This window comes from Burkholderia sp. BCC0097 (assembly GCF_902832985.1).
Taxonomy (GTDB): domain Bacteria; phylum Pseudomonadota; class Gammaproteobacteria; order Burkholderiales; family Burkholderiaceae; genus Burkholderia; species Burkholderia orbicola.
Genome location: NZ_CADFDM010000007.1, coordinates 56,714 through 113,128, shown reverse-complemented (window position 1 = coordinate 113,128; position 56,415 = coordinate 56,714). Strand labels below are relative to the sequence as shown.

Sequence of the window (56,415 nt, the reverse complement as noted above, 5' to 3'; positions counted from 1 at the left end):
TGGATGACGCGTCAGTGTCAGATGCCTGTCGATGAACGGCGGACCACTCCAGTCGAACGTGCGCACTTCGAATGCAACGCGATCGATGAATTCAGGGTCGCCACCAACCTCGATCCAACATACGCCCGCGAGCATTTCCCGAGGTAGACAGTGTCGCCCCGCTGCTGCCCGGATATGGGACTTGTTGTGCATGACCCACGCATCCTTGAACGCCTGGATGTATTTGATGCCACCACTCCATCGCTCGGGCACAAGTTTCCACGCAAACAGATTGATCAACCCCCAGTTCGGGGAGTTGTTTGATACGTCGCAAACCATGTCGCCCATTCAGGTCAAAGCCTCGCTCGAACAAATTCACCACGATTAAATCGTCGATCATTATTCGGCGAATCGATTTGGCATCCTATAGAACGAGTACGAATTTGCGGCAGCAGGTGATTTCTCCGGGCGGGCGCCCCGGCTGAATGCGTAGCGAGGGATGACAGCCACGTCGCCCGTTGAAGTGCAACGACGTGGCGTCAGAGACTGCTGCTCACCGCACAAGTACGCGCGCATGATGCGCAATGTGATCGGCGATGAAGGTCGAGATGAAGTAGTAGCCGTGGTCGTAGCCCGGATGGCGGCGCAGCGTCAGCGGCTGGCCGGCCTTCGCGCACGCGGCTTCGAATACGTCGGGGTTCAGCTGGTTCGCAAGGAACTGATCGGCCAGCCCCTGATCGACGAGGATGCCGTCCGCGAACTTCGGCGCGTCGGCGCGCGCGACGAGCTCGCTCGCATCGTGCGCCTTCCACGCGTCGCGATCGGCGCCGAGATAGCCCGAGAACGCCTTCTCGCCCCACGGGCAGCGCGTCGGCGCGGCGATCGGCGCGAACGCCGACACCGACCGGTACAGGCCCGGATGACGCAACGCGAGCGTCAGCGCCCCATGCCCGCCCATCGAGTGGCCGAAGATGCCGAGCCGCGCACCGTCGATCGGCAGCTCGGCCGTGACGAGCTCGCGCAACTCGCCCGTCACGTACGACTCCATCCGGTAATGCGTCGACCACGGCGCTTCGGTCGCATCGACGTAGAAACCCGCGCCGACGCCGAAGTCCCACGCATCCGTCTCGCCCGGCACGCCCGCGCCGCGCGGGCTCGTGTCGGGCATCACGAGCGCGATGCCGTGCTGCGCCGCGTATTGCTGCGCGCCGGCCTTGATCGCGAACGTCTCGTCGGTGCACGTCAGCCCGGCGAGATAGAACAGCGCCGGCACGCGATCCTGCGCGGCTTGCGGCGGCAGGTACACCGAGAACTTCATCGGCAGGCCGATGGCCGCCGAATCGTGACGGTAGAAACGCTGCTCGCCGCCGTGGCACGCATGCGAGGAAACGAGTTCGAGCATGGCGGTGCGCTCCCGGTCAGTACAGCACGACCGAGCGGATCGACTCGCCGGCCTTCATCAGGTCGAAGCCTTCGTTGATCCGCTCGAGCGGCAGCGTGTGCGTGATCAGGTCGTCGATGTTGATCTTGCCTTCCATGTACCAGTCGACGATCTTCGGCACGTCGGTGCGCCCGCGCGCGCCGCCGAACGCCGAGCCCTTCCACTCGCGGCCCGTCACCAGCTGGAACGGACGCGTGCTGATTTCCTCGCCCGCTGCCGCCACGCCGATGATGAACGACTGGCCCCAGCCCTTGTGCGTGCATTCGAGCGCCTGACGCATCAGCTTCACGTTGCCGACGCATTCGAACGAGTAGTCGGCGCCGCCGTCGGTCAGCTGCACGATGTGGTCGACGACGTTCTCGACTTCGTTCGGGTTGATGAAGTGCGTCATCCCGAACTTCTTCGCGAGCTCGACGCGCTTCGGGTTGATGTCGACGCCGATGATCTTGTCCGCGCCGACCATCTTCGCGCCCTGGATCACGTTCAGGCCGATCCCGCCGAGGCCGAACACGACCACGTTCGCACCGGCCTCGACCTTCGCCGAGTACACGACCGCGCCGACGCCCGTCGTCACGCCGCAGCCGATGTAGCAGATCTTGTCGAACGGCGCGTCCTCGCGCACCTTCGCGACCGCGATCTCCGGCACGACGATGTAGTTCGAGAACGTCGACGTGCCCATGTAGTGGAACAGCGGCTTGCCGTCGAGCGAGAAGCGCGACGTCGCGTCCGGCATCAGGCCCTTGCCTTGCGTCGCGCGGATCTTCTGGCACAGGTTGGTCTTGCGCGACAGGCAGAACTTGCACTCGCGGCATTCGGGCGTGTAGAGCGGAATCACGTGGTCGCCCTTCCTCACGGTGCCGACGCCGGGGCCGACGTCGACCACCACGCCCGCGCCTTCATGGCCGAGGATCGCCGGGAAGATCCCTTCCGGATCGGCGCCCGACAGCGTGTAGTAGTCGGTGTGGCAGATGCCCGTCGCCTTCACTTCGATCAGCACTTCGCCGGCGCGCGGCCCTTCGAGATCGACTTCCTCGATCGTCAGCGGCGCACCCGCCTTCCATGCAATCGCGGCTTTCGTTTTCATCGTGTCACTCCTGTGTGTCGGTGAGATCGGCCCGGGCCGGCGTGCGGCGCCGGCCGGGGTTTCGTGCAAAGCGGTCGAAGCCGTGCCGCGTGGCACGGCGCAAGAATATCGTGCTCGCCATGATGGCCGCTCCCGCCGCGCATCGCGTGCGGGAAACGGTCGCCGGCTTGCCAGGATGCGTCATCGCTGGCGCAAAAGAACAAGTGTTCGAGTTTAAACGCCCGTCGTGAACCATGCATCCGTGCGGGTGTACAGATCGATGAAGCGCGCGTGGCGTGCGGCCAGCAGGCGGTCGTCGTGCGGGGCGGCGACCGGCGACGCGCCCGGCGCCAGCGCGCGCAGCGCATCTTCACGCCAATGCCCGATCGCGACGCCCGCGAGCAGCGCTGCGCCGCGCGTCGCGGCGTTGGGGCAATCGATCGCGTGCAGCGACGCGCCGAGCGCGTCGGCGAGCAACTTGCGCCAACGCGGATCGACGGAGCCGCCGCCCGCGAGACGCAGCGTCGTTACCGCGTCGCGGCGATCGGCGTCGCGGATCGCATCGAGCCCCGCGCGCAACGCGAACGCGACGCCTTCGAATGCGGCGCGCATCATCGCACCGCGCGTGTCGCTAAGCCCGAGGCCGAGCCAGCCGCCGCGCGCATCGGGGTTCATCCACGGCGAACGCTCGCCGCTCAGGTACGGCAGGAAGCACAGCCGTTCAGATGCCGGCTGCGCGAACGCATCGTCATACGCATCGGCCCATCGCGCGTAGCCGAGCCAGCCGCGCACGGCTTCGAGCGCGAGCCCGACGTTCTGCATCGCGGCCATCGTGTAGTAGCCGCCGCCTGCCGCCGCACGATAGCGATGCAAGCCGCGCCGCGCGGGCGGCAACGTATCCGCGAGCACGACGATCTGCCCGCCGCTGCCGGTCGTCAGCAGCGCGTCACCTGCGACGGCCAGCCCGCTGCCGAGCGCCGCGCACGCGGTATCGGCCGCGCCCGTTGCGAGCGGCACGCCGGCCGGCAGGCCGAGCGCGGCCGCGGCCTGCGCGCCAAGCACGCCGCAGCGTGCGGTGGACGCGCGAACCGGCGCGAAACGGTCGGCAGGCAGGCCGAGCGTGTCGATCAATGCGTTGTCCCACGCACCGTCGGGCGTCGCAAGCGCCGTTGCGCACGCGTCGCTCGGGTCAGCCGCGACGTCGCCGCCCAATGTGATGCGCAGCCAGTCCTTCGGCTGCACGGCCCAGCGCGCGACGCGCAGCGCGTCGGGTTCGTGCGTGGCCAGCCAGCGCAACAGCGGGCCCGCCATGCCGGGCGCGACGGGATTCGGCGGGACGGGCAATCCGGCGACAGGCAATCCGGATGCTGGCCAGCCCGCCGCATCCGCCTCGCGCACCGCGCGCGTGTCCGGCCACAGCAGCGCGGGCCGCACCGGCTGGCCCGCCGCGTCGATCAGCACGACGCCATGCATCTGGCCCGAAAAGCCGATCGCCGCGACCTGCGCGCGCTCGTCGGCCGGCAGTCGCGCGGCCGCGCGCACCAGCGCCTGCCACCACGCGTCGGGCGCGATTTCCGCCCAGCCCGGCTGCGGCGACGACAACGCATAAGGTTCGCTCGCGACCGCGCGCTCGACGCCGCCGGCATCGAGCGTGACGAGTTTGACGGAGCCGGTGCCGAGGTCGATTCCGAGCAGGCGCATGACGTGAAGGAGATTCGTATGAACGGATGTCGATGATAACGGGATCGCGATGTGCGCCCCGGTTTTTGCCGCCGCCTCGACGCATCGAAAGTGAGGTCGGATCGGCACGCTCCACCGGGCCGCACCTTGCACGCAAAAGCGGCCGTTCGCGGGTTAACCCGGCGCGATTTCCACACACCGCTTTTTGCCACTATGCGGCGCACCCGATACACACCATAAAGCGCGCCATATTTGACAGGGGGGCCAGCGCTATTTTGAAGCGCTATAAAACCGGTGAACCTCACTCCTGCGGCAGTTTCCCGATGATCGCCCCCCTGTTCCATACCGAAATGGCATATCGAACCAGCAAAGAACGGAATAGAACCCAGTGCTCTTGTTGCATGGATTCATTCCGAATAACTTCGTATCACCCCGAAAACAAGATCATGGAGTGAGACAGATGCAATCGAACACGGTCCATCCGTGCGATGAAGTGCTGCCGACCGGCAAGCTGGTAACGCTTGGCCTGCAACACGTCCTCGTCATGTACGCCGGCGCCGTCGCCGTGCCGCTTATCGTCGGCGCGGCGCTCAAGCTGCCGAAAGACCAGATCGCGTTCCTGATCAGCGCCGATCTGTTTTCGTGCGGCATCGCCACGCTGATCCAGACCCTCGGCCTGTGGATCTTCGGCATCCGCCTGCCCGTCATCATGGGCTGCACGTTCGCGGCCGTCGGCCCGATGATCGCGATCGGCACGAACCCCGGCCTCGGCATTCTCGACATCTTCGGTTCGACCATCGCGGCCGGCATCATCGGCATCGTGCTCGCGCCGATGATCGGCAAGCTGTTGCGGTTCTTCCCGCCCGTGGTCGTCGGCACGGTGATCGCCGTGATCGGGCTGTCGCTGATGGAAGTGGGCATCAACTGGGCGGCCGGCGGCGTCGGCAACCCCGAGTACGGCAGCCCCGTCTATCTCGGCCTGTCGCTGCTCGTGCTCACGCTGATCCTGCTGATCAACAAGTTCGGCCGCGGTTTCGTCGCGAACATCTCGGTGCTGCTCGGCATCGTCGCCGGGTTCGTGATCGCCTTCGCGCTCGGCCGCGTGAACACCGACGGCGTCGCGCATGCGCCGTGGGTCGGCTTCGTGATGCCGTTCCACTTCGGCCTGCCGCACTTCGACCCGCTGTCGATCGTGACGATGGTCACGGTGATGTTCGTCACGTTCATCGAATCGACCGGCATGTTCCTCGCGGTGGGCGACATGGTCGATCGCCCGGTCAACCAGGAGCGCCTCGTGCGCGGCCTGCGCGTCGACGGCCTCGGCACGCTGATCGGCGGCATCTTCAACTCGTTCCCGCATACGTCGTTCTCGCAGAACGTCGGCCTGATCGGCGTGACGGGCGTGAAGAGCCGCTTCGTGTGCGCGACGGGCGGCGTGATCCTCGTGCTGCTCGGCCTGTTCCCGAAGATGGCGCAGGTCGTTGCCTCGGTGCCGCCGTTCGTGCTCGGCGGCGCAGGCATCGTGATGTTCGGGATGGTCGCCGCGAACGGCATCAAGGTGCTGTCGAAGGTCGACTTCGTGAAGAACTCGCACAACCTGTTCATCGTTGCGGTGAGCGTCGGCATGGGCCTCGTGCCGGTCGTGTCGCCGCACTTCTTCTCGAAGCTGCCGCCCGCGCTCGCGCCGATCCTGCACAGCGGCATCCTGCTGGCATCGGCCACGGCCGTGATCCTGAACATCGTGTTCAACGGTGTGAAAGGCGAAAAGGATGCGCGCTGCGAGATTCGGCGCGCGGGGCACGACTTCGACGGGCGGGCCGCCGATTCGCACTGACGGACACCAGGCATGCGTCGGCTCGTGACGGGCCGGCGCTTGCTGCATGGTGCGTAAAAGGCCGCTTCACACCATCGAAGTGTGCAGCACTGCGCGGCAGATCGCAGCCAGGACCTCATTTCCCTTGGCAGGGGCATTCATGCGGGCAATCGGGAAGGAAGTCGATTTCTACTCGTTGGCCATTATCCGGCACACCGTTCAGATGATGCGACTTATAAAGCCTGGCATCGACGTCGATAGGGGCTCGACCAAGCCCCAATGTGACTAGCAGCCCCTTGACACTTTCCGCGCGTTGCTGCGCCAGCACGCTCGGCTGTCTTTCGTCAGCTTCGGCAAGTCCACCGACAGACGTACGATCAAGATTGGGATATTTGAGTTGAAGGTCTATCGCCCAATTGGCCAGCTTGATGAGCTCATCGCCGCGCACTTTGGCAGAATCTCTTTCAAACAAAACATCAAGTGTATGAACCGGGGAGCAGGCGAATGTCCCGGTCGAGAAAAACGCCAGCGCAATGCAGGCCAGTCCTTTTACCATATCGATTTTCCGTTGGACCCGATCAGATTCAACAAGGAACACCCCGCCACGTCACCTCTAATCCTCATAGACAATATACCCGGCAATGCTATCCGCATTATTGATTGCGAGGTCGGGGCGCGCCCGAGCCAATGCCAAGCACTCGCGCATGAAATATTGATGATCCTGAGCGCCAAAAGTGTCGGCAAAATGAGTGCACTCGTGAATCAGTGTCGATAACATCGAGTCCTTCGCGCTGGATATGGGACGCATCCCACAAAAATTCTCATGGATACAAATAGTATGTGTAGCAGTGTCGGGGCCGCAAACATGAGCGACGGCACCATCAGGGTCCTTGTTATTCGGCGTACAACCAAGATATCGATCAAGCTCCTCTGATTGACGAACAAAGTTTCCAGGCTTGAGATCGCGCATCACCCGACTTACTCGTGAGAGGCCGACTGTCAGACGTTGCCGAATCGTTTCATCGCTTGAGCCAAACCACGTTGCGACGCGTTGACGTTCGACCGCCCCCCACTTGCGCAAATCTACGAGCCGCACGTCGATCATTTGTACGGCTCTGTCGCGTAACGTTAGAACCATACGGCGAAATTCTGCATCAGTCATGTTTGGACAGATGGGCGGCCCGTTCGATATCAATGCTTCGATTACCGAACCTTCTTTCATGTCTGTCATCGCCTCTGCAATTGCTACACGATCGCCGTCACTCATTCTTCTTCCCCGCTGACTTCGAGTTTTACCAATTCAGACTTCGGCGTGACCACTCGCATGGTATGGCCCTGCGCATCGGTAGTCCCTGACACCAGCACGTCACCACGGTAATTTGTGATCCAATACCGAACGCCCACAAGAGGTTGCCTGGACTTCTTGTTGCGAATGACGAACTGCTGATCGTGGATTGCTGCGCGTCCTCTTGCAGGGGCGACACCTAAGTCATTCTTCCCAGTCAACCGCGCCGCCTCCTCCGTGGCAAAGGTCATTTTCATGCCGCGCTCGGCGTAGAAAACAGGTGGCGGATTGCAATCGCAGACGTTGATATCACCACTCAACGCCCAAGGCTTGCCGTTTGGTCCAGTGCCGGGCCAGCGTGGGCCTACCGGGGCGACAAACCCTTCCTGCTTGCATGCCGTGCAGTACGTCTTCATGTAGAGCGTTGCGATATGTACGCGCGGCGGCGGATTGGAACAGGTGACGCCCTCCAGTCCCTCCGTAATCGTGGCGGTGCCGCCCTGATCACCTTTGGCAAGGAAATAACGAATCATGAGGTCTCGCCTCGACGCGCAACAGTTGGACGCTTAACCACGGTGAAGGCGTCAGCAGATATCAGGCCATCACGCTCGGGGCTATCGGTAATGACGTCGCCGTTATCTAGTTCGCTGCCGACGAAAGCCAGCGGCTGGAAGTCTCCGTTATCCACCAGCCCAAGGCCGCTTGTGATTCGCGCGGTCGAACCGTCTGCATAGTGAATCTGATTACCCACGATACCAGCCTTGCCAAGCCGGACACCGGTGTCCCACGTGCCCGTAGCTTCGCGCAACGCACCGCCTCGCGCGGTCGTGGCTCCTCGTACAGCCAGCCGGTAGCGCGGTAGCGCAGGCGGCGGCACATAGTCCTCGTTAAACAATCCCTCGGCCGTTTCGCCGGCTTGTATGTGAATTCCCCACAACCGCTGAAGCGTTTCGACGATACGATCACCGTTGCTCAACCGGCTACCCACCAGCGCAAACGGCTTGTCGCTGCAAATAGCATATTCGCCTGCGCCATCCATAATGACGGCCTCACTGCCATCCTCGTAAGTGACGACATCGCCAACACGGGCAACGACAAGCCCGGCGACTGTCAGGCCGCTGGTAGCATTGGTTACCCGCCCACCGCGCTCAGTGAGCGCCCCGATGGTGGCAAAAAGATGGGTCGGTGCAGTCTGCTCGCTCTTCATCCGGATTTCCTTTCTCGACAATGGGTGAGGAATGCTCCATGCGAAATTTGCGCGGACAAGAAAGAAGAATCAATCAGACAAATTCGAATTTCGCATAGCTAATTGTTATAAGCACCGTTCAACAGCAAATGGGCCTACAGCCGCTCACTTCCATCGAGCCGTGATCCTGAACATCGTGTTCAACGGTGTGAAAGGCGAAAAGGATGCGCGCTGCGAGATTCGGCGCGCGGGGCACGACTTCGACGGGCGGGCCGCCGACGTGCACCACTGATCGCGCCGCGCCGGACGACGGCGCGCAGCGGTAACGAAAAACGCCACGGCATGCCGTGGCGTTTTGCTTGATTCCCCGCACGATTCGCAGCGCAAAAAGAAAACGCCACGAACTTTCGTCCGTGGCGTCCGTTTGCGCATACAGCCGGTTCAAAAGGGGCAAGCGCGGTAGACCGCGCCTGCCCTTCTTTGCTTACCCGTTCGTCGCCGTTGCCGACGCAGGCGCCGGAGCCGCCGCCTTGTCGTAGTCGACCGGTGTATCCGGCGCGCGCGGCGCTTCGCCTGCACGCTGGATCCACCCGCCGCCGAGTGCGCGGTACAGATCGACCAGGTTCGTCCAGCGCGCCAGACGCGCGCTGATTAGCGACTGCTGCGCCGAGTACAGATCCGTCTGCGCGGTCAGCACCGACAGATAGCTGTCCACACCGTTCTTGTAACGCAGATCCGACAGGTCGAAGCGACGCTGCTGCGCGTGCTCGTTGCGCTCCAGCGCCGCGATCTGCTGGTCGTACGTGCCGCGTGCGGCCAGGCCGTCCGACACTTCGCGGAATGCCGACTGGATCGCCTTCTCGTAGTTCGCGATCTCGATACGCTTCTGCACGTTCGCGAGATCGAGATTCGCGATGTTCTGCCCGCCCTCGAAAATCGGCAGCGCGATGTTCGGCGCGAACGACCATGCCGCCGTGCCGGCCTTGAACAGGCCGCCCAGCGTCGGGCTCGCGGTACCGAACGCGGCCGTCAGCGAGATCTTCGGGAAGAACGCCGCGCGCGCCGCGCCGATGTTCGCGTTCGCGGCCAGCAGCGTTTGCTCGGCCTGCATCACGTCCGGGCGACGCGTCAGCAGATCAGACGGCAGACCAGCGGGCACGTCCGTCAGCAGGTTCTGCGCGTCGAGCGGCATGCCCGCCGGCAGGTCGTCCGGCAGCGGCTCACCGATCAGCAGCACCAGCGCGTTCAGCGCCTGCGCGCGGGCACGCGCCTGCGCCTGCTGGTTCGCGAGCGCCGTCTCGACCACCGTCTGCGCCTGACGCAGCTCGAGCTCCGAGCCCGTGCCGTTGTCGAACTGCAGCTTGGTCAGGTCGTAAGACGCCTGCGCGGTCTTCAGCGTGTCCTCCGTGACCTTCAACAGGTCATCGGTCGACAGCAGCGTCAGGTATTGATCGGCCACCTGCGACACCAGCGAGATCTCCGACGCCTGCCGCGCATACGCGGTCGACAGGTATTGCGCGAGCGCCTGGTCCTTCAGGCTCTGCACGCGGCCGAACAGGTCGAGCTCCCACGACGCCGACAATCCGACGTTGTAGGTGCGCGAGATCAGCGGCTGGCCCGTCTGCGATACACCAGCCGGGAAACGCTGGATGCTGCCCGTGCCCGTACCGTCGAGCGTCGGGAACAGCCCCGCGCGCGTGATCTGGTACTGCGCGCGCGCCGCCTCGATGTTCAGCACCGACACGCGCAGGTCGCGGTTGTTTTTCAGCGCGATCTCGATCAGCCGCTGCAGGCGCGGATCGACGAAGAACTCGCGCCAGCCGATGGCAGTCGCCGCCTGGCCGTTCGCGCTGCGCGCGCCGGCCGCGCCCGGCTGCGTCGCGTAGACGCCGCCGGCCGGGTACGCCTGCGCGACGGGTGCGTCGGGCCGCTTGTAGTGCGGCGCCATCGTGCAGCCCGTGGCAAAGAGCGCGACTGCGATTGCAGTCAAAGCGTGTTTTTGCATCATCACTGTCCCTTGTTGCCTTCGTCGCCGTTGCCCGGCTTCTCTTCGTGGTGCGAGTGCTCCTGAGCCAGGCGCAGCGCCTCGTCGACGTCTTCCCTCTCGCCGCTGAAGATCGCACGGATCTTCACGAAGAACATCGGGATCATGAAGATCGCGAGGAACGTCGCCGTGATCATCCCGCCGATCACGCCCGTACCGATCGCGTGCTGGCTAGCCGAACCCGCGCCGTTGCTGATCGCGAGCGGCATCACGCCGAGAATGAACGCGAGCGACGTCATCAGGATCGGACGCAGCCGCAGGCGCGCCGCTTCCAGCGCGGCCTCGATCGGCCCCATCTTCTCCGTCTGCTGCAGTTCGCGTGCGAACTCGACGATCAGGATCGCGTTCTTCGCGGACAAGCCCACGGTGGTCAGCAGGCCGACCTGGAAGAACACGTCGTTCTCGAGGCCGCGCATCGTGGCCGCGAGCAGCGCACCGATCACGCCGAGCGGCACGACCATGATCACCGAGAACGGGATCGACCAGCTTTCATACAGTGCCGCCAGACACAGGAACACGACGAGGATCGAGATCGCATACAGGATCGGCGCCTGCGAGCCGGACTGGATTTCCTGGAACGACAGGCCCGTCCACGAATAGCCGATACCGACCGGCAGCTTCTTCGCGAGCGTTTCCATCGCGGCCATCGCCTGACCGGTCGACTTGCCCGGTGCGGCCTGACCCTGGATTTCCATCGCCGACACGCCGTTGTAGCGCTCGAGCTTCGGCGAACCGTACGTCCAGTGACCGGTCGAGAACGCGCTGAACGGCACCATCCCGCCCGACCCGTTGCGCACGTACCAGATGTTCATGTCTTCCGGCGTCATCCGGAACGGCGCGTCGGCCTGCACGTACACCTTCTTGATCCGGCCGTCGGTGTCGAGGAAGTTGTTCACGTACTTCGACGCCCACGCGATCGAGAACGTCTGGTCGATCGCATCCGCCGTCACGCCCAACGCATTCGCCTTCTCGCGGTCGATATTGACCTTGTACTGCGGCGTATCGTTCAGGCCGTTCGGACGGACACCCTGCAGCGTCGGATCCTTCGAGGCCATCCCGAGCAGCTGGTTACGCGCGGCCATCAGCGCATCGTGGCCGAGACCGGCGTTGTCCGTCAGCTCGAAGTCGAAGCCGGCGGCCGTGCCGAGTTCAGGAATCGACGGCGGGTTGAACGGGATCACGAGCGCGTCCTTGTAGCTCCCGTAACGCCCGAACATCCGGCCGATCAGCGCCTGCACCTTCTGGTTCGCATGCTGACGCTGCGAGTAGTCCTTCAGGCGGACGAACACGAGACCCGAGTTCTGGCCGCGACCCGCGAAGCTGAAGCCGTTGACCGTGAACGCCGATTCGACGATTTCCTTCTCGTCCTTCAACAGGTAGTCGGAAATGTTCGCGAGCGTCTTCGCGGTCGTTTCCTGCGTCGAGCCCGACGGCGTCTGCACGATCACGAACATCAGGCCCTGGTCTTCATCGGGCAGGAACGACTTCGGCAGGCGCACGAACAGCAGCCCGACCGCGACGATCACGACCAGATAGATGATGAGCCAGCGGCCCGAGCGCTTGATCACGTGATGCACGCCGACGTGGTACTTGTCGCGGCTGGTGTTGAACGTGCGGTTGAACCAGCCGAAGAAGCCCTTCTTCTCTTCGTGATGCCCTTGCGGGATCGGCTTGAGGATCGTCGCGCACAGTGCCGGCGTCAGAATCAACGCGACCAGCACCGACAGCACCATCGCCGACACGATCGTCAGCGAGAACTGACGATAGATCGCGCCGACCGAGCCGCCGGAGAACGCCACCGGCACGAACACCGCAGACAGCACGAGCGCCACGCCGACGAGTGCGCCGGTGATCTGCCCCATCGCCTTGCGGGTCGCCTCCTTCGGCGACAAGCCCTCTTCGGCCATCACGCGCTCGACGTTCTCCACCACCACGATCGCATCGTCGACCAGCAGGCCGATCGCGAGCACGAGGCCGAACATCGACAGCGTGTTGATCGAGAAGCCGACCATCGACATGATCGCGAACGTGCCGAGCAGCACGACCGGCACCGCGATCGTCGGGATGATCGTCGCCCGCAGGTTCTGCAGGAACAGATACATCACGAGGAACACGAGCACGATACCTTCGAGCAGCGTCTTGACCACTTCCTCGATCGACAGCTTCACGAACGGCGTCGTGTCGTACGGATACTTCACGACGAGGCCGTGCGGGAAGAACGGTGCAAGCTCGTCGATCTTCGCGCGCACGGCCTTCGCGGTCGCGAGCGCGTTCGCGTTGGTCGCGAGCTGGATACCGAGTGCCGCGGTGGGCTGACCGTTGTACTTCGTGTCGAAGTTGTAGTTTTCGCCGCCGAGGCCGATCTGCGCGACGTCCTTCAGGCGAACCTGCGAGCCGTCCTGGTTGACCTTCAGCAGGATGTTGCCGAACTGCTCGGGCGTCTGCAGCAGCGTCGATTCGGTGATCGTCGCCTGCAGCACGGTGCCCGGCGTGGCCGGCGTGCCGCCGATCTGGCCGCCCGCGATCTGCACGTTCTGCGCGGTGATCGCCGAGCTGACGTCGACCGGCGTGAGGCCGTAGTTGGTCAGGCGGTTCGGGTCGAGCCAGATCCGCATCGCGTACTGCGAGCCGAACAGCGTGACGGTACCGACGCCGTTCAGCCGGCTGATCGGATCCTTCACGTGCGACGCCACGAAGTTCGCGAGGTCGTACTTGTTCATGCTGCCGTCTTCGGAGTTGAAGGCGAGCACCAGCAGGAAGCTGCTGCTCGACTTCGTGACCGACAGACCGAGCTGCTGCACGACCTGCGGCAGAACCGGCGTCGCGAGCGACAGCTTGTTCTGCACCTGGACCTGCGCGATGTCGGCGTTGGTGCCCGGCGCGAAGGTCAGCGTGATCGTTGCGTTGCCCGAGTCGTCACTCGTCGACGACATGTACAGGAAGTTGTCGAGACCGCTCATCTGCTGCTCGATCACCTGCGTCACCGTGTCTTCCACCGTCTTCGCGGAAGCGCCCGGGTAGTTCGCGGTGATCTGGATCGATGGCGGCGCGATCGTCGGATACTGCGAGATCGGCAGCGTGAAGATCGCCGCAACCCCGGCCAGCATCAGGATGATGGCGATCACCCACGCGAAGATCGGGCGATCGATAAAAAACTTTGCCATGAAACAGGCTCCCTGTTATTGCGCGCTCGACGCGGCGGCAGCACTCGCCGGCGCGGCGCCCGATGCGGCGGCACCGGAAGCGGCAGCGGCGCCGGACCCGGCAGCGGCCGGCGCGGCGGGGGCAGCGGCACCCGAGGCGGCATCGGCCGCCGGGGCGAGCTGCGCGGCGACGGTCTTCACGGTCGCACCCGGGCGCACCTTGTCGACGCCTTGCACGATCACGTGGTCGCCCGCCTGCAGACCGCCTTCGACGATCCAGTTCTGGCCTTGCATGCCGGTGGTCTTCAGCGGACGCGGCTCGACCTTGTTGCTGGCGTTCACCACCATCGCGATCGCCTGCCCCTTCTGGTCATGCGTGACGCCGATCTGCGGCACCAGGAACGCGTTCTCGTTCACGCCTTCCTCGATCCGTGCGCGCACGAACATGCCCGGCAGCAGCACGCGGCCCGGGTTCGGGAACACCGCGCGGATCGTCACCGAGCCGGTGGTCTGGTCGACCGTCACGTCCGAGAACTGCAGCTTGCCCGGCTCCGAGTAGGTCTTGCCGTCTTCCAGGATCAGCGACACCTTGGCCGCGCCCGGGCCGCTCGTCTTCAGGCGGCCGCTCTGCACGTCCTGGCGCAGCTTCAGCCCTTCGAGGCTCGACTGCGTGAGGTCGACGTACACCGGATCGAGCTGCTGCACGGTCGACATCAGCGTCGCCTGGCTCGCCTGCACGTAAGCGCCCGGCGTCACTTGCGAAATGCCGACGCGGCCGCTGATCGGCGACACGACATCCGTATAGCCGAGGTTGATCTGCGCGGTATCGACCGCCGCCTTGCCGGCCGCGACGTCCGCCGCGGCCTGGCCTTGCGTGGCGACCGCGTTGTCATAGTCCTGCTTGCTGACCGCGTTCGCGGCGACCAGCACCTTGTAGCGCGCGACCAGCGCGTTCTGCGTGACGAGGTTCGCCTGCGCCTTCGCGAGCGTCGCCTTCGCGCTGTTCAGCGCCGCGATGTACGGCGCCGGATCGATCTTGTACAGGCGCTGACCGGCCTTGACGTCGGTGCCTTCGGTGAATTCGCGGCGCAGCACGATGCCGTCGACCCGCGCACGCACTTGCGCGACGAGGAATGCACTGGTGCGGCCCGGCAGGTCGGTGAAGACCGGTACGGCTTGCGGCTGGACGGTGACGACGCCGACTTCCGGCGTTTGCGGCGGCGGTGCCGATTCTTTTTTCCCGCACGCGGCCAGGAAAACGGCGGCCGTCGCGACAGTGATTAAGCGGTATGGAACCCGTTCGACGCGCATGGAGCGACCTCTGTGTATAACCAATGGAATAAGTGCCGCGCCCGACCGGAGCGCAACACGGATGCGCCTCGCGGCGCAGATCGAACACCTGAATTGCTGGACTGCTGGATACAGCACGTCGGCACGAGACCTCCGTGCCGACGGGGATGCCGCGAACTGCGGACAGGTACTAGGGCGGGAATCAGCAGTGTGGGATATTAACTGATTGCCACTTGGGTCATTCGATCGTAGGGTGGTATTGTATATACATTCACGAATGTATGTAAAAAGCCCGTCTGGACTCCGCCGGCTGACCAGTCTTACAGATTGTTACCAGCAGCAAGCATAGCCGGTCTGCATGACGGCGACGAGGGGTTGCGGACCCCAAATTCACCCAAGATCGATCCAATCAGGCCTGCACATGGTCAGACGTACCAAGGAGGAGGCGCTCGAGACGCGCAATCGCATTCTCGACGCCGCCGAACACGTGTTCTTCGAGAAAGGCGTGTCGCACACGTCGCTCGCGGACATCGCCCAGCACGCCGGCGTGACGCGCGGCGCGATCTACTGGCATTTCGCGAACAAGAGCGAACTGTTCGATGCGATGTTCGACCGCGTGTTCCTGCCGATCGACGAACTCAAGCGGATGCCGCTCGACGCGCCGGGCGGCAATCCGCTCGAGAAGGTGCGCCAGATCCTGATCTGGTGCCTGCTCGGCGTGCAGCGCGACCCGCAGCTGCGCCGCGTGTTCAGCATCCTGTTCATGAAGTGCGAATACGTCGCAGATATGGAGCCGCTGCTGCAGCGCAACCGCGCGGGGATGAGCGAGGCGCTGCACATGATCGACGCCGATCTCGCGGTGGCCGTGGGGCTCAAGCTGCTGCCCGAGCGGCTCGACACGTGGCGCGCGACGCTGATGCTGCACACGCTCGTCAGCGGGTTCGTGCGCGACATGCTGATGCTGCCCGACGAGATCGACGCCGAGCAGCATGCGGAAAAACTCGTCGACGGCTGCTTCGACATGCTGCGCTACAGCCCGGCGATGCTGAAGGACGGCGACTGACCACGCGGCGCATGGCGCGCCCCGTCGCCGTCACCGTGCCGCGTCAGGCCGCCTTCGCGCGCCGCGCGCGGGCCCGCCGGTTCGACGCGGCCACCGAATCGCGCGCCGGCATCGGCGCGCCGGCCAGTCCCGCGATCCACGCGTCGGTCGACATCACCGCCGCGAAATTCGACTGGAACACCACGCCGTACGCGCGGTGAATCTCTTCGGCGCTTACCGCTCCCGCTTCGTTCTCGTAAGGCAGCGCGCCCGTCGCGTCGTTCAGGTATTCGACCTTCAGCCCCGCATGCGCCGCTTGATAGACCGTCGACGCATTGCAGTTGTGCGTCATGTAGCCGGCCACCGCGAGCGTGTCGATTCCGTGCGCGTCGAGCCACGCGGCGAGACCGGTGCCGGCGAACGAGCTTGCCTGCGCCTTCTCGATCCGATGCGCGTACGGCCGGCTGGCGACCACCGCGTGCAGCGCGACGCCGTCGGTGCCGGGCGCGAAGATCGGCGCACCGGCCGGCGCAACGTGCTGCACCACGATCACCGGCACGCCGGCCGCGTGCGCGGCGTCGATCGCGCGGCCGATGTTCGCGAGCGACACGTCGAGCGGCGGATATTCGATCGGCAGGTTGCCCGTCACGTATTCGTTCTGTACGTCGATCACGATCAGTGCACGGCGGTTGGCGGGACGGGAAGCGGAATGCGGGACGGTGTTCGACGCGGTGGCAAGCATGACGGGCTCCGGGGCCGGGAAGCGCTGCCCCGCCCCGGACCGGGGCGGCCAGCAGTGCGATGCGATGCATTGTCGGATCGCATGGCGTGCGCCGATAGTGGCCCGCCAGCCATACTTCGATAGAATCGGGCCATCACCTTTCCGAAGCCCGCCATGCTTGCCGCCGCCTCATCCGTTCCAACCGTCGTCGCCGTGATCGCGTACGACGGCATCAGCCCGTTCCACTTGTCGGTGCCGTCGGTCGTGTTCGGCAAGGAACGCGACGCGGCCGCGTCGCCCGCGTTCGAGTTCCGCGTCTGCTCGGCCGAGCGCGGCCCGCTCGCGACGACGGGCGGCTTCACGATCACCGCGCCGTACGGGCTCGACGCACTCGACGATGCGGACATCGTCATCGTGCCTTCCTGGCGCGACCCGGACGAAGCGCCACCCGACGCGCTGCTCGATGCGGTCCGCGCGGTCGCCGCGCGCGGCGCGGAGCTCGTCGGCCTGTGCCTCGGCGCCTACGTGCTCGCCGCGGCCGGCCTGCTCGACGGCCGCCCGGCCACCACGCATTGGGCGTGGGCCGACGATTTCGCCCGGCGCTTTCCGCGCGTGAAGCTCGACCCCGACGTGCTGTACGTGGACGACGGCAACCTGATGACGTCGGCCGGCACGGCGGCAGGCCTCGACTGCTGCCTGCACGTCGTGCGGCGGCGCTTCGGCTCGGACGCCGCGAACCGGATCGCGCGCCGCCTCGTGATCCCGCCGCACCGCCAGGGCGGACAGGCCCAGTACGTGCCGCAGCCGGTCGCCGCGCATCCGCGCGATGCGCGGCTCGCGGGCCTGCTCGACTGGGTGCGTGCCCATCTCGACGCCGCGCACAGCGTCGATTCGCTCGCCGAACGCGTGCTGATGAGCCGGCGCACGTTCACGCGCCACTTCCGCCAGGCAACGGGCACGACCGTCACCGCATGGCTGCAGGCCGAGCGGCTCGCACGCGCGCAGCATCTGCTCGAAACCACCGGACACTCGATCGACGCGATCGCACAGGCGGCCGGCTACGGCTCGAGCGTGTCGCTGCGCCAGCATTTCGCGGGCGCGCTCGGCACGTCGCCGTCTGCGTATCGAAGGGAATTTCGCGGCGCCGGAGTGGGTGCCGACGCGGCGCAGTGACGCCCGCCGTGCGGGCCGCGAACAGGCCGGGAAGCGGAACCGGGCGGCCGATCGCCGATCAGCCGCCGTTGATCCAGCGCGCCGCGTACAGCAGCAGCGCGACGAACACGATCATCGCCGCCCAGGCCCACACGGGCACCGTGCCGGAATCGCGATGCGGGAGCGCGCTCGCGGCACGTCCGCTCAGCGCGCCGCCGAGATGATGCGGCAGCGAACGCTTCGTCGCGGCCACCAGCGATGCCGGCCGCAGAAATACATGCTGGCGGCGCGGCGCAGCGGCGCTCGCGCGATTCGGCGCGAGACCGTGTTTCGCCTGCACGACCGCGCAGAACTCGCGGAAGAACGTGTCGGTCCATTCGCGCAGCGCATTGTCGATCTGCCGCCCCGGCAGTTCGGCGAGCGGCCCGCTCGCCGTCGCCCAGACCACGTACTCGATTCGCGTGGCGCTCGCGTCGTCATCCGGCATCAGCACGAGTTCGACCTGGCCGCGCAGCGCGCCGAGGCCGTCGGCCCGCGCCTTGAAATTGAGCACACGGCGCGGCTGACCTTCGGCGTCGCCCTGCTCAGCGGCCGCATGCGCGCGCACGTCGTAGCGGGCGCGCAGTGGGCCGAGCGGCACCGTGATCGTCAGCGCGAACTCGCCGTGCGCGAGTTTCACGAACGATTCGCAATGATCGAAACTCGCCCGCAGCAGCGCGAGATCCTCCAGCGCATCCCGCACGACAGGCGGCGCGAGCGGTACGCGTAACGTGTCGTTCAGTTCCATGATGTCTCCCCGACGAACGCGCGCCGCATCAGGACGTCTCGACGAGACTGTCGACCCGTGCGACATCGAACGCGACGTAGTGAGCAAGCACGGCCGCCGCCTCCTTCGGTTCTTCGTAACTCCATGCGGCGTTCTCGATCACGCCGTCTTCCGTCTGCAAGTCGAAATGCACGGCCTGCCCCCTGAACGGGCAGGCCGTCGTGACGCCCGATTTCACGAGCCGGCGCATGTTGACGTCGCCGCGCGGCAGGTAATGGATGTCCGGGAGCCCCGCCTCTCGCACGGTCAGCGCACCGTGCGAATCGGCATAGGTGATGCCGCGATGGATCACGCGCACGCGATGACGGTTCGGCACGATTTCGAGTCGAGGGTCGGCTGCATCGGACATCGTTTCTCCTTCGGGCGGCCGCCTGGCCGGGGCAGGAAACGAAAAAGCCACGGCACGCATGCCGTGGCTTTCATTATGGGCGAAACTCCGTCCGATTGCGCGACCGGGGGCCCGGCCGCACGCGGCGGGCTACTGCGCACTCCACTGGAACGCGGCTTTCGCACCGCCCTTCGCGCCGACCGTGACGGCGCGCGATTCCTCGCTGCCCTGGTACGACGCATGCACCGTATAGCGCCCCGGCGGCACCTTCACGAGCATGTACGGCCCGCGCGCATCGGTTTTCAGCACTTCGGCGCCCTTGCCGTCGACGATCCGGACATGCACGTCGGCCAGGAACTCGCCGCCCTTGCCGGTGAAGCGCAGCGCCAGCGGCCACTGCGACTCGCTGCGCTGGAACGCCGTCGATTCGTCCTGCCCGACGCCGCCGGACACGAAGGTGACGTCGCCCTGCTGGCGCGCGGCGGGCAAGCCGTCCGACTGCGCGTACGCGCCGGTCGCACCGGCTGCGAGGCCGGCGGCCAGCGCCGCGGCGACGGCAAATCGGGACACGTTGCGTAGATATTGCATGGCTCTCTCCTTGGGGTCGGAACACATACAGGGCGCGGCGTCGCGTGATCGAACGGCGGCGGCGCCCGCCGCGGCCGGCCGGGCCGGCCGTCGGCCGTGGCCGGTCAGCTCAGGTCGACCGGCACGAAGATCTGTGCATTATCGCGCTGGATCAGCAGAGCAAGACTGTTGCCCGCGCCCTTCACCGCGTCGCGCAACTGCTCGGGGCTCGTGACCGGACGGCCGTTCACCGCAAGGATCACGTCGCCCGGCTGGATGCCCGCGTTGGCGGCCGGGCCGCCGGCCTGCTGCACGATCAGCCCGTGCGACAGGTTGTCGGCGGTACGTTCCTGAGGCGACAGCGGCCGCACCGCGACACCCAGACGGCCCTGCTCCACCGGCCCGCCGTCGTTCGATGCGAGCTTCGCATCGGCCATCGCGCCGAGCGTCACGCTGATCGACTTCTTCGACTTGTCGCGCCAGATCTGCAGGTCGGCCTTCGAACCCGGCTTCAGGTTCGCGATCTGCGCGGGCAGCGACGTCGAATCGGCGACCGGCGAGCCGTTGACCGACAGGATCACGTCGCCCGGCTGCAGGCCGGCCTTCGCGGCCGGGCCGTTGGGGTCGACCGAGCTGACGAGCGCGCCGTCCGGCTTCTGCAGCCCGAACGAGCTCGCGAGCGTCTGGTTCAGCCCCTGCACGGCCACGCCGAGACGGCCGCGGCTCACGTGGCCCGTCTTCACGAGCTCGTCCTTCACCTTGATCGCCTCGTTGATCGGGATCGCGAACGACAGGCCCTGGAAGCCGCCCGTCTGCGAGTAGATCATCGAGTTGATGCCGATCACCTCGCCCTGCAGGTTGAACAGCGGGCCGCCCGAGTTGCCGGGGTTCACCGGCACGTCGGTCTGGATGAACGGCGTGTAGTTCTCGTCCGGCAGCGCGCGCGACTTCGCGCTGATGATGCCCGACGTGACCGTGTTGTCGAAGCCGTACGGCGAGCCGATCGCGACGACCCACTGGCCGACCTTGCTCTGCGCCGGGTCGCCGATCTTCACGGTCGGCAGGCCGCTGGCGTCGATCTTCAGCACGGCGACGTCGGACTGCTTGTCGGAGCCGACGACCTTCGCCTTGTATTCGCGCTTGTCGGTCAGCTTGACCGTGACGACGTTCGCGCCGTCGATCACGTGCGCGTTGGTGAGGATGTACCCGTCGGAACTCACGATGAAGCCCGACCCGAGGCTCGCGCTCGGCTGGTCGTCCGGCTGGGCGTCGCCGCCCATGCCCGGCACCTGGCCGTAGAAGTGCTTGAAGAACTGGTAGAACGGATCGCTCGGATCGATCGGCAGTTGCTGCTGCGGCATGCGCCGCGACACCTGCTTCACGACATGCTTCGCGCTGATGTTCACGACCGCCGGGCCGTACGTCTCGACGAGCCCGGAGAAATCGGGAATGCCGGTCTTGGCGGCGGCTTCGGCCGGCATCATGGCGGCCTGCGCGGGCGTGATGATCTGTGGATCGGCGCGGCGGGTACCGGCGAAATAACCTGCCGACAGGGCGGCCGCCACGGCGACCGCGACGGTGCCGCGCGCAAGGAATCGGGTGTTCATCGTAGGACCTCCTCGTTGTTAGGACGCAGCGTAACGACCCTGACTTAAAGGAGGCTTAATCAGCCTTAAGCGGGGCTTAAGCGGCTGCCGGCGCGCAGCCGGCCACCGCCCCTTCAAGCAGATTCGGAAGGCTGCGGGGCCGGGGCCGGCATCTCGGCATCGCGGAACACGACGCTCACGAGCAGGCCGCCCGCGGCCGCATCGCCGAGCGACACCGTCGCGCCCTGCTGCGCCGCCACGCGCTTGACGATCGCGAGCCCGAGCCCGCTGCCGGACACGTCGGCGCGCGCGCGCGCCGAGCTGTCGCGATAGAAACGGTCGAACACGCGCTCGCGCTCGTCGGCCGGAATGCCCGGCCCGCTGTCGGCGATCTGCACGCACGCGCGGCCGGCCGCGTCGCGCGTCAGCGACACGTCGATGCGGCCGCCGTCCGGCGTGTACTTCACCGCGTTGTCGAGCAGGTTGCCGAACATCACGCGCAGCGCGCCGACGTCCGCGACGACGCTCGCCGCGCGCGTTTCCTCGAAGCCGAGATCGATGTCGCGCCGCTGCGCGAGCGGCGCGTGCGCGGCCACGCATTCGGCGAGCAGCGCCTGCAGGTCGACCGGTTCGCGCATCGTCGCGCCGTCCGGCTCGGCGCGCGCGAGCGCGAGCAGTTGCTCGGTGAGGCGCGTCGCGCGCGACACGCCGTCCTGGAGATCCGCGATCGCCTCGCGGCGCGATGCGTCGTCCTTCGCGCGGGCGACGAGCTGCGCCTGGATCTGCACGGCCGCGAGCGGTGTGCGCAACTCGTGCGCGGCGTCGGCGACGAACGCCTTCTGCGTATCGAGCGCCGCCGCCAGCCGCGCGAGCAGCCCGTTCAGCGCCCGCACGAGCGGCTGCACCTCGAGCGGCAGGCGCGCGTCGGGCAGGGAATCGAGCGCTTCCGGCCGGCGCGCCTCGACCGCGCGCGTCACGCGGCCGAGCGGCGCCAGCCCGCGCCCGACGATCCCCCACACGGCCGCGCCGAGGAACGGCAGCAGCACGATCAGCGGCCACAGCGTGCGCAGCGCGACGTTCGCCGCCAGCCGGTTGCGCACCGACAGCGGCTGCGCGAGCTGCACGACGTTGTCGCCGACGATCGCGCCGTACACGCGCCATTCGCCGCGATCGGTGCGCTCGGTCGAGAAGCCGAGCTCCGCACGCGGCGCGATCGGCGCGCGCGGATGCGAGAAGTACATCAGCACGCCGTTGCGATTCCAGATCTGGATCACGATGCCTTCGTCGCCGTTGGTGCGCGAGCCGAACACCTGCGAGAACGGCTCGGACGGCAGCGCCGCTGCGATTTCCTGCAACTGGTAGTCGAACAGCTCGTTCGCTTCCGCGAGCGCCTGCCGGTAGATGAGCCAGCCCGCCATGCCCACGCCCGCGACGACGATCGCGAGCAGCCAGATCAGCAATTGATGACGAATCGACCGCACGCGTCAGCTTTCCTTGACGACCATGTAGCCGAGCCCGCGCACGTTGCGGATCAGGTCCGAGCCGAGCTTCTTGCGCAGCGCGTGGATGTAGACCTCGACCGTGTTGCTGCCGATCTCCTCGCCCCAGCCGTACATCTTCTCCTCGAGCTGGCTTTTCGACAGCACCGCGCCCGGCCGCGCGAGCAGCGCCTCGAGCAACGCGAACTCGCGCGCGGACAGCGCGACGGGCGCGCCGTCGAGCGTCACCTGGTGCGAGGCGGGATCGAGCGTCAGCGCGCCGTGGCGGATCAGCGACTCGCTGCGCCCGGCCTGGCGGCGGATCAGCGCGCGCATCCGCGCACCCAGCTCGTCGAGGTCGAACGGCTTGACGAGGTAGTCGTCGGCGCCCGCGTCGAGCCCCTTCACGCGATCGGCGACGGCATCGCGCGCGGTGACGATCAGCACCGGCAGCGCGAGCCCGCGCCCGCGCAGCGTGCGCAGCACGTCGATGCCGTCGCGCTTCGGCAGACCGAGATCGAGCAGCAGCAGGTCGTACGTCTCGCCGCCGAGCGCCGTGAGCGCGGCGTCGCCGTCCTGCACCCAGTCGACCGCAAAGCCGTCCGAGCGCAGCGCCTTGCGCACGCCCTCGGCAATCATTCGATCATCTTCGACAAGCAGAATCCGCATCGGGCCACGCATCCATGGGGCGAGTCAAACACGGCGACCATTGTAGCGCCGCGAATCGCGTGCGCGGCGTGCAATGCAACAGTAAGGCGGATTGCAAGGGGCCTGCCCCGACTTGTCTCTACAATGTGCGCTTCGGCGCCCCTGCGCGTCCTGCCCGAGCCCCTGCTTTTCCCGTATTCGCCCATGCCGATTTCCGATCTTTCCGCCCGGTTCGCCCCTCGCGCCCGCGCCTGCCTGCGGGCGGCCGCCGTCGTCGCCACCTGCACGGCCCTCGCGTTCGCACCGTCCGCGCAGGCCCGCAAGCATTCCCCCAAGGGAGCGCGCAAGACCGCCGTCGTATCGCCCGCCGCGCGTGCGGCCGGCCTGCCGGCCTCCGTGCTCGTCGCGCTGCAGCGCGCGAAGGTGCCGGCATCGGCGATGAGCGTCGTGGTCGAGCGCGTCGGCGATCCGCAGCCGCTGATCGCTTGGAATGCGAGCCGGCCGATGCTGCCAGCCTCGACGATGAAGCTCGTGACGACCTTCTCGGGCCTGTCGATCCTCGGCCCCGACTACCGCTGGCGCACCACCGCGTACACGGACGGCACGATCGACCCCGACGGCACGCTGCAGGGCAATCTGTACATCAAGGGCACCGGCGATCCGAAGCTCGTGCCCGAGGAGCTGATCGACCTCGTCGACAAGCTGCGCAAGGCCGGCGTCAAGCGCGTGGCCGGCGGCCTCGTGCTCGACAAGAGCTATTTCGCGGCGTCGACGCGCGACCTGCCGTCGTTCGACGACGATGCGAGCGCGCCGTACAACGTCGGCCCCGATCCGCTGCTGTACGCGTTCAAGGCCGTGTCGTTCACGGTCACGCCGGGCGAAGACGGCAAGGTCGCCGTCGACGTGCTGCCGCCGCTCGCGGATCTGTCGATCGACAACCAGCTCGTCGAAGGCTCGGGCTCGTGCAGCGCGGCCGCCGCGGCCGCGCGCCCGACGCTGAGCGCCGGCGGCGGGATCATGACCGCGTCGTTCGCCGGCGACTACCCGCTGCGCTGCGGCGCGCACACGACCAATCTCGCGATCCTCGATCACACGACCTTCTTCGCGCGCGGCTTCCTCGCGCTGTGGCAGCAGGACGGCGGCACGATCGCGGGGCCGGTGAGCGAAGGCAAGGTGCCGACCACCGCGCGGCCGCTCGCCGTGCATCACAGCCCGGTGCTCGGCAGCATCGTCTACGACATCAACAAGTTCAGCAACAACGTGATGGCGCGCAACCTGTTCCTGACGATCGGCGCGGTCAGCGGCAAGCCGCCCGCGACGCCCGAGCAGTCGAGCCGCACGATCCAGGCGTTCCTGCAGAAGAACGGCATCGCGATGCCCGACCTCGTGCTCGAGAACGGCTCGGGGCTGTCACGTGAGGAGCACGTGAGCGCGCTGTCGCTCGCCGCGCTGCTGCAGGCCGCGAACGCGAGCCCCGTCGCGCAGGCGTTCGTCGATTCGCTGCCGATCGCCGGCATCGACGGCACGATGAAGAACCGCCTCACCAACGCGGGCGTGCTCGGCAACGCGCACATCAAGACCGGCACGCTGCGCGACGTGCGCGCGATCGCAGGCTACGTCGCCGGCGCCGACGGCCAGAGCTACATCGTCGTCAGCTTCATCAACAACGATCACGCGGAGGGCGCGCGCGCCGCGCACGACACGCTGCTCGAGTGGGTCTACGCGGGCGCGCACTGACGGCCCGCGCACCGCGCATCGGGTCGCCCTGGCAGGGCGGCCCGTGCGGCTTCCCCCACCACGCCGCCCGCGAAATCCCGCGCCGCGCGGTTTGAAACGCCCCCGTCACTCTCGCGCCACGCGCCGCGCGCGCACCCCCGCCGCAAAACAGGGCCGCACCGCCCGGCCCCGTGCAGTACGGATTCCGTAGAAACCCTGTCCTCAGAGGGAACCCTCTACGCTGCCCCCTCGCCTAGCGCGTAGCGATTGCGTAGGCTGTTGGCCTGACGATATCTACAACGGGCCACACGCCCGGCCTGATGGCTTGCAGGGGAACGAAGGAGACACACGCCCATGCGATTCGACGTCGAATTGCTTCTGCTCGCGCTGGCGCCCGTCTTCCTGCTCTGCATCGCGTGGGAGGCCTGGCACCTCGCGCGCACCCGTGCGCAGGACCGTATCTACGCGTGGCGCGACACGCTGTGCAACGCGGCGCTCGCGCTGATGCACCAGGCCGCCGACAAGCTCGCATGGCTGTTCGTGATTCCCGTCTATGCGTACTGCTACCGGCACTATCGCGTCTACACGTGGCACGACGGCTGGCTGTCGTTCGCGGTGCTGTTCGTCGCTCAGGACTTCCTCTACTACGTGTTCCATCGCGCGAGCCATCGCGTGCGCTGGCTGTGGGCCGCGCACGTCGTGCACCACTCGTCCGAACGGATGAATTTCTCGACCGCGTTCCGCCAGAGCCTGATGTACCCGGTCGCGGGCATGTGGCTGTTCTGGCTGCCGCTCGCGTTCGCCGGCTTTCCGCCACAACAGGTCGTCGGCATCGTGCTGATCAACCTCGCGTTCCAGTTCTTCGTGCACACGCAGGCGATCGGCAAGCTCGGCTGGCTCGAATACGTGCTCAACACGCCGTCGATCCACCGTGCGCACCATGCGCGCAACGCGCGCTACATCGACCGTAATTACGCAGGCGTCCTGGTGATCTGGGATCGCCTGTTCGGCAGCTATGTCGAGGAAGCACCCGACGATCCGCCGCAGTACGGCATCGTCGAGCGGCTCGGCTCGAACAACCCCTTCGTCGCGACGTTCCACGAGTGGGTGTCGATGGCGTCCGACGCGTTGCGCGTCGACGGATGGCGCAACAAGCTGCGCGCGATTTTCGGCCCGCCCGAATGGGCGAGCGCTTATCATGCGCAGATTGCCGAGGCCGCGAACCTGGATCCGCGCACCGAGCCGCTGGCGGCTGCGCGCGATCGATAAACCGTTTCAGCCAACGGCCGCCGCGCAGCCCGGAACCGAGCAGGCACGCGGCAGATGAGAAACACATCAGGCCATATCTACGAGGAGATCGAACGATGCAGACACAACAACACGCACCTTCCCGCAGCCGGCAGCGCATGCTGCGCACCGCGCAGGTCGCGATCGCCGGCGCCGCGCTCGCGCTGCTCGCCGCATGCGGCGGCGGTGACGACAACAATGGCAGCAGCGCGTCGAACACGCCGCCGTCGGGCGTGAAGATGCAGGTCGTGTCGTTCGGCGACAGCCTGTCCGACGTCGGCACCTACTCGCAGATCAAGCTCGGCTTCGGCGGCGGCCGCTTCACGACCAACCCGGGCCAGGTCTGGACGCAGGACGTCGCGCAGTACTACGGCGACACGCTGCAGCCCGCGAACCAGGGCGGCTTCGGCATTCCGCTGCAGGCCACCGGCGGCCTCGGCTACGCGCAGGGCGGCTCGCGCGTGACGCTGCAGCCGGGTATCGGCCATGCGGACGCCAGCGTGCCGAACCCCGACTACGCACAGGCGACCACCACGCCGATCGCGGACCAGGTCAAGCAGTACCTGACGCAGCACGGCAGCTTCAACGCCGGCCAGATCGTGCTGATCAACGGCGGCGCGAACGACATCTTCTACCAGGCCCAGGTCGCGCAGGCGCAAGGCAACACGCCGGCCGCGCAACTCGCGGCCGCACAGGCGATCGGCCTGGCCGCGCAGCAGCTCGGCGGGATCGTCCAGCAGATCGTCGCGGCAGGCGCGACGCACGTGTTCGTCGCGAACGTGCCGGACATCGGCGGCACGCCGCTCGCGCTGCAGGGCGGCACGCAGGCCGCGTTCACGCAACTGTCGGGCCTCTTCAACCAGACGCTCGCCGGCACGCTCGCCGCGCTGAAGGTCGACACGACGAAGGTCGCAGTGGTCGATTCGTTCACGTGGCAGGACGGCATCGCGGCCAACTACCAGGCGAACGGCTTCAGCGTGTCGAATACCGACACCGCCTGCAACCTGAAGGCGATGGTCCAGGCCGCCACGCAGTACGGCGTCGCGAACGCGACCGCGTTCGGCTCGTCGCTGTTCTGCTCGCCGCAGACCTACACGGTCGCGAACGCGGACCAGACCTACATGTTCGCCGACACGGTCCACCCGTCGACGCATCTGCATGCGCTGTTCGCGCAGTACGTCCAGCAGCAGATCGCGAAGTCCGGCGTCGGCAAGTAAGCCGCCGGCCACGCGCCCAAACGAAAACGCCCGACCGGTTCGCCGGTCGGGCGTTTTTTGTTGGTGCGGATGGATGCGGACGGATGCGTCAGTCGCGCGCTTCGAACGCGGCCGCCGCGCGGCCGAGGCGATCGTTAACCGCGATCCATTCGACGGTCTCGGGCAGCTTCTCGACCAGGATGCGCGCGACCTGCGCGCGGTCGAGCGCCCGCAGCATCCCGTACAGCTCCCGCGCATACGCCTGCGGATCTTCCGGCGCCGCGATGAAATGCACGCCGTCGGCCTGCGCCCAATGCGCTGCCCGCGACGCGCGGGCGACGAGCGCGACGCGTTCGCCATCGGCTTGCGCGGCCGCGAGCAGCGGCTCGAGCGCGTCGAACGGCAGCAGCGCGAGCGGCGTGCGTGGCGCGTAATGCGCTTTCAGCGTGCCCGATGCGCGGGGGGCCGTCGCGTCGCTGCCGTCCGGCAGCTTCGGCGCGCGGCCGAGCACGTCGGCGATCTGTTGCGGCGTCACGTGGCCCGGGCGCAGCAGCGCCGGGAAGCCGCGCGACAGGTCGAGGATCGTCGACTCGATACCGACTTCGGACGCGCCGCCGTCAAGCACGTGCACGGTATCGCCGAATTCGTCGCGCACGTGCTGCGCGGTCGTCGGGCTCACGTGGCCGAACCGGTTCGCGGACGGCGCCGCCACGCCGCCGTGGCCGCCGCGCCGTGCGCTGAATGCAGCCAGCAGCGCCTGCGCGACCGGATGCGACGGACAGCGCAGCCCGACCGAATCCTGCCCGCCGCTGACGGCATCCGGAATGCGCGCGTGGCGCTTCAGGATCAGCGTGAGCGGGCCCGGCCAGAACGCGTCGATCAGCAAGTGCGCGTCGGCCGGCACGTCGTCGGCCCAGTAGCCGGGATCGCCACCGGGCGGCAGATGCACGATCACCGGATGGTTCGCGGGCCGCCCCTTCGCCGCGTAGATGCGCGCGACGGCCTCGGGGTTCGCCGCATCGCCGCCGAGCCCGTAGACGGTTTCGGTCGGAAACGCGACGAGCTGGCCCGCGTCGAGCAGCGCGGCGGCCGCGTCGATCTGCGCGGGCGTCACGTGCGTCGGGAGATCGATGGACATCGGCCCGCGCCTCAGTCGAGCGACACGCGCAGCAGTTGCGCGCATGCGGTGGCCGCCGCGACGGCTTCGTCGCGCGTCTCGGCCGTGAAGTTCACGTGGCCCATCTTGCGGCCGACGCGCGCTTCTTCCTTGCCGTACAGGTGCAGGTGGGCGGCCGGCATCGCGGCGACCGTGTCCCACGGCGGCGTGACGGCCTCGGCCGCCGCACCTGCGCCGGTCGCCCCGTTGGGGAACCACACGTCGCCGAGAATGTTCAGCATCGCGGCCGGCGAATGCTGGCGCGGATTGCCGAGCGGCATGCGCGTCATCGCGCGCACCTGCTGCTCGAACTGACTCGTTGCGCACGCATCGACCGTGTAGTGGCCGGAGTTGTGCGGGCGCGGCGCCATTTCGTTCGCGACGAACGAGCCGTCTTCCAGCACGAAGAATTCGACGCACAGCACGCCGACGTAGCCGAGCGTATCGGCGATCCGGATCGCCGCCTGCTGCGCCTCTTCGACGCGCGCGGCATCGGCCGCCGGCGCCGGCACGACCGTCAGCGCGAGGATGCCGTTGTGGTGCACGTTCTGCGCGAGCGGGAACGCGGCCGAGCGGCCGTCCGCGCCGCGCGCGATCAGTGCCGACACTTCGTATTTCAGCGGCAGGCGCTTCTCCAGCACGCACGGCACGCCGCCGAGCGCGGCATGCGCGTCGCGCGCCTCCTGCGCGGTGGCGACGCGCACCTGGCCCTTGCCGTCGTAACCGAGGCGGGCGGTCTTCAGGATGCCCGGCAGCACCGCGGTAAGCGCCGCATCGTCGAGCGCGGCGAGCGCCGCCGCCGATTCGATCACGACGTGCGGCGCGACCGGCACGCCCGATGCCTCGATGAAACGCTTCTCCGCGATGCGATCCTGCGCGACCGCGACGCAGCGGCCGGCCGGCGCAACGAACGTCGTGCGCGCAAGGAAATCGAGGCTCGCGGCCGGCACGTTCTCGAACTCCGTCGATACGGCCTCGCACAGCTCGGCCAGCTCGGCGAGCGCGGCTTCGTCGTCGTACGCCGCGCGCAGGTGGCGATCGGCGACCGCGCCGGCGGGGCTCGCCGGATCGGGATCGAGCACCGCGACGCGATAGCCCATCGACTGGGCGGCAAAGCAGAACATGCGGCCGAGCTGGCCACCGCCGACCATGCCCAGCCACGCGCCGGGCAGGATCGGGGAAACGGAATCAGGAGTTGCGGTCATGTCAGTGATCGGTCGCGGCGGAACGCGGAACGGCCCGCCGCAGTAGGAAAATCCGGCGCCGGCCGCGTCGTGCGGCCGCGCGCCATGCCGTCATTCCAGCGGCGGCAGCACCATCGCGTGCGCGGCTTCGTTCTGGCGCACGCGGAATGCAGCGAGCCGGTTCGCGTAGTCGACCGAGTTGCCGGACAGGATCGACACCGCGAACAAGGCGGCATTCGCGGCGCCGGCCTCGCCGATCGCGAACGTCGCGACCGGCACGCCCTTCGGCATCTGCACGATCGAGTGCAGCGAATCGACGCCCTTCAGGTACTTGCTCGCGACCGGCACGCCGAGCACGGGCACCGTGGTCTTCGCGGCCAGCATGCCGGGCAGGTGCGCGGCGCCGCCGGCGCCCGCGATGATCGCGCGCAGCCCGCGCTCGCGCGCCTTCTCCGCATAGTCGAACATCTCGTCGGGCATCCGGTGCGCGGACACGACCTTCGCTTCGTACGGCACGCCGAATTCCTGCAGGATGGCGACCGCATGCTTCATCACGTCCCAGTCGGAACTCGAACCCATCAGCACGCCGATGAGCGGCGCGCTGTGCGTGTGGGCAGTCTGAATTTCGCTCATGTCGTCGGTACCTCGATCAGGCGAGCGACTGGCCGGTGATGCGCTCGAGCGCTTCCTGGTACTTCGCGGCCGTCTTCTCGACGACGTCGGCCGGCAGCGCCGGCGCCGGCGCCGTCTTGCCCCACGGCTGCGCCTCGAGCCAGTCGCGCACGAACTGCTTGTCGAACGACGGCGGATTGGTGCCCACTTCGTACTGGTCGGCCGGCCAGAAGCGCGACGAATCGGCGGTCAGCACTTCGTCCATCAGGTACAGCTTGCCGTGGTTGTCGAGGCCGAATTCGAACTTCGTGTCGGCAATGATGATGCCGCGCGTCGCCGCGTAGTCGGCCGCTTCCTTGTACAGCTTGATCGAGATGTCGCGGATCGTCGCGGCCAGCTCGGTGCCGATGCGGCGCTCGGTTTCTTCGAACGTGATGTTCTCGTCGTGCTCGCCCATCTCGGCCTTCGCGGCCGGCGTGAAGATCGGCTCGGGCAGCTTCTGCGCGTTCTGCAGGCCTGCCGGCAGCTGCACGCCGCACACGGCGCCCGACGCCTGGTATTCCTTCCAGCCGCTACCGGCCAGGTAGCCGCGCACGACCGCTTCGATCATGATCGGCTCGAGGCGCTTGACGACCACGCCGCGGCCCTTCACCTGCTCGACCTCGTCGGCCGCGACGACCGCTTCCGGCGCGTCGCCCGTCAGGTGGTTCGGCACGATGTGCGCGAGCTTGTCGAACCAGAAGTTCGCCATCTGGTTCAGCACGCGGCCCTTGTTCGGAATCGGCTCGCCCATCACCACGTCGAACGCCGACAGGCGATCGGTCGTGACGATCAGGAGCTTGTCGTTGCCGACCGCGTAGTTATCGCGAACCTTGCCGCGACCGAGGAGCGGCAGCGAGCGGAGCGTGGATTCGTAAAGGGTAGACATCGTCTTTTCGCAGATAAGGAGCCAAACAAAAAGGGAAACGCCGTTCCCCGCGGCAGGCGGGAACGGCGGTCTTGCAATACGTCGGCGAACCGGCGGGCGCAACGCCCGAGCGGCTGCCGGCCGGCCCTTGTTCGGCCGGACGGAACGGCTGCCGGGGCCGGATCGAATCCGGCCAACCGGGCGGCCAGCCCGTGCCCGGCGGCAAAACCGGGCGGGGCAAATCGTACTACAGTCTCAGCGCACGACCTGTGCGAGCGCGCCCGACTTGTACTGCTCGGCGATCTTGTCGAGCGACACCGGCTTGATCTTGCCGGCCTGGCCTTCGCAGCCGAACGCGAGGTAACGGTCGACGCACACCTTCTTCGCGGCTTCGCGCGCGGGCTTCAGGTAGTCGCGCGGATCGAACTTGCCCGGGTTCTCGAACAGGTAGCGGCGGATCGCGCCGGTGATCGCGAGACGCAGGTCGGTGTCGATGTTGATCTTGCGCACGCCGTGCTTGATGCCTTCCTGGATTTCCTCGACCGGCACGCCGTAGGTTTCCTTCATGTCGCCGCCGAATTCGCGGATCTCGGCCAGCAGTTCCTGCGGCACCGACGACGAACCGTGCATCACCAGGTGCGTGTTCGGGATGCGCGCGTGGATTTCCTTGATGCGCTGGATCGACAGGATGTCGCCCGTCGGCTTCTTCGAAAACTTGTACGCGCCGTGCGACGTACCGATCGCGATCGCGAGCGCGTCGCACTGCGTGAGCTTCACGAAGTCGGCCGCCTGCTCCGGATCGGTCAGCAGCTGCTCGCGGGTCATCGTGCCTTCCGCGCCGTGGCCGTCTTCCTTGTCGCCTTTCATCGTCTCGAGCGAGCCGAGCACGCCGAGTTCGGCTTCGACCGTCACGCCGATCGAGTGCGCCATCTCGACGACCTTGCGCGACACGTCGACGTTGTACTCGTACGATGCGACCGTCTTGCCGTCGGCTTCGAGCGAACCGTCCATCATCACGCTCGTGAAGCCGCTGCGGATCGCGGCCGTGCAGACGGCCGGCGACTGGCCGTGATCCTGGTGCATCACGACCGGGATGTGCGGATACGATTCGACCGCCGCCTCGATCAGGTGGCGCAGAAACGGCTCGCCCGCATACTTACGCGCGCCGGCCGATGCCTGCATGATCACGGGCGCGCCGACCTGATCCGCCGCCGCCATGATCGCCTGGACCTGCTCCAGGTTGTTCACGTTGAAGGCCGGCAGGCCGTAACCGTGCTCTGCCGCGTGGTCCAGCAATTGACGCATTGATACGAGAGGCATTGTGGAACTCCTTGGAATGAAAACCGGTGCGCCCTGACGCCGGCGCGGCGCTCGCTCCCCTCTGAACCGGGACGGCGCGGCGCGGCTGAGCGTCGAATAGCCGCATTTTATCGCGAAGCGCCTCCGATTCCGACCGCCCGGAGCGCCCCGCTCGCAATTTGTTACGTTCGCACGGCACAATGCGGCCAAAAAAGAGAAAAAAAGCCGCGCGGGGCTTCGGACCCCGCGCGGCTTTTGCGCAAAAAACGGTGCCAAATCAGCCTCGGCCGATCCGGGCCGCCGGCCCGCGGGCCGGCTCGATGCGGCTTAGCCGGCGCTCAATAGTGCTCGCCGACCCGCACGATCTTCAGCGTGTTGGTGCCGCCCGCCTGCCCCATCGGCTCGCCGACGGTCAGCACGACCATGTCGCCGTGCTGCACGTAACCCTGCTTGACGACGATCTCGAGCGCCGCCTGCAGCGCCGAATCTCGGTCGCTGTTGAAGTCGACGTGCAGCGGCGTCACGTTGCGGTACAGCGCCATCGTGCGCTCGCTGCCGACGCGCGGCGTCAGCGCGAAGATCGGCACGTGCGTGTAGTGACGCGACATCCACAGCGCCGTCGCGCCCGATTCGGTCAGCGCGATGATCGCCTTCGCGCCCAGGTGGTACGCGGTGAACAGCGCGCCCATCGCGATCGACTGGTCGATCCGCGTGAACGTGCGATCGAGGAAATCCTTGTCCAGCTCGACTTCTTCCGACTTTTCCGCCTCGACGCACACGGCCGCCATCGTCTCGATCGTGACGACCGGATACTTGCCGGCGGCCGTCTCGGCCGACAGCATCACCGCGTCGGTGCCGTCGAGCACCGCGTTCGCGACGTCCGATACTTCCGCGCGGGTCGGCACCGGCGCGTAGATCATCGATTCCATCATCTGCGTCGCGGTGATCACGAGCTTGTTCGACTCGCGCGCCATCCGGATCATCCGCTTCTGCAGCGCCGGCACGGCCGCGTTGCCCACTTCCACCGCGAGGTCGCCGCGCGCGACCATGATGCCGTCGGACGCGTCGAGGATGCTCTGCAGCGCCGGAATCGCCTCCGCCCGCTCGATCTTCGCGATCATCTTCGGCTTGATGCCGTACGGCGCGCCCGCGATGTTCGCGAGCTGGCGCGCCATTTCCATGTCGGTCGCATTCTTCGGGAACGACACCGCGACGAGGTCCGCGCCGAGCGACATCGCAGTGCGGATGTCTTCCATGTCCTTAGCGGTCAGCGCCGGCGCCGACAGGCCGCCGCCCTGGCGGTTGATCCCCTTGTTGTTCGACAGCTCGCCGCCCACCTTGACGGTCGTGTGAATCTCGTCGCCGAGCACGCGCTCGACGGTCAGCACGATCAGGCCGTCGTTCAGCAGCAGCAGGTCGCCCGGCTTCAGGTCGCGCGGCAGCTCCTTGTAGTCGAGGCCGACGCGCTCGTCGTTGCCGAGTTCGCAGCCCGCATCGAGGATGAACGGCTGCCCCGGCACGAGCGTGGTCTTGCCGTTCTCGAACTTGCCGACGCGGATCTTCGGGCCCTGGAGGTCGGCCATGATCGCGATCTCGCGGCCGACCTTGCGGGCGGCCTCGCGCACCATTTCGGCGCGCTGGCGGTGATCGTCGGCCGTGCCGTGCGAAAAATTGAGCCGCACGACGTCGAGGCCCGCCTGCATCATCTGCAGCAGAATCTCCGGCGAACTGGATGCCGGGCCGATCGTGGCGACTATCTTGGTGGCGCGCTGCATGAAACTCCTCATCTGGATCAAGGTGGATGCGCTGGGTGAAACGCTGCGAGAGCCGGAAGCGGCAGGCCCAGCGGCCGCCGCTCCGGGGGGCGTGCCGGTGCTGGCGCCCGGCATCGCTTTGTTCTGAAATTCGTGGTGCTGCACGGCCGCGTCGCCGGCGGCCGCCGGTGCGCGCGGGGCGGTGTTCGCCCGCGCGGGCGCGCGTTTGCGCTTGCCCGCGCCGGCCGGCTGCTCCGCTTTCGCGGAGCGCGCGGCCTTCGTCACCCCTGCGCGCGCCGCCACGCTCAGGCCGCCCGCGTTTCGAGCACTTCCACCGCCGGCAGCTTCTTCCCCTCGAGGAACTCGAGGAAGGCGCCGCCGCCCGTCGAGATGTAGCTGACCTGGTCGTGGATGCCGTACTTCGCGATGGCCGCGAGCGTGTCGCCGCCGCCCGCGATCGAGAACGCGGAAGATTTGGCGATCGCTTCGGCGAGCGTCTTGGTGCCGTTGCCGAACTGGTCGAACTCGAACACGCCGACCGGGCCGTTCCACACGATCGTGCCGGCCTTCTCGAGCTGGCTCGCGAGCGCCTTGGCCGTATCGGGGCCGATGTCGAGGATCATGTCGTCCGCTTCGATGTCGGCGACCTGCTTCACCGTGGCCGCGGCCGTCGGCGAGAATTCCTTGGCGGTGACCACGTCGGTCGGGATCGGCACCGACGCGCCGCGCTCGCGCGCTTCGTCGATGATCGCCTTCGCTTCCGCGACGAGATCGGCTTCCGCGAGCGACTTGCCGATCGACAGGCCGGCCGCGAGCATGAACGTGTTCGCGATGCCGCCGCCGACGATCAACTGGTCGACCTTGCCGGCCAGCGACTTCAGGATGGTCAGCTTGGTCGACACCTTCGAGCCGGCGACGATCGCCACCAGCGGGCGGGCCGGGTTGCCGAGCGCCTTGCCGAGCGCGTCGAGTTCGGCCGCCAGCAGCGGGCCCGCGCATGCGATGGGCGCGTATTTCGCGATCCCGTGGGTGGTCGCTTCCGCGCGGTGCGCGGTGCCGAACGCGTCGTTCACGTAGACGTCGCAGAGCTTCGCCATCTTCTGCGCGAGCTCGTCCGAATTCTTCTTCTCGCCCTTGTTCACGCGGCAGTTCTCGAGCAGCACGACCTGGCCCGGCGCGACGTTCACGCCGTTCTCGACCCAGTTCGACACCAGCGGCACGTCGCGGCCGAGCAGTTCGGCGAGGCGCTTCGCGACCGGCGCGAGCGAGTCTTCCGGCTTGAATTCGCCTTCAGTCGGACGACCGAGGTGCGACGTGACCATCACGGCCGCGCCGGCGTCGAGCGCGGCCTGGATGGCCGGCACGGACGCACGCACGCGCGTGTCCTCGGTGATGTTGCCGTGATCGTCCTGCGGGACGTTCAGGTCGGCGCGGATGAACACCCGCTTGCCGGCGAGCTGGCCGGCGGCGATCAGGTCGGTAAGACGCTTGACTTGGCTCATGTTGAACAGATTGAAGTAGTGGATGGGGAAAGGGGGTTCACGCTGGACGTGCGCGGGCTGCCGCGAAAGGGCGCCGGATGCGGCCGTGGCTGGCGGTTCGCATGACGCGCACGGGTAAAAAATCTCGAACGGGCATTCTAGCCGATCCACCCGGCAGACTGACCCGTGCGGCGGCGAATTCCGCCTATTTGGGATCGCGCGCCGGCACGGACGCATTGCCGCAGTGCAGCAATGCGCGCGCGGCCCATCAGAAGATCAGGCGGAGCGCGGTGAACACGAGCATGCCGACGACGATCGTGCCGAGCATGCTGCGCCGCCACAAAAACCAGCCGAGCCCGGCGAGCGCCGCGTAGAACGGATGGTTGGACAGCGCGAACGACAGCCCCGCCGGCGTTTCGAGCACGTCGGGCAGCACGACGGCGACCAGCGCGGCGGCCGGCGCGTAGCGCAGCGCGCGCTGCGCGCGTTCGGGCAATACCGTGCGCTCGCCGCCGATCAGGAACAGCGCGCGCGTGACGGCCGTGACGATCGTCATCCCGACGATGACGATCCAGATCTCGGTCGCGCTCATTCGATGTCCTTCTCGTGCACGGTTTCGGTACGGATGCGTCGCCAGTCGGCCCGCTCGACGAAGAAATCGGCCGTGCAGCCGGCCGCGAGCGCGGCGAGCACCGCGATCGGCAGCGCGAGCCGGTACGGCAGGTCGAACGCGACGAGCGATACGATCCCGGCGACCGCGACGGCCGCGAGCGTCGAGCGGTTCGCGACCGCCGACACCATGATCGGAATCAGCGCGAGCGTGCCGGCCAGCTCCAGCCCCCAGCTCGCCGGAAAGATGCTCGCGAGCAGGATGCCGGCGAGCGAGGACACCTCCCACGACGCCCAGCTCGCGAGCGCCATCCCCCAGAAATACGCTTCCTTGCCCGGCACGCGGCCGTACGCGAAGCCCTGTTTCTGGAACAGCAGGTAGATCACGTCGCCATTGAAATAGCCGATCGCGAGGCGCCGCCACAGCGGCAGGTAGGAAAAATGGGGCGCCAGCCCGGCGCTGAAGATCACGAAGCGCATGTTGACCATCGCGGCCGTGAGCAGGACCGTCCAGATCGGCAGCTTCGCCGCGAGGAGCGGCAGCACCGCGAGCTGCGACGAGCCCGCGTAGACGAACAGCGACATCGCGCTCGCCTGCCCGAGCGTCATCACGGACTTGCTCATCGCGATGCCGGTGACGAGCCCCCAGGACAGGATCGCCATCAGTGTCGGGGAATAGTCGCGTGCGCCCTGGATCAGCGCGAAGCGGTCGGTGGCGGACAATCGAGCGAGCATCGGAAAGCGGGCCGCAGCGGGCGGTTCGTCGGGACGCCGGCGCCTCCTGCCGGTGCGACCCATCGTTATTGGAATCGGTACCGGACGATTATAGCGCCGGCCCCGCGCCGGCCGACCGGATCGCCTCCAAATGACGCTAAAATAAGCGTCTTTCCGGCTCAACGCTGCACAACCCGCAGCACACCACCGCTTCCAGGAGAATCGTATGTCAATGGCCGACCGCGACGGCAAGATCTGGATGGACGGCAAGCTGATCGACTGGCGCGACGCCAAGATCCACGTCCTGACCCACACGCTGCATTACGGCATGGGCGTCTTCGAGGGCGTGCGCGCGTACAAGACGGCCGACGGCGGCACCGCGATCTTCCGCCTGCGCGAGCACACCAAACGTCTGCTGAATTCCGCGAAGATCTTCCAGATGGACGTGCCGTTCGACCGCGAAACGCTCGAAGCCGCGCAACTCGCGGTCGTGCGCGAGAACCGGCTCGAGTCGTGCTACCTGCGCCCGATCATCTGGGTCGGCTCGGAAAAGCTCGGCGTGGCCGCGAAGGGCAACACGATCCACGTCGCGATCGCCGCGTGGCCGTGGGGCGCGTATCTCGGCGAGGACGGCCTCGCGAAGGGCATCCGCGTGAAGACGTCGTCGTTCACGCGCCACCACGTGAACGTGTCGATGGTGCGCGCGAAGGCGTCGGGCTGGTACGTGAACTCGATCCTGGCGAACCAGGAAGCGACGGCCGACGGCTACGACGAGGCGCTGCTGCTCGACGTCGACGGCTACGTGTCGGAAGGCTCGGGCGAGAACTTCTTCCTCGTGAACAACGGCAAGCTGTACACGCCCGACCTGTCGTCGTGCCTCGACGGCATCACGCGCGACACGGTCATCACGCTCGCTAAGGACGCCGGTATCGAGGTCATCGAGAAGCGCATCACGCGCGACGAGGTGTACACGGCCGACGAAGCGTTCTTCACCGGCACGGCCGCCGAAGTCACGCCGATCCGCGAGCTCGACAACCGCACGATCGGCAGCGGCGCGCGCGGCCCCGTCACGGAAAAGCTCCAGTCGGCGTTTTTCGATATCGTGTCGGGCAAGAACGCGAAGTACGCGCACTGGCTGACGAAGGTCTGAGTGCGCTGCGCCACCGACCGCCCCACACAAGAGTGATAAAAGAGAACGTCTCATGAGTGAAATCAAGGAAATGCCGCTGGTCGAGCTGACGGCCAAGGATCTTCCCGCCTACTGCCCGAACCCGGCCATGACGCGCTGGAATGCGCACCCGCGCGTCTTCATCGACGTGTCGCACGGCGAGGCACGCTGCCCATACTGCGGCACGCGCTACAAGCTGCGCGACGGCGAGGTGGTCAAGGGCCACTGAGCCCCGTCAGCCGGGCCCACGGGCCCGCCGTACGCGAGGCGGTGCCGCCGGAGGGCCGGCGCGCCGCCCTTTTCCCGTTCTGAACAACCCGAACGCGGCGCCCGAGCGCCGTGCTTCATTACGACATCGGAAGTCGACCTGATGCGTCGAGCGCTGGTTATCGCACCGAACTGGATCGGTGACGCATTGATGGCGCAGCCGCTTTTTGCGCTGCTGAAGAAACTCCATCCCCGCATCGCGATCGATGCCGTCGCACCCTCATGGGTCGCGCCCGTGCTCGAGCGGATGCCCGAGATCCACGATGTCTACGCGACCGATCTCGCGCATGGCAAGCTGCAGCTGCTGCGCCGCTGGCAGCTTGCGAGCGACCTGCGCGACGTCGGCTACGACGCCGCGTACGTGCTGCCGAACTCGCTGAAGTCCGCGGTGATCCCGTGGCTCGCGAACATCCCGCTGCGGATCGGCTACACGGGCGAGCACCGCTACGGGCTGTTGAACGTGCGGCACGCGAACCCCGACAAGTCGGGCGAGCGGCCGCCGATGACGACTCACTACGCGGCGCTTGCGTACGCGCCGGGCGCGAAGCTGCCCGAGTCGATGAAGACGCTGCCCGCCCCGCGCCTGGACGCCGACCTGAACGAGACGGCCCGCGTGTCCGCACGTTTCAATCTCGATACGCGCAAGCCGCTCGTCGTGTTCTGCCCCGGCGCCGAATACGGCCCTGCCAAGCGCTGGCCGCCCGAGCACTTCGCGACGCTCGCGACCATCGTCCACCAGTCGTTCCCGTATACGCAGATCGTCGCGCTCGGCTCGCAGAAGGATGCCGCGGCCGCGCAGGCGATCGCCGACCACGCGCCGAACGTGCGCAACCTGTGCGGGCAGACGTCTCTGTCCGAGGCGTGCGCGCTGATCGCGCGCGCGAACGCGGTCGTCACCAACGATTCGGGGCTGATGCACGTCGCCGCCGCCTTGCGCCGGCCGCTCGTCGCGTTGTACGGATCGACCGATCCGCGCCACACCCCTCCGCTGTCGGACCTGGCGAAGGTACAATGGCTGCATCTCGAATGCAGTCCCTGCTTCGAACGCGAGTGCCCGCTCGGCCACCTGAAGTGCCTGCGCGAACTCGGTCCGGAGCAGGTATTCGGCGATTTGCGCGGCATGCTCGTCGGGCAGCGCTGACCCTGACCGGCAGCGTCGCACGGCGCGCCGGGCAATCCGATTCACCGGTGTACGGCGGCTCCACCCGGGCCGCCGTGCTGAATACGGCGCGCGACGCGCGCGAGAGACCACCCCGATGCCACGTTTTGCCCGCCTCTTCGAAGCCGCTGCCGATACGCTGAACGCCTACTACCAGGCCGTCGCGGATGCCAATCTCGACGCGCTGCTGGCGTTGTGGATCGACGAGGATTTCGCCAGCTGCGTCTGGGCGGACGGCGAGCATCTGCACGGCCTCGACCAGATCCGCGGCGGGCTCGCCAACCGGCTCGCGACACGCCCCGTCACGATCGAGCCGCTCGACATCCGCGTGTACGACAGCCTCGGCACGGTCGTCTATACGATCGCCGAAGCGCATCAGCAGGCCGACCTGACGGCCGAACCCGACATGGTTTTCGCGACGTACGTGATGATCCACGAACGCGGCGAATGGCGCATCGCGCACATCCACGCGAGCCCGATTCCTGAACGAGCGGCCGGACAATTCGCCGCGAAGATCCGTCACGGGCAGGGTCCGCTGCACTGACGAAAAACGAAGCAACGCATTAGCGGGGCGATCATGAGTACGGCTTCTCCGCCCACCTCGCCGCTGACCGGGGCCCCGGCCCCCGACGACGATTCATTGCGCTACCGCGCACCGCGCTGGCTGCCCAACAGCCATGTGCAAACCATCGTGCCCGCGCTGTTCGCGCGGCGGCCGGTTGTCGCTTACCGGCGAGAGCGATGGGAAACCCCCGACCACGACTTCATCGATCTCGACTGGGTCGCGCATCTGGACAGCGCGGCGCCGGCGCCCGACGCGCCGCTGTTCGTGCTGTTCCACGGCCTCGAGGGCAGCTCCGGCTCGCACTACGCGCTCGCGATGATGGCCGCCGCGCGCGCGCAGGGCTGGCACGCGGTCGTCCCGCATTTCCGCAGTTGCAGCGGCGAGCTCAACCGCCAGCCGCGCTTCTACCATCTCGCCGACAGCGCCGAGGTCGACTGGATCCTGCGCCGGCTCGCCGCAGAGCATTGCGGGCCGCTGGTCGCGGCCGGCGTGTCGCTCGGCGGCAACGTGCTGCTGCGCTGGCTCGGCGAGCATCGCAGCGACACGTCGATCGTGCACGCCGCCGCCGCGATCTCGACGCCGATCGACGTGCACGCGGGCGGCCGCGCGTTGTCGCAGGGGTTCGCGATGGTCTACACGCGCAGCTTCCTGAAGACGCTCAAGCGCAAGGCGCTCGCGAAGCTCGACCAGTATCCGGGGCTGTTCGACCGCGACGCGATGCTGCAGGCCGTGACGATGCGCGACTTCGACGAGGTCGTCACCGCGCCGCTGCACGGTTTCGCGAACGCGGACGACTACTGGACCCAGGCGACCACGCGGCCGCTGCTGCCCGCGATCGACGTGCCCACGCTGATCCTCAATGCCCGCAACGATCCGTTCCTGCCCGAATCGGCGCTGCCGGGCCCGGCCGACGTATCGCCGGCCGTCGAGCTCGACCAGCCCGCGCACGGCGGCCACGCGGGATTCATGACCGGGCCGTTCCCCGGCCGCCTCGACTGGCTGTCGGCGCGGGTGTTCGGCTATTGCTCGAAATTCGTCGACCATGGATGACATCGTCAGGCAGGCGCTCGCCAAATGGCCGAACGTGCCGCATTGCACTGGCTGGCTGCTGCTCGACCGGCGCGGCACATGGCGGCTGCGCGACGACGCCGCACAGGCGGCCGGCGAGCTCGGCTCGCCGATCCGGCATGAGGCGCTGAACGCGTTCATCGGCCGCAACTACGCCTGCGACGCGCAAGGCCAGTGGTTCTTCGAGAATGGGCCGCAGCGCGTGTACGTCGAGCTCGCCTATACGCCGTGGGTCGTGCGGCTCGCCGAGCGTGACGGGCAGCTTGCGCTCACCGACCAGACGGGCGCCCCGTTCGAACCGGATGCCGCCTGGCTCGACGACGGCGGCGGCGTGCTGTTTCGCGATGCCGGCACGCCCGCGCGCATCGCGGCGCTGCACGATCACGACCTCGGGCTGTTCGCCGATCACGCGGATTTCGATGCCGAGCCGCCGGTGCTGCGCTGGCGCGACGGCCGCACGCTGCCCCTCGGCAGCATCGCGTGCGCCGACGTACCGGGCCGGTTCGGCTACGTCGCCAGCCCGGCGCGCCACGCACGCGACGGGGCCGACAGCGGCAACTGATCCGCCGCCGCGCCGGCTGCGTTCGCCGCGCGCCGGCCGCTACCCGCGGCCGTTCTTCTCGTCGTCGCGCTCTTCCTTGTAGCGCGCCTCGAATTCCAGCAACCGCGCGCCGATGATCGACTGCTCGTAGAACGACACATCCTTCGCGTCGCGCGCCTCCTTCAGTTGCCGGATCGCCGACGGCCATGCACCGTCGAGCGCCAGCTTCTCCGCCAGCGCCCGGCGCCGCGCGAGCACGTCGCCCTTGCCGTCGCTCGACTTCGCGAGGTAATCCCACCAGTCCGGCTGTTCGGGGTCGGCCTTCGCCTGCGCCCGTGCGAGGGTTTGCGCTTCGGCGAAGCGACGCGCGGCGATCAGCGCCTGCAGGTGCGCGACGATCGCCGCGTGCGACGCCGGCCAGCGCCGCTGCGCGAGTGCCGAGAGCCGTACCGCGTCGTCGGTCCGGCCCGCGCGGCGGGCGATGTCGGCGGCCAGCACGTCGAGACTCGGCGAGCTGGTCGCCGGATCGTCCTCGCGCCGCTCGCGCGCATCGAATGCGGCGCGGGCCGACGCGAGCGCATTGTCGGCCGCGTCGTACTGGCCGAGCAGCGTATTCGCGAGCGCGATGCCGTACCAGTTCGCCGCGACGTTCGGCGCCGTGTGATCGTCGATTTCCAGCTGCATCCGGCGCGCCTCGGCCGTGATGTCGGTCGGTGCCCGGTTCTGCAGGACGCGCAGCCGTGCCCGCACGAACCCGTATTCGGCCGACTGGCGCGGCTGCCGGTACGGCGCGCGGCGCGCGCGATCCTCCATGTCGGCAATCCGTTCGCCGGTCAGCGGGTGCGTGCGCGCATAGGCCGGCACGCCCGCATCGCCCATCGACGCACGGTCGAGCCGCTCGAAGAAGCCGGGCATTCCGTATGGGTCGTAGCCGGCCCCCGCGAGCAGCTGGAAGCCGACGCGGTCGGCCTCGCGCTCGGCCGACCGCGAGAAGCGCAGCTGGTTGTCGACCGCATACGCCTGTCCGCCCATCGCGATCGCGCTGCCGAGATCGCCGCTGCGCGCGAGCACGCCGGCCAGCACGCCGAGCAGCATCGTCGCGAGCGCCGTGTAGCCGGTCTTCTCGTTCGCGCCGATCATCCGCGCGATGTGCCGCTGCAGCACGTGGCCCATCTCGTGGCCGACCACCGATGCGAGCTCCGACTCCGTCTGCGTCGTGACCACCAGCCCGCTGTTGATCCCGATGAAGCCGCCCGGCATCGAGAACGCGTTGATCTGCGGATCGCGCACCGGGAACAGGTCGAAGTCGGGCGTGTAGCCGCCGATGTAGCGCGCCGCCGCCGCGGCCGCGAGCCGCGCCGCCATCGCGTTCAGGTAGTCGCGCACCAGCCAGTCGTCGAGATAGTCGGGATCGCGCCGCACTTCGCGCATCACGCGCTCGCCGAGCCGGCGCTCGGCGCGCGGCGTCAGCGAACCGCCGGAGCCATCGCCGAGATCGGGTAGCTCCAGCGCACGCAGCGGCGCGCGCAGGCTCGCGACCGGCGCCGACGCACCGTCCGTGCCCGAGAACCGGCTCTCCGCGCCACCGTACGTGCCGAACACGCCGGTCGCGATGCCGGACGGCACGGTGGAAATCGACGTCGGGCCGCCAGCCGCCGGCTCGAGCGGCGGCGCGGATGCGCTCTGCGCATGACCGCCCGGCGGCAGCGCGAGCGCCGCCGACAGCGACACGGCAAGCAACTGTTTGACACGCATGGCAGGATGAAAACGACGCCGTTCCGCGCGCGCGGCGCGCATCGCGGCGTTTGGTCTGAATATTCGGGTCATTGTACCGGCGCCGCGACGACTGTCCCGTGCCGCGCGAGCGTCATCTGCGCCTCCGGCAACGCGAACGCCGCTGCTATGATAAGCGCCCGTTGCGAGGTTGGATCGGTTCGCCGCGCCGGTACGGGATGCGGTGCCCGGCCGGTCGAGCGGCAGGATCGAGGGACGTGCGCGCGCACTCCGTTCCACTAGAGGAAGACATGTCAGGACTCACCCATTTCGATGCCGCCGGCCATGCGCACATGGTCGATGTCGGCGACAAGCAGGAAACCCGGCGCATCGCGATCGCGCGGGGCACGATCCGGATGCTGCCGGCCACGTTCGCGCTGATCCGCGACGGCAAGGCCAGGAAAGGCGACGTGCTCGGCGTCGCGCGCATCGCGGCGATCCAGGGCGCCAAACGCACGGCCGACCTGATTCCGCTGTGCCACCCGCTCGCGCTCACGCGCGTGGCCGTCGAGTTCGAACTCGACGACGCGCTGCCGGGCGTGCATTGCGTCGTGCAGGTCGAGACGTTCGGGCGGACCGGCGTCGAGATGGAAGCGCTGACGGCCGTCCAGGTCGGGCTGCTGACCGTCTACGACATGTGCAAGGCCGTCGATCGCGGGATGGTGATCACCGACGTGAGCGTGCGCGAGAAGCGCGGCGGGAAGTCGGGGGACTGGAAGGCGGAAGACACGGCGGGGTGAGCACCCGGGCTCATCGGGCCGCCAATTCGAGATAAAACGTTTTATCTCATACAATTACCGGATTCCGCACGAGAGAGCGTGCGAACCAGCACAACAAAAGCGAGCACTGGTGATGAATTCGCAAGCGTTAAGAAGCGCGTTGCTGGCCGGACCGGTTCAGCACGAGCGCCTGATCAAACTGGATACCCCGCTCGGCCCGGACGTCCTGTTGCCGCAGCGCGTCACGGGACGATCGCGCCTCGGACGCCATTTCGAGTTCACCGTCGATACCGTGTCGGTATCCGACGACCTCGAACTCAAGAAACTGATCGCGCAGCCGGTGACGCTGTGGATCCAGCAGTCCGACCAATCGTACGCGCCGCACCACGGCTACGTGCACGCGGCCCGCCGGCTCGGGTCGGACAGCGGCGTCACGCACCATCAGATCGTCTTTGCGTCGTTCCTGCACTTCCTGAAGTTCCGCCGCGATCAGCGCATCTGGCAGGACCGGTCGGCGGACGACATCATCGCCGACGTGCTGAACCAGCATCCGCAGGCCAAGGGCCGCTTCACGTTCAAGCTCTACCAGCCGCTGCCGTCGCGCTCGTTCTGCATGCAATACGAGGACGACTGGAATTTCGTCCATCGCCTGATGGAATCGGAAGGCCTGTACGGTTTCTGGGAACAGGACGACGACGGCAAGGCGCACCGGCTCGTCATCGTCGATCGCATCGACGCGTTGCCCGCGCTGTCGCCGCGAACCGTGCGCTTTCATCACGCGGGCACGGGCGACGAAGCCGACACGCTCGTCCAGTTCAGCGGTACACGCACGCTGCGAAGCGTCGCACGCACCACGCGCACGTTCGACTACAAGCAGCCGCCCACCGCGTCGAATCCGAAGGCCACCCATACGCCGACGATCGCGAACCAGGGCGACCTGCCGCAGCAGCTCGAAGTCTACGAATACACGGGTGCCTACACGTATCCCGAGCAGTCACGCGGCGACCATCTGTCGAAGATCTGGATGGAAGAGCAGGAATCGCACGCGAAGCGCTTTCACGGTGTCGGCGGTGTGCGGCGCATGGACGCGGGACGCGTGTTCGAGTTCGCGGAACACCCCGAACACGACAAGGACGATGCCGGCCAGCGCGAATTCGCAGTGATCGAAACGGCGTGGGTCATCGTCAACAACCTGCCCGTGGCCGACGAGCCGGCCGTTTTCCCGCACAGCCTGCAGGCCGAGATCGGCAGCATCATGCAGGCCACCGATACGGGCCGGTCCCGCGTGCGTCATCCCGACGGCAGCGAGGGCTTCTTTCAGGTCCGCATCGAAGCCCAGCGCACGACGGTGCCGTTCCGCAGCCCGTTCGAGCACGCGAAGCCGCCGATGCACCTGCAATCGGCGATCGTCGTCGCGCCGCAAGGCGAAGAAGTCCATACGGACGAGCTCAACCGGGTCAAGGTCCGCTTTCACTGGGACCGCTTGAACGACGGCGACGAAAAGGCGTCGTGCTGGCTGCGTGCCACGGCGTCCGATTCGGGCAATGGCTACGGTGCCGTCCACCCGCACCGCAGCGGCGAGGAGGTGCTGGTCGACTTCCTCGGCGGCGACTGCGATCGTCCGATCATCGTCGGCAAGGTCTACAACGGTGCGACGAGCCCGCAATGGCACAGCAACGGCATCCTGTCCGGGTACCGGTCCAAGGAATACGCGGGCGCCGGCTACAACCAGCTGGTGCTCGACGACGCGACCGCGCAGAACCGCGTGCACCTCTACAGCAGCCAGGCCAACACGCACCTGCACCTCGGCTACCTGATCGACCACACGGGCAACAACCGCGGCAGCTATCTCGGCAGTGGCTTCGACCTGCGCTCGGACGCCTACGGCGCCGTGCGCGCGAACCGCGGGCTGTACGTCTCGACGCATCCCAAGCAGGCGGCCAGCCAGCCGCTCGACGTCGACGAGACCCGGGAGCAGCTCGTGCGCGCGCAAGGGCTGATCGACGCCATGTCGCAGGTCAGCGCGCAGCATCAGGGCGAGTCGCTCGACCCCGGCCACACGGCGCTGAAGCAGTTCAGCGACGCGACGCGGAACAGCGTGAGCGGCAGCGCGTCGGGCGGCCGGACCGCCGGCGGCGGAACCGGCAACGCCAACGCGTTCAAGGAGCCCGTGATGCTGTTCGGCAGCCCGGCCGGCATCGGGATGTCCACGCAGCAGTCCGCGCAATTTTCCGCGGACCAGCACATCAACCTCGTCAGCGGGCAAAGCACGCACGTCGCCGCCGGAAAATCGCTGATCGCCAGTGTCCTCGACCGGATCAGCCTGTTCGCGCAGAACGCGGGGATGAAGCTGTTCGCCGGCAAGGGCAAGGTCGAAGTGCAGGCGCAGGCGGACAACATCGAGCTGACCGCGCAGAAGGCGCTGAAGCTGATCGCCGTCACGCAATCGATCGAAGGCGCCGCGGCGAAGGAGATCCTGCTAACGTCCGGCGGCGCCTATATCCGCATCGCGGACGGCAACATCGAAGTGCACGCGCCGGGCAAGATCGACATCAAGGGCGCGCAGCATGCGTTCAGCGGCCCCACCCACCTGTCGCAAACGATGCCGACGCTGCCGAACTCCAGCGGCAACTACGACCAGGCGTTCATCGCGCACTGGGCCGGCACCGACATTCCGGTCGCGAACACGCGGTACCAGATGTTCTCGAACGGCAAGCTGCTCTCGGAAGGCGTCACCAACGCGGCAGGCGAAACCGGGCTCACGCAGAGCCACGTGCCGCACGACGTCGTGGTCAAGTTTCTAGGGAAATCGAATGGCTGACGGACAACAGGACAAGGTGCTCGGGACCGGTGCGGGGATGCTGACCCCGACGGGATACCAGGATCGGCCGAAGGTGCAGATCAATATCTGCGACAAGCATGTGACGCCGGCTGCGGATTCCATTATCGGAACGTGCCCGTACTACTACCGACCGCTGCATGGCGAGTACTGGGAAACGGTCGAGAAAGTCAGCACGTCGAGTATCTGGGCGACCGTGAAGAAATTCGCCACGTCATGGGATCCGTGGAAAGACACGAAAGTTGCCCGTGAACTGCTGCATCGGCGGGAGAACCTGATACAAGCCGAAAGCACCGATTCCGACTGGTCCCGCCACGGCAATTTCATGATGCGTCATATCGGCTGCGGACATAAGCCGCCGGGATATTACGTCAGCTACGGTTACTACTACTGCTCGAATTACGGCAAATACCTGCTCCCGCAATTGAGCGACAAAGGCAAGGCGTGGCTTGCGAGCGCACGCTGGTTCCTGCAGCATTATCTGGAAGAGGGTTTGCAGCGAAACATGCGCGGCGACACCATTTCGATCAGAGGCAAGAAGCCGAACAGCGGCGGTTGCGAGATGAACGTGCCGCAGTACACGCTCGAACTGGACGACGACACCTTCAAGACGTACGCGTTCAAGACCCACCCTCTCGCCTATCTCGACGGCGGTCTGGCGGGGCTCGGGCCTGTCGATATGTACTACATCCTGAAGCAACCCAACGCCCAGGAATGGGGTGATCTCAGGACGTTCTCCCAGGCGTTCGACAGCGGTGTCGGCGTGGGCAAACAGTACGTCGACAATACCGTCGAATATGCGAAAAAGGCCGGTGATGCCGTCAACGAACATGTCATCGACCCTGTTGCACAGGCAATCGAAAAACTGATGCCGAAATGAAATGACGAAAAAATTCCTGAAGCTGTCGCTGGGTGCGGCAGTCGTGTTCATTGTCTTGATTGTCGGGTTCTCATCTATGTCGAATGACTGGCAGGTCGTTTCCAACACTTTCATGAAGAACAGCAAGCCTTACGGCGGAGGCGACTTCGTGATATCGGGAAACGAGGCGATCACGCTGAAGATCAGCGATCCTGAAATCACCTTCAAGCCGTACGCTGAATGGAAGGACAAGGAAAAAGCCGAGCCGGCCGAAACCTGGATGAACGACAGTCGAGAAACGCTGAACCGGACGTCGGTCGAATTCTGGCGCGGCCCGGTGAACGGCGACATGACGCGCCATTTCAAGCAGGTGGGCCAGACCGCCGCCTGGTGGCACGCCAAGGACTGGACGGTCGAATTCATCAGCACCGGCTGGATGGACTACAAGTCGCCTCAGCCTGCCGATGGGCTGACGCCGCAAGTGACCAAGCTCTGGAAGTCGTCCAACGGCGGACGCGACTGGGCGCAGCTCGCGTGGCCCGAAGACCGGAACATCGGTCGCCTGCTGTTTCTCGACCCGCAGCGCGGCTATGCGATCGGGTGGGGCCCGCACGTGTGGCGCACGTCCGACGGCGGTCAATCGTGGCGGGAAATCGAACTGCCACCGGGTGCTGCGGACGCCGGCAAACCCCGCCGCACCTTTGACGGCATCGACCTCGGCCCGGACGGTACCTTGCGCGTGGCGTACCACGTCGAGAAGTCCGAGCATGGTTCCGCCGGAAGCGTGGTCTATCGGCTCGGCTGGGAGCAATCCGAGTTCGCCTTGGATGCCGTTTTGCCCGAACAGGTGGTCGTCAACCTGTCCTCGTCCCCGGTCGCGTCGAATCACTATGCGCTTTACGCGCTGTCGCGCCTCGGCGAACCGCGCAATTTAGATAATCCCGCCGACAAGGGAAAACGCGTCGGCGCCATTTCCACCTGGACGAACGATGCGCCTGAGCAGGTGCGGCAGCTGCATTCGTTTGACGACACGCTGACGCTCGATAGTCTGAGCGTCGGCCGGGACGGATTGCTGCTCGTCTACGCAACCGATTCCGGCCGTAACGGCACGCCGCTCGATGTCACGTTCGTCAGCAGCGACGGTGGGAAGACCTGGAACTCGAGCAAGGACAAGCCGGCTCAGGGCGGGTATTTCAATGCCCAAACGAACACACTGTATTCGCTGGTCGCCTATACGCTCAAGAAGCGGCAGTTCTGATCGTTCCAATGCGATTGCCGCGGGGCGCCCGTCGCGATTCGGGTGCCGGCTCCGCGGCCTACGGCCGATCCGAAATGGCCGGGCAATGCGGGGCCCGGCCGCACGATCACGACGCGACGCCTGCCAGAGCCGTCAGATACCGGTCCTGCCGGGTCGGTCATGTCTCAGGGTGACCGCGTATCCAATGACATGCAAAAACACACTCGCCGGATAGGGTTCGTCGTGAGCCTCGCCGTCCTGGTCGTGGCGACATTCAGTTATATCCGCCCCACGATGGATCGGGAGACGATTTCGACACACTTCATGCGGGACGAGACGCCATACGGTGGCGGCAACTTCCGCATCAAGGGCAACGACGTGATGAGCGTCAAGCTGGCCAATCCCGTGGTGACGTTCAAGCCCGCGGCTGAATCGACGGAACCGCAGCGGCCCGAGCCGACCGAAACATGGATGAACGACACGGGCGAGCTGCTGAACCGCATGACGATCAGCTTCTTCCGCGGGACCATCGACGGGGGGATGAAGCGCCAGTTCCAGCAGGTCGGCCAGAACGCCGCGTGGTGGTACTCCCCGGACTGGTCGGTTCAGTTCCTCAGCACCTCATGGATGGACTACAAGGCCCCGGAGGCACGCGGCGGCGATGCACCGCAAACCACGAAGCTGTGGAAGTCGCTCGACGGCGGCCAAACGTGGTCTCAACTGCAATGGCCCGAAAACCAGAACATTGGCCGGTTGCCCTTCGTCGATCCACAGCGCGGCTACGCGATCGGCTGGGGGCCGAGAGTGTGGCGGACCGCAGACGGCGGTAACACGTGGCAGACGATCGACGTGCCGACCGATGCACGCGTCGCCGACGAGACGCGCAAGAATTTCAATGCGGTGAGTCTCGGCCCTGACGGTGTACTGCGCGTCGCCTACTCCGCTGCTCCGACTGCAGAGGCGCCGTCGCACAGTGTGATCGACCGGCTCGACTGGGAGCGGCACGCATTCGTGACGGAGACCGAACTGCCGGGTCAGGTCGTCACCGCGCTCGATACCACGCCGGGACCGGCAGCACACTATTCGCTATACGCGCTGTCACGTCTCGACAAGCCGCAAAGCGGCGAGAGTCGCGACAACGGCCGCCGGGCGGGCGCGATTTCCACGTGGACGAACGACCATCCCGAGTCCGTGCACCAACTGCGCACGTTCGACGAGACGCTCCGGCTCGACAGCCTGAGCGTCGGTCGTAACGGCCTCCTGCTCGTCTACGCGACCGACCCGAACTCCGGCAGCCGCGGCGGTGCCCCGATCGACCTGACGTTCACCAGTACCGACGCCGGCAAGTCGTGGGATCAAACAGCCGACAAGGTTGCACAAGGCGGCTACTTCGACGCGCAGACCAACACGCTGTACTGGCTGCACGCTTATACGCTGAAGAAGCGGACTTTCCTGATCGCGCGCATGACGGTCGCCGAGGAATTGGCGCATCGTCGCGAAAACCGGATCAGGACGGCAAGCACCGATACGCTCTATCCGGTGTTCGCCGAGTCGTTGCGCAACGCGCAACACCCACTACGGAAACGGCAATTCTGACCGCTGCCAGACGCATTTGCCGTGGGCCGAGTCCGCAGAATCGGACGACGCCCCGGCACGATCGCGCGTCATTCGGCGCGCCGCGGCTCGAACACGAACGGTTGCGTCAACAAGAAAGGATTCGCCGTCGCGCCGGTCTGCACGCAGCTCGCGTGCGTCATCGCTTCGACGGCCGCCCGATCGGCCGCCGCGTTGCGGCTGCTCGTCGTCACGGTGACGTTCTGCGCTTCGCCGGACGTCGTCATCAGCGCGCGCACGAGCACGGTCGCCGGGCGCGTGAGCGGTTTCGCGGTATCCGGATAGACGGCACGCGGAATGTGGCAGGTCAGCTTGCTTTCCTGCGACGACGACAGCATCGCGCAGCCGGAAAACAGCATCGCGACGGCGGGCAGGATCAGGTAGGTCGAGCGAATGGCCATGGTCGAATATCGTTCTTCAGCACTGTTCTGGGCACACGCGCCGCGCAACGAAGGCCTTCCCCCGCCCGCATCGCGTGTGTCGCACTGCGCCGCGGCCATCGGACCGGCGCCCCGTTACGGCCGCACGGCCGAGCGATGCCCGGCCGCGATCCTGCTCGGCGCAATACCCGGATAACCGGGAAGTGTGCCGTATTGGCACCGCCTGCACCCCACGCCGACGCGCATGCGAGCCCTTTCGCGCATTGTGCCCGCGCCGCCCGGCCAGCAGGCGGCAATTTGACAATGGTTGACGCGAATCGCCGCCCCTTCGACCCTAATCCGCGCGATCCGCGACGTAATCGATAGCCGATCGGCTCAGCGCGTGATGCGCCGAGCCATGTTGCGCCGACGACGTCAGCCCGCTTTCATCACGGCCAGACAAACGCCGGAATTCCCCGTTCCGGCGCGCACGACACGCGTCAATCCGAGTCGTCGTCGTCCGAGTCGTCGCCCTCGTCGGCCGGCGCTTCCCCGTATTTCGCGACGACGGCCGCCCTGAACGTCTTCAGCGCCGGCTCATCGCCGCACAGCTTGTACAACGCGGCCAGCTGTTGCGGCCAGTCCTTCAACTCCTTCGCAAACACATGCAGGCGCGCGACGGTATCGAGCGCGTCGGCTTCGCGGCCGGCCAGCGCCTGCAGCACCGCGTAGCGGCGCAGCACCGTCTCGCCGGGCAGCAGCGCGATCGCACGCTCGTGCGCGGCGAGCTTGAGCGGCAGGTTGTCCGGCGAAATGGTCAGCAGCGTCGCCGCACCGTAATCGCCCCACGCGCCGAACAGCAGCGACGGCGCATCGCGGTACTGCGCGGCCGGGCTGCTGCCGTAATACAGCACTTCCGCGCGCTGGTAGTCGCGCAGCACGGGCACCGCCGCCAGCACGCCGCCGAACGACAGCACCGCGAACAGCCCGAATGCCGCACGCCCCGGCAGGATGCGCAGCGGCTTCACCTCCAGCAGCCCGATCACGAACATCGCCGGCAGCAGGAAGAACATGTATTGCTGCGGATATTCGACCAACGCATGCATCAGCAGGATGCCGATCAGCGCGAAGCCGAACACGCGCATGCTCGACTGCGGCGCCCGCACCGCGCGCACGAACCACATGACGAGCGTGACGGCGACCACGCCGAGCCCGACGAGACCGGACTTCGCGAGCAGATCGATGAAGATGTCGTGCGAGTTGTTCGCGATCTCGACGCCGCCGAGCGTGCGCACGAGCGCAAACTGGTGCGACGGGAATTCGCCCCAGCCGACGCCGAGCAGCGGATGCTCGCGGAACATCGCGAGCCCGTACTTCCACAGCGCGAGGCGCGGCGCGATCTGCCCGGCGTCGCGCATCCGGTCGGCGGCCGACTCCGCGAGATTCAGGTGATAGTGCACGTTGGCCCAGCGCACCGCGACGTTCACCGCGATGAACGCGACCGCCAGCACGACCGGTATCAGCCACGCACGCGCATTGCCTGGCATGCGGCGCGATTCGACCCACGCCATCCAGAAGCCCGCAACAACCATCACCGCGACTTGCAACCACGGCCCACGCGACACCGTCAGCGCGAGACCGACCGACAGCACGAGCGACAGCGCGAGCCATGCCCACACCGCGAGCCGGCGCGTCTGCACCAGATACAACGCGCCCGCGAGCGCGAAGGCGATGTAGCTGGCCAGATGGTTCGCCTGCGCCATGTTGCCGTACGGACGGCGGTCGACCGCGATGTTGTACACGACGACGAACGGCGAGACGGCCGATTCGAGGTGGAACAACTGCACGATCTGGGTGCCGACCGCGAACACGCCGCCCACGAGCAGCGCGCCGGCCATCATCCGCGACACGGTTTCCGCCATCCCGTCGCGCGCGAGCGCGTAGCCGGCCTGCATCGCGACCAGCGCGGCCGCGAGATAACCGACCGCCAGCCAGTTCATCGACGGCACCTTGAGCGGGATCAGCGCGACCTGCGCGATCAGCACCACCGCAAAGCCGAGCGGCACGACGAATGCGGCCGGCGCGGCAAACGGCTCGGCTGGGCGGCCGGTGCGCGCAAGCAGCACGACCGACACCCCCACCAGCAGATACAGCACCAGCGCGGAAAACTCGGAATAGAAGGTCGGGATCGGATACGTGTGATTCGTGATCGCGTACGGCACGATCAGGGCGACAGCCAGCGCAACGAGCGACAACGAACGGGAAAAAGTAGAAGGCATGAGCGAACCGGATGTCAGCAACCGGCGCACTATACAAAACTTTCCCTGCTCTGTGCGGGGCCGTCGCTCCACGAGCCGGCGCCGGGCTGCAACCCGGCCGGCCGAGGCGGCGGCCGGCAGGCCGCAGGCGCCGCCGCCCTGCTTCTCCGCCAGCCTTATGCGCGGCACTCCGCGGGCGCGTATTTCGCGGGCAGCGTCGCGGCGTTACCCGGCAACGGCCCCGCTCCGGGCGCCGGCAGCGACGACGCGTCCTTGCCGGCAGCGAAGCATTCCCACGCAATCGCGCCTGCCTGTATCGCACCCTTTTTGAGCGGCACGCGTGCGGTGGGCGCATCGGCCTTGTCGGGCGCGGACGGCACGAGCACCAGCGTATTCGTGCCGGCCGCGGCGACGCGGCTGGTGAATGCGACCGTGATCTGGCCGGTATTGGCGTCGATCGCGACCGATTCGACGTTGCGGGTCGCGGCAGGCGGGCTGTAGCCGCCGTCGAGGCTCGCGCCGCTCGCGGCATTGTCGGCGACCGCGAGCCGCGCCGACGACGCGAGCGCCAGCCCCTCGCCGACGCGCGAACGCGCGAGGTAGTCCTGGTACGCGGGAATCGCATAGGCCGCGACGACCCCGACGATCGCCAGCACGATCATCAGTTCGATCAGCGTGAAGCCGGCCAGCCGCCAGCGCGACGACGGCCGGTTCGCGCGCCGCAGATCGGCGGCAACGCGACGGAACAGGGAAACGGAAAAGGCTTCGAACATGGCAGGCTCCGGAAACGAAAAACGCCTGCCGACAAAGGCAGGCGTCTCGATCGTAGCCAGCGGGCCGCGAAGCCGGCAGTCAGCCGGATGGCCAGTCAGCGTGCGTGCGGTACGCTGCGGCGTTTCCTGAGCGCGTAACCGATCGCCACGACGAACAACGCGCCGGCGATGCTCGCGCCGTAGACCACCGACGGCGCATCGAGCACCGGCCAGCGGTCGCCAACCGGATCGTTCACGATCAGCCCGCCCGCGATCCAGCCGAGCAGCCCGGCGCCAAACGCCACGACGACCGGGAAACGGTCGAGCAGCTTCAGCACCAGCGTGCTGCCCCACACGATGATCGGCACGCTGACGATGAGCCCGAAGATCACGAGCGCGATCCGGTGCGACGGATCGGCCTGCTCGGCCGCGCCAGCGATCGCGATCACGTTGTCGAGGCTCATGACCGCGTCGGCGATCACGATCGTCTTCACGGCGTCCCACAGCCGGTCGGCCGGTTTGATGTTGTCGTGCGCGTCGGCGGCCGGCGCCATCAGCTTGATGCCGATCCACAGCAGCAGCAGCCCGCCGCCGAGCTTCAGGAACGGCACGTCGAGCAGCGCGACCGCGAACGTGATCAGCGCGACACGCAGCAGGATCGCCCCCGCGGTGCCCCAGACGACGCCGCGCAGCCGCTGGTTCGCCGGCAGGTTGCGGCACGCAAGCGCGATCACGACCGCGTTGTCGCCGCCGAGCAGGATATCGATGATGACGATCTGGAGAATGGCGCCCCAGTGCAGCGAGGTCAGGAATTCGAGCATGGCGGAGAGGAAAGGACAACGGCCGCCTCGCGGGCGACCCGGTTCGTCGTCGGCGCATGCAGGACGCATGCCCGGTGCTTACGAATTCATTGCGGGAGCATAACAAAAAACGCCGGCAAAGCCGGCGTTTTTTGCAGGACGAGCCCGATGGAAATGATTACAGCGCCTTCTTCAGCAGACGGCCCATTTCCGACGGGTTGCGCGTGACGGTGATGCCGCACGCTTCCATGATTTCCAGCTTCGCTTCGGCCGTATCCGCACCGCCCGAGATAAGCGCGCCGGCGTGGCCCATGCGCTTGCCCGGAGGCGCCGTGACGCCAGCGATGAAGCCGACGACCGGCTTCTTCATGTTGTCCTTGATCCACTCGGCGGCGTTGGCTTCGTCCGGACCGCCGATTTCGCCGATCATCACGACCGCATCCGTATCCGGATCGTCGTTGAACATCTTCATCACGTCGATGTGCTTCAGACCGTTGATCGGGTCGCCGCCGATACCGACTGCCGACGACTGGCCGAGGCCGAGTGCCGTCAGCTGGGCAACCGCTTCATACGTCAGCGTGCCCGAACGCGACACGACGCCGATGCGGCCCTTGCGGTGGATGTGACCCGGCATGATGCCGATCTTCAGTTCGTCGGGCGTGATCGTGCCCGGGCAGTTCGGCCCGAGCAGCAGCGTCTTGCGGCCTTCGCGACGCATGCGGTCCTTCACTTCGATCATGTCACGGACAGGGATGCCTTCCGTGATGCAGATCGCGAGATCGAGGTCGGCTTCGACCGCTTCCCAGATCGCAGCCGCCGCGCCTGCCGGCGGAACGTAGATGACCGACACGGTCGCGCCGGTTTCCGCCTTCGCTTCCTTCACGCTCGCGTAGATCGGAATGCCTTCGAAATCTTCGCCGGCCTTCTTCGGGTTCACGCCCGCGACGAATGCTTCGCGGCCGTTTGCGTATTCACGGCAGGCGCGCGTATGGAACTGACCGGTTTTGCCGGTAATGCCCTGCGTGATGACCTTCGTGTCCTTGTTGATCAGAATCGACATGTATTTTGACCTCTGTTCGATGGGCGTCGCGTGCAAACCGCGCCGCCACACGTGTTCATTAGCGCGTGCTTACTTGCCTGCGGCAGCCGCGACGACCTTCTGCGCAGCCTCTTCCATGCTGTCCGCCGAGATGATCGGCAGGCCCGAATCGGCCAGCATCTTCTTGCCGAGGTCCTCGTTCGTGCCCTTC

Annotated in this window: 52 protein-coding genes (2 of these 52 only partly in view); 18 read left to right on the top strand and 34 right to left on the bottom strand. The window is 67.0% G+C overall.

Annotated elements, in window-relative coordinates:
- The 4 genes from HWX07_RS23635 to HWX07_RS23620 form a co-directional block, all read right to left on the bottom strand.
- Positions 1-327, bottom strand: partial view of a hypothetical protein gene (locus HWX07_RS23635; protein ID WP_175877867.1) — the 5' portion only. 333 nt of this gene lie to the left of the window's left edge; the window shows 327 of its 660 coding nt (coding positions 1-327); it begins with the start codon at positions 325-327; the stop codon falls past the left edge of the window.
- 205 nt (positions 328-532) lie between these two features.
- The gene (gene fghA, locus HWX07_RS23630) at positions 533-1,381 is read right to left on the bottom strand and encodes an S-formylglutathione hydrolase (protein ID WP_175877866.1); all 849 of its coding nucleotides are present in this window, start codon (positions 1,379-1,381) and stop codon (positions 533-535) included.
- A gap of 16 nt (positions 1,382-1,397) precedes the next feature.
- A complete protein-coding gene (locus tag HWX07_RS23625) occupies positions 1,398-2,504 on the bottom strand; it encodes an S-(hydroxymethyl)glutathione dehydrogenase/class III alcohol dehydrogenase (RefSeq protein WP_006483756.1) in 1,107 nt (368 codons plus the stop codon).
- Between the two features lie 213 nt (positions 2,505-2,717).
- Entirely contained in the window at positions 2,718-4,184 is a 1,467-nt protein-coding gene (locus HWX07_RS23620) for an FGGY family carbohydrate kinase (RefSeq protein ID WP_175877865.1), read from the bottom strand.
- 439 nt (positions 4,185-4,623) lie between these two features.
- Here HWX07_RS23620 and HWX07_RS23615 point away from each other — a divergent pair, with 439 nt between their 5' ends.
- Positions 4,624-5,997, top strand: coding sequence for a nucleobase:cation symporter-2 family protein (locus HWX07_RS23615; RefSeq protein ID WP_175877864.1), 1,374 nt, complete (start codon positions 4,624-4,626; stop codon positions 5,995-5,997).
- A 115-nt stretch (positions 5,998-6,112) separates the two neighbouring features.
- On the opposite strand, the gene HWX07_RS23610 is transcribed toward HWX07_RS23615, so the two are convergent.
- From HWX07_RS23610 to HWX07_RS23580, 7 genes are all read right to left on the bottom strand, one after another.
- Positions 6,113-6,532, bottom strand: a complete 420-nt coding sequence (locus HWX07_RS23610; RefSeq protein ID WP_175877863.1) for a hypothetical protein — start codon at positions 6,530-6,532, stop codon at positions 6,113-6,115.
- Positions 6,533-6,589: 57 nt separating this feature from the next.
- Positions 6,590-7,243 carry a M35 family metallo-endopeptidase gene (locus HWX07_RS23605; RefSeq protein WP_175877862.1) on the bottom strand — a complete coding sequence of 218 codons (654 nt, stop codon included), beginning with the start codon at positions 7,241-7,243 and terminating at the stop codon, positions 6,590-6,592.
- Complete coding sequence (locus HWX07_RS23600) at positions 7,240-7,794, bottom strand: hypothetical protein (protein WP_175877861.1); 555 nt, start codon at positions 7,792-7,794, stop codon at positions 7,240-7,242. The genes HWX07_RS23605 and HWX07_RS23600 overlap by 4 nt, the downstream gene beginning before the upstream one ends.
- The gene (locus tag HWX07_RS23595; RefSeq protein ID WP_175877860.1) at positions 7,791-8,468 is read right to left on the bottom strand and encodes a PAAR domain-containing protein; all 678 of its coding nucleotides are present in this window, start codon (positions 8,466-8,468) and stop codon (positions 7,791-7,793) included. The genes HWX07_RS23600 and HWX07_RS23595 overlap by 4 nt, the downstream gene beginning before the upstream one ends.
- Before the next feature lie 463 nt (positions 8,469-8,931).
- Positions 8,932-10,455, bottom strand: a complete 1,524-nt coding sequence (locus tag HWX07_RS23590) for an efflux transporter outer membrane subunit (RefSeq protein ID WP_175877859.1) — start codon at positions 10,453-10,455, stop codon at positions 8,932-8,934.
- Positions 10,455-13,655, bottom strand: a complete 3,201-nt coding sequence (gene bpeB / locus HWX07_RS23585; protein WP_175877858.1) for an efflux RND transporter permease BpeB — start codon at positions 13,653-13,655, stop codon at positions 10,455-10,457. Before bpeB ends, HWX07_RS23590 begins: the two co-directional genes overlap by 1 nt.
- 15 nt (positions 13,656-13,670) lie before the next feature.
- On the bottom strand, positions 13,671-14,945 hold the full coding sequence (locus HWX07_RS23580) for an efflux RND transporter periplasmic adaptor subunit (protein ID WP_011546093.1): 1,275 nt from the start codon (positions 14,943-14,945) through the stop codon (positions 13,671-13,673).
- Positions 14,946-15,345: 400 nt separating this feature from the next.
- On the opposite strand from HWX07_RS23580, the gene HWX07_RS23575 reads away from it, so the two are divergent.
- On the top strand, positions 15,346-15,987 hold the full coding sequence (locus HWX07_RS23575) for a TetR family transcriptional regulator (protein WP_124701443.1): 642 nt from the start codon (positions 15,346-15,348) through the stop codon (positions 15,985-15,987).
- A 43-nt stretch (positions 15,988-16,030) separates the two neighbouring features.
- Here HWX07_RS23575 and HWX07_RS23570 read toward each other — a convergent pair whose 3' ends face one another.
- Positions 16,031-16,708, bottom strand: a complete 678-nt coding sequence (locus HWX07_RS23570) for a cysteine hydrolase family protein (RefSeq protein WP_175877857.1) — start codon at positions 16,706-16,708, stop codon at positions 16,031-16,033.
- 153 nt (positions 16,709-16,861) lie between these two features.
- Here HWX07_RS23570 and HWX07_RS23565 point away from each other — a divergent pair, with 153 nt between their 5' ends.
- A complete protein-coding gene (locus HWX07_RS23565; RefSeq protein ID WP_175877856.1) occupies positions 16,862-17,860 on the top strand; it encodes a helix-turn-helix domain-containing protein in 999 nt (332 codons plus the stop codon).
- 58 nt (positions 17,861-17,918) lie between these two features.
- On the opposite strand, the gene HWX07_RS23560 is transcribed toward HWX07_RS23565, so the two are convergent.
- From HWX07_RS23560 to HWX07_RS23535, 6 genes are all read right to left on the bottom strand, one after another.
- Positions 17,919-18,626 (bottom strand): SRPBCC domain-containing protein, encoded by a 708-nt coding sequence (locus HWX07_RS23560; RefSeq protein WP_027809965.1) that lies wholly within the window; start codon positions 18,624-18,626, stop codon positions 17,919-17,921.
- A 28-nt stretch (positions 18,627-18,654) separates the two neighbouring features.
- Entirely contained in the window at positions 18,655-19,014 is a 360-nt protein-coding gene (locus HWX07_RS23555) for a DUF427 domain-containing protein (RefSeq protein ID WP_006477955.1), read from the bottom strand.
- 129 nt (positions 19,015-19,143) lie between these two features.
- Complete coding sequence (locus tag HWX07_RS23550) at positions 19,144-19,581, bottom strand: carboxypeptidase-like regulatory domain-containing protein (protein WP_175877855.1); 438 nt, start codon at positions 19,579-19,581, stop codon at positions 19,144-19,146.
- A gap of 104 nt (positions 19,582-19,685) precedes the next feature.
- Positions 19,686-21,167, bottom strand: a complete 1,482-nt coding sequence (locus tag HWX07_RS23545) for a DegQ family serine endoprotease (RefSeq protein WP_175877854.1) — start codon at positions 21,165-21,167, stop codon at positions 19,686-19,688.
- 113 nt (positions 21,168-21,280) lie between these two features.
- A complete protein-coding gene (locus tag HWX07_RS23540) occupies positions 21,281-22,627 on the bottom strand; it encodes an ATP-binding protein (RefSeq protein ID WP_175877853.1) in 1,347 nt (448 codons plus the stop codon).
- A gap of 3 nt (positions 22,628-22,630) precedes the next feature.
- Positions 22,631-23,293, bottom strand: a complete 663-nt coding sequence (locus tag HWX07_RS23535) for a response regulator (RefSeq protein WP_006481728.1) — start codon at positions 23,291-23,293, stop codon at positions 22,631-22,633.
- A 183-nt stretch (positions 23,294-23,476) separates the two neighbouring features.
- Between HWX07_RS23535 and dacB the strand changes: the two genes are divergently transcribed.
- The 3 genes from dacB to HWX07_RS23520 all read left to right on the top strand — a co-directional run bounded on the left by dacB (position 23,477) and on the right by HWX07_RS23520 (position 27,492).
- Positions 23,477-25,009, top strand: a complete 1,533-nt coding sequence (gene dacB / locus HWX07_RS23530; protein WP_175877852.1) for a D-alanyl-D-alanine carboxypeptidase/D-alanyl-D-alanine-endopeptidase — start codon at positions 23,477-23,479, stop codon at positions 25,007-25,009.
- A 333-nt stretch (positions 25,010-25,342) separates the two neighbouring features.
- Positions 25,343-26,257 carry a sterol desaturase family protein gene (locus tag HWX07_RS23525; protein ID WP_175877851.1) on the top strand — a complete coding sequence of 305 codons (915 nt, stop codon included), beginning with the start codon at positions 25,343-25,345 and terminating at the stop codon, positions 26,255-26,257.
- 95 nt (positions 26,258-26,352) lie between these two features.
- Positions 26,353-27,492: an SGNH/GDSL hydrolase family protein gene (locus HWX07_RS23520; RefSeq protein WP_175877850.1), complete on the top strand. Its 1,140-nt coding sequence runs from the start codon at positions 26,353-26,355 to the stop codon at positions 27,490-27,492.
- Positions 27,493-27,580: 88 nt separating this feature from the next.
- Here HWX07_RS23520 and HWX07_RS23515 read toward each other — a convergent pair whose 3' ends face one another.
- The 6 genes from HWX07_RS23515 to pyk form a co-directional block, all read right to left on the bottom strand.
- Positions 27,581-28,609, bottom strand: coding sequence for an L-threonylcarbamoyladenylate synthase (locus HWX07_RS23515; RefSeq protein WP_175877849.1), 1,029 nt, complete (start codon positions 28,607-28,609; stop codon positions 27,581-27,583).
- 11 nt (positions 28,610-28,620) lie between these two features.
- Complete coding sequence (locus HWX07_RS23510; RefSeq protein ID WP_175877848.1) at positions 28,621-29,832, bottom strand: 5-(carboxyamino)imidazole ribonucleotide synthase; 1,212 nt, start codon at positions 29,830-29,832, stop codon at positions 28,621-28,623.
- A gap of 90 nt (positions 29,833-29,922) precedes the next feature.
- Positions 29,923-30,444: a 5-(carboxyamino)imidazole ribonucleotide mutase gene (purE, locus tag HWX07_RS23505; protein WP_006477946.1), complete on the bottom strand. Its 522-nt coding sequence runs from the start codon at positions 30,442-30,444 to the stop codon at positions 29,923-29,925.
- A 16-nt stretch (positions 30,445-30,460) separates the two neighbouring features.
- Entirely contained in the window at positions 30,461-31,351 is an 891-nt protein-coding gene (locus tag HWX07_RS23500) for a phosphoribosylaminoimidazolesuccinocarboxamide synthase (RefSeq protein WP_006477945.1), read from the bottom strand.
- Between the two features lie 234 nt (positions 31,352-31,585).
- Positions 31,586-32,650 carry a class II fructose-bisphosphate aldolase gene (gene fba, locus HWX07_RS23495; protein ID WP_006481730.1) on the bottom strand — a complete coding sequence of 355 codons (1,065 nt, stop codon included), beginning with the start codon at positions 32,648-32,650 and terminating at the stop codon, positions 31,586-31,588.
- 317 nt (positions 32,651-32,967) lie between these two features.
- On the bottom strand, positions 32,968-34,404 hold the full coding sequence (pyk, locus tag HWX07_RS23490; protein ID WP_011546106.1) for a pyruvate kinase: 1,437 nt from the start codon (positions 34,402-34,404) through the stop codon (positions 32,968-32,970).
- On the opposite strand from pyk, the gene HWX07_RS37200 reads away from it, so the two are divergent.
- Positions 34,403-34,531 (top strand): hypothetical protein, encoded by a 129-nt coding sequence (locus tag HWX07_RS37200; RefSeq protein WP_256093618.1) that lies wholly within the window; start codon positions 34,403-34,405, stop codon positions 34,529-34,531. The genes pyk and HWX07_RS37200 overlap by 2 nt on opposite strands.
- A 157-nt stretch (positions 34,532-34,688) precedes the next feature.
- On the opposite strand, the gene HWX07_RS23485 is transcribed toward HWX07_RS37200, so the two are convergent.
- The 3 genes from HWX07_RS23485 to HWX07_RS23475 form a co-directional block, all read right to left on the bottom strand.
- Positions 34,689-35,885: a phosphoglycerate kinase gene (locus HWX07_RS23485; RefSeq protein WP_011694387.1), complete on the bottom strand. Its 1,197-nt coding sequence runs from the start codon at positions 35,883-35,885 to the stop codon at positions 34,689-34,691.
- A 247-nt stretch (positions 35,886-36,132) separates the two neighbouring features.
- Positions 36,133-36,456, bottom strand: coding sequence for an AzlD domain-containing protein (locus HWX07_RS23480; RefSeq protein WP_006477942.1), 324 nt, complete (start codon positions 36,454-36,456; stop codon positions 36,133-36,135).
- Positions 36,453-37,208: an AzlC family ABC transporter permease gene (locus HWX07_RS23475; RefSeq protein WP_175877847.1), complete on the bottom strand. Its 756-nt coding sequence runs from the start codon at positions 37,206-37,208 to the stop codon at positions 36,453-36,455. The genes HWX07_RS23480 and HWX07_RS23475 overlap by 4 nt, the downstream gene beginning before the upstream one ends.
- Positions 37,209-37,413: 205 nt before the next feature.
- Here HWX07_RS23475 and HWX07_RS23470 point away from each other — a divergent pair, with 205 nt between their 5' ends.
- From HWX07_RS23470 to HWX07_RS23445, 6 genes are all read left to right on the top strand, one after another.
- On the top strand, positions 37,414-38,337 hold the full coding sequence (locus HWX07_RS23470) for a branched-chain amino acid transaminase (protein WP_011546109.1): 924 nt from the start codon (positions 37,414-37,416) through the stop codon (positions 38,335-38,337).
- 52 nt (positions 38,338-38,389) lie between these two features.
- Positions 38,390-38,584: a zinc-finger domain-containing protein gene (locus HWX07_RS23465; RefSeq protein WP_006482499.1), complete on the top strand. Its 195-nt coding sequence runs from the start codon at positions 38,390-38,392 to the stop codon at positions 38,582-38,584.
- A 141-nt stretch (positions 38,585-38,725) separates the two neighbouring features.
- Positions 38,726-39,763, top strand: a complete 1,038-nt coding sequence (waaF, locus tag HWX07_RS23460) for a lipopolysaccharide heptosyltransferase II (protein ID WP_006477936.1) — start codon at positions 38,726-38,728, stop codon at positions 39,761-39,763.
- A gap of 115 nt (positions 39,764-39,878) precedes the next feature.
- Positions 39,879-40,325 (top strand): nuclear transport factor 2 family protein, encoded by a 447-nt coding sequence (locus HWX07_RS23455; RefSeq protein ID WP_027785313.1) that lies wholly within the window; start codon positions 39,879-39,881, stop codon positions 40,323-40,325.
- A 33-nt stretch (positions 40,326-40,358) separates the two neighbouring features.
- Positions 40,359-41,396, top strand: a complete 1,038-nt coding sequence (locus HWX07_RS23450; RefSeq protein ID WP_175877846.1) for a hydrolase — start codon at positions 40,359-40,361, stop codon at positions 41,394-41,396.
- A complete protein-coding gene (locus HWX07_RS23445; protein WP_175877845.1) occupies positions 41,389-41,976 on the top strand; it encodes a DUF2946 family protein in 588 nt (195 codons plus the stop codon). The genes HWX07_RS23450 and HWX07_RS23445 overlap by 8 nt, the downstream gene beginning before the upstream one ends.
- A 39-nt stretch (positions 41,977-42,015) precedes the next feature.
- Here HWX07_RS23445 and HWX07_RS23440 read toward each other — a convergent pair whose 3' ends face one another.
- Positions 42,016-43,710 carry a M48 family metalloprotease gene (locus tag HWX07_RS23440; protein WP_175877844.1) on the bottom strand — a complete coding sequence of 565 codons (1,695 nt, stop codon included), beginning with the start codon at positions 43,708-43,710 and terminating at the stop codon, positions 42,016-42,018.
- Positions 43,711-43,979: 269 nt separating this feature from the next.
- Here HWX07_RS23440 and moaC point away from each other — a divergent pair, with 269 nt between their 5' ends.
- From moaC to HWX07_RS23415, 5 genes are all read left to right on the top strand, one after another.
- Positions 43,980-44,468: a cyclic pyranopterin monophosphate synthase MoaC gene (gene moaC, locus HWX07_RS23435; RefSeq protein WP_175877843.1), complete on the top strand. Its 489-nt coding sequence runs from the start codon at positions 43,980-43,982 to the stop codon at positions 44,466-44,468.
- A gap of 112 nt (positions 44,469-44,580) precedes the next feature.
- Positions 44,581-47,268: a type VI secretion system tip protein VgrG gene (locus HWX07_RS23430; protein ID WP_175877842.1), complete on the top strand. Its 2,688-nt coding sequence runs from the start codon at positions 44,581-44,583 to the stop codon at positions 47,266-47,268.
- Complete coding sequence (locus tag HWX07_RS23425; protein ID WP_175877841.1) at positions 47,261-48,166, top strand: hypothetical protein; 906 nt, start codon at positions 47,261-47,263, stop codon at positions 48,164-48,166. The genes HWX07_RS23430 and HWX07_RS23425 overlap by 8 nt, the downstream gene beginning before the upstream one ends.
- A gap of 76 nt (positions 48,167-48,242) precedes the next feature.
- A complete protein-coding gene (locus HWX07_RS23420) occupies positions 48,243-49,403 on the top strand; it encodes a glycosyl hydrolase (RefSeq protein ID WP_175878154.1) in 1,161 nt (386 codons plus the stop codon).
- Positions 49,404-49,676: 273 nt separating this feature from the next.
- Entirely contained in the window at positions 49,677-50,978 is a 1,302-nt protein-coding gene (locus HWX07_RS23415) for a glycosyl hydrolase (RefSeq protein ID WP_244130032.1), read from the top strand.
- Positions 50,979-51,046: 68 nt separating this feature from the next.
- Here the strand turns inward: HWX07_RS23415 and HWX07_RS23410 are convergent, their stop codons facing one another.
- The 6 genes from HWX07_RS23410 to sucC form a co-directional block, all read right to left on the bottom strand.
- Positions 51,047-51,397, bottom strand: coding sequence for a TonB family protein (locus tag HWX07_RS23410; protein WP_012329163.1), 351 nt, complete (start codon positions 51,395-51,397; stop codon positions 51,047-51,049).
- A 458-nt stretch (positions 51,398-51,855) separates the two neighbouring features.
- The gene (locus HWX07_RS23405; RefSeq protein WP_175877840.1) at positions 51,856-53,634 is read right to left on the bottom strand and encodes a Wzy polymerase domain-containing protein; all 1,779 of its coding nucleotides are present in this window, start codon (positions 53,632-53,634) and stop codon (positions 51,856-51,858) included.
- A 155-nt stretch (positions 53,635-53,789) separates the two neighbouring features.
- Positions 53,790-54,386 carry a pilin gene (locus tag HWX07_RS23400; protein ID WP_175877839.1) on the bottom strand — a complete coding sequence of 199 codons (597 nt, stop codon included), beginning with the start codon at positions 54,384-54,386 and terminating at the stop codon, positions 53,790-53,792.
- 95 nt (positions 54,387-54,481) lie between these two features.
- Positions 54,482-55,186 (bottom strand): TerC family protein, encoded by a 705-nt coding sequence (locus tag HWX07_RS23395; RefSeq protein ID WP_175877838.1) that lies wholly within the window; start codon positions 55,184-55,186, stop codon positions 54,482-54,484.
- Between the two features lie 157 nt (positions 55,187-55,343).
- Complete coding sequence (sucD, locus tag HWX07_RS23390; RefSeq protein ID WP_006477916.1) at positions 55,344-56,225, bottom strand: succinate--CoA ligase subunit alpha; 882 nt, start codon at positions 56,223-56,225, stop codon at positions 55,344-55,346.
- Between the two features lie 69 nt (positions 56,226-56,294).
- Positions 56,295-56,415 carry the final stretch of an ADP-forming succinate--CoA ligase subunit beta gene (gene sucC, locus HWX07_RS23385; protein WP_006477915.1) on the bottom strand. It continues 1,046 nt past the right edge of the window, so the window shows 121 of its 1,167 coding nt (coding positions 1,047-1,167); its start codon lies off the right edge, out of view; it ends in the stop codon at positions 56,295-56,297.

Bases quoted from the DNA above. Each gene is read 5' to 3' on its own strand.
- fghA (WP_175877866.1), bottom strand. From the start codon at position 1,381: ATGCTCGAACTCGTTTCCTCGCATGCGTGCCACGGCGGCGAGCAGCGT.
- HWX07_RS23625 (WP_006483756.1), bottom strand. From the start codon at position 2,504: ATGAAAACGAAAGCCGCGATTGCATGGAAGGCGGGTGCGCCGCTGACG.
- HWX07_RS23620 (WP_175877865.1), bottom strand. From the start codon at position 4,184: ATGCGCCTGCTCGGAATCGACCTCGGCACCGGCTCCGTCAAACTCGTC.
- HWX07_RS23615 (WP_175877864.1), top strand. From the start codon at position 4,624: ATGCAATCGAACACGGTCCATCCGTGCGATGAAGTGCTGCCGACCGGC.
- HWX07_RS23610 (WP_175877863.1), bottom strand. From the start codon at position 6,532: ATGGTAAAAGGACTGGCCTGCATTGCGCTGGCGTTTTTCTCGACCGGG.
- HWX07_RS23605 (WP_175877862.1), bottom strand. From the start codon at position 7,243: ATGAGTGACGGCGATCGTGTAGCAATTGCAGAGGCGATGACAGACATG.
- HWX07_RS23600 (WP_175877861.1), bottom strand. From the start codon at position 7,794: ATGATTCGTTATTTCCTTGCCAAAGGTGATCAGGGCGGCACCGCCACG.
- HWX07_RS23595 (WP_175877860.1), bottom strand. From the start codon at position 8,468: ATGAAGAGCGAGCAGACTGCACCGACCCATCTTTTTGCCACCATCGGG.
- HWX07_RS23590 (WP_175877859.1), bottom strand. From the start codon at position 10,455: ATGATGCAAAAACACGCTTTGACTGCAATCGCAGTCGCGCTCTTTGCC.
- bpeB (WP_175877858.1), bottom strand. From the start codon at position 13,655: ATGGCAAAGTTTTTTATCGATCGCCCGATCTTCGCGTGGGTGATCGCC.
- HWX07_RS23580 (WP_011546093.1), bottom strand. From the start codon at position 14,945: ATGCGCGTCGAACGGGTTCCATACCGCTTAATCACTGTCGCGACGGCC.
- HWX07_RS23575 (WP_124701443.1), top strand. From the start codon at position 15,346: ATGGTCAGACGTACCAAGGAGGAGGCGCTCGAGACGCGCAATCGCATT.
- HWX07_RS23570 (WP_175877857.1), bottom strand. From the start codon at position 16,708: ATGCTTGCCACCGCGTCGAACACCGTCCCGCATTCCGCTTCCCGTCCC.
- HWX07_RS23565 (WP_175877856.1), top strand. From the start codon at position 16,862: ATGCTTGCCGCCGCCTCATCCGTTCCAACCGTCGTCGCCGTGATCGCG.
- HWX07_RS23560 (WP_027809965.1), bottom strand. From the start codon at position 18,626: ATGGAACTGAACGACACGTTACGCGTACCGCTCGCGCCGCCTGTCGTG.
- HWX07_RS23555 (WP_006477955.1), bottom strand. From the start codon at position 19,014: ATGTCCGATGCAGCCGACCCTCGACTCGAAATCGTGCCGAACCGTCAT.
- HWX07_RS23550 (WP_175877855.1), bottom strand. From the start codon at position 19,581: ATGCAATATCTACGCAACGTGTCCCGATTTGCCGTCGCCGCGGCGCTG.
- HWX07_RS23545 (WP_175877854.1), bottom strand. From the start codon at position 21,167: ATGAACACCCGATTCCTTGCGCGCGGCACCGTCGCGGTCGCCGTGGCG.
- HWX07_RS23535 (WP_006481728.1), bottom strand. From the start codon at position 23,293: ATGCGGATTCTGCTTGTCGAAGATGATCGAATGATTGCCGAGGGCGTG.
- dacB (WP_175877852.1), top strand. From the start codon at position 23,477: ATGCCGATTTCCGATCTTTCCGCCCGGTTCGCCCCTCGCGCCCGCGCC.
- HWX07_RS23525 (WP_175877851.1), top strand. From the start codon at position 25,343: ATGCGATTCGACGTCGAATTGCTTCTGCTCGCGCTGGCGCCCGTCTTC.
- HWX07_RS23520 (WP_175877850.1), top strand. From the start codon at position 26,353: ATGCAGACACAACAACACGCACCTTCCCGCAGCCGGCAGCGCATGCTG.
- HWX07_RS23515 (WP_175877849.1), bottom strand. From the start codon at position 28,609: ATGTCCATCGATCTCCCGACGCACGTGACGCCCGCGCAGATCGACGCG.
- HWX07_RS23510 (WP_175877848.1), bottom strand. From the start codon at position 29,832: ATGACCGCAACTCCTGATTCCGTTTCCCCGATCCTGCCCGGCGCGTGG.
- purE (WP_006477946.1), bottom strand. From the start codon at position 30,444: ATGAGCGAAATTCAGACTGCCCACACGCACAGCGCGCCGCTCATCGGC.
- HWX07_RS23500 (WP_006477945.1), bottom strand. From the start codon at position 31,351: ATGTCTACCCTTTACGAATCCACGCTCCGCTCGCTGCCGCTCCTCGGT.
- fba (WP_006481730.1), bottom strand. From the start codon at position 32,650: ATGCCTCTCGTATCAATGCGTCAATTGCTGGACCACGCGGCAGAGCAC.
- HWX07_RS37200 (WP_256093618.1), top strand. From the start codon at position 34,403: ATGAAACTCCTCATCTGGATCAAGGTGGATGCGCTGGGTGAAACGCTG.
- pyk (WP_011546106.1), bottom strand. From the start codon at position 34,404: ATGCAGCGCGCCACCAAGATAGTCGCCACGATCGGCCCGGCATCCAGT.
- HWX07_RS23485 (WP_011694387.1), bottom strand. From the start codon at position 35,885: ATGAGCCAAGTCAAGCGTCTTACCGACCTGATCGCCGCCGGCCAGCTC.
- HWX07_RS23480 (WP_006477942.1), bottom strand. From the start codon at position 36,456: ATGAGCGCGACCGAGATCTGGATCGTCATCGTCGGGATGACGATCGTC.
- HWX07_RS23475 (WP_175877847.1), bottom strand. From the start codon at position 37,208: ATGCTCGCTCGATTGTCCGCCACCGACCGCTTCGCGCTGATCCAGGGC.
- HWX07_RS23470 (WP_011546109.1), top strand. From the start codon at position 37,414: ATGTCAATGGCCGACCGCGACGGCAAGATCTGGATGGACGGCAAGCTG.
- HWX07_RS23465 (WP_006482499.1), top strand. From the start codon at position 38,390: ATGAGTGAAATCAAGGAAATGCCGCTGGTCGAGCTGACGGCCAAGGAT.
- waaF (WP_006477936.1), top strand. From the start codon at position 38,726: ATGCGTCGAGCGCTGGTTATCGCACCGAACTGGATCGGTGACGCATTG.
- HWX07_RS23455 (WP_027785313.1), top strand. From the start codon at position 39,879: ATGCCACGTTTTGCCCGCCTCTTCGAAGCCGCTGCCGATACGCTGAAC.
- HWX07_RS23450 (WP_175877846.1), top strand. From the start codon at position 40,359: ATGAGTACGGCTTCTCCGCCCACCTCGCCGCTGACCGGGGCCCCGGCC.
- HWX07_RS23445 (WP_175877845.1), top strand. From the start codon at position 41,389: ATGGATGACATCGTCAGGCAGGCGCTCGCCAAATGGCCGAACGTGCCG.
- HWX07_RS23440 (WP_175877844.1), bottom strand. From the start codon at position 43,710: ATGCGTGTCAAACAGTTGCTTGCCGTGTCGCTGTCGGCGGCGCTCGCG.
- moaC (WP_175877843.1), top strand. From the start codon at position 43,980: ATGTCAGGACTCACCCATTTCGATGCCGCCGGCCATGCGCACATGGTC.
- HWX07_RS23430 (WP_175877842.1), top strand. From the start codon at position 44,581: ATGAATTCGCAAGCGTTAAGAAGCGCGTTGCTGGCCGGACCGGTTCAG.
- HWX07_RS23425 (WP_175877841.1), top strand. From the start codon at position 47,261: ATGGCTGACGGACAACAGGACAAGGTGCTCGGGACCGGTGCGGGGATG.
- HWX07_RS23420 (WP_175878154.1), top strand. From the start codon at position 48,243: ATGTCGAATGACTGGCAGGTCGTTTCCAACACTTTCATGAAGAACAGC.
- HWX07_RS23415 (WP_244130032.1), top strand. From the start codon at position 49,677: ATGGATCGGGAGACGATTTCGACACACTTCATGCGGGACGAGACGCCA.
- HWX07_RS23410 (WP_012329163.1), bottom strand. From the start codon at position 51,397: ATGGCCATTCGCTCGACCTACCTGATCCTGCCCGCCGTCGCGATGCTG.
- HWX07_RS23405 (WP_175877840.1), bottom strand. From the start codon at position 53,634: ATGCCTTCTACTTTTTCCCGTTCGTTGTCGCTCGTTGCGCTGGCTGTC.
- HWX07_RS23400 (WP_175877839.1), bottom strand. From the start codon at position 54,386: ATGTTCGAAGCCTTTTCCGTTTCCCTGTTCCGTCGCGTTGCCGCCGAT.
- HWX07_RS23395 (WP_175877838.1), bottom strand. From the start codon at position 55,186: ATGCTCGAATTCCTGACCTCGCTGCACTGGGGCGCCATTCTCCAGATC.
- sucD (WP_006477916.1), bottom strand. From the start codon at position 56,225: ATGTCGATTCTGATCAACAAGGACACGAAGGTCATCACGCAGGGCATT.